This window comes from Microcoleus asticus IPMA8 (assembly GCF_013179805.1).
Taxonomy (GTDB): Bacteria; Cyanobacteriota; Cyanobacteriia; order Cyanobacteriales; family Microcoleaceae; genus Microcoleus; species Microcoleus asticus.
In genome coordinates this window covers 4,766-59,811 of sequence record NZ_SRRZ01000022.1, presented here as the reverse complement: position 1 = coordinate 59,811, position 55,046 = coordinate 4,766, and the positions used below count along the sequence as shown (strand labels likewise).

Sequence of the window (55,046 nt, the reverse complement as noted above, 5' to 3'; positions counted from 1 at the left end):
CCGGCGCCCGCGCCGGCTCCCGCCCACGTGCCGGCGCAGGTCGCGGCGCAGGTAGCGGCGCAGGTGCAGGCGCAGGTGTTGGTGCAGGCGCAGGTAGCGGCGCAGGTGCAGGCGCAGGTGTTGGTGCAGGCGCAGGCGGTTTTGGATCTACAGGTTGTTCTGTATCCACAGGCGGTTTAAGCTCATCAGGCAGTTTTGAGGTGACATAATCGATCAATTTTTTACCGCCTTCAGATTTAGTCCAATCCTTAGCCGGAGCGATAACTTCTTTCACCTCCACCGCTTTGCCAGTTGCACCCGTCAAACGGAAAATCACATCATCGTAGTCGTAATCTGACAGCGGAGTAATCGATCGATCCTCGATCGAAAATGCCTTACCATCGCCAGTAATATCTGCCACCTGGCCCAACAGCCAAGCATCATCCTCGTCACTGCTAGATAGCGAAAACAGCGGACTTTTGTTGCCGCCAATATCAGGCTTATCAAATACTTCCTTAACCGTGCCATCTGGCACCAGCATCACAGCAAATGCTTCTCCTGGGTTCATCGCAAACTTCTTCACACCTTTGTAGGAACCGGTGTTCAGATTTACCTTTCCTAAAGTGCCCCTGAATTGAGGATCTGTGCCTTCTGTAATATCAGAAATCACTACGTGACCCAACACCGATTTACTCAGAGCTCTTTTTGCAGCTTCCTTGATAAATTCCTCAGAGCCTGGAGTAAATTTCTCCATACCCTGCAAACTAAATATGGCTAATTGTCCTTTGAATCCGCCGCCATCATACAGGAAATCAAAGCCTACTTCACCAGTGCGATCGGGCGTAAAAAAACCGGAGTCAACCTTCAAACCCGTGAGCGGGTCAACTTTGTCATTTACGGCCAGACTAATCTGATAGTTTGTGTCGGAGGAGATGGGAGAAACTTTGAGAGTATAGTCTCCTGCGCCCAAATTCTCGGTACTGAGAGTTCCGGGCTTTTTGCCGCTAGTTGAGATAGTTTCGATCGGCTTTCCTTGGCTGTCGAGCAGTTCCATTTTCAGACCGCCGCTAAAACCTTCAGCCAAGACTTGAAAACTGCCTGCAGCAGGACGATTGAAACGATAAATGTCTGTGGAATCTAGCTTACCAACGAAATCGATATTGAAATAGTTATCCTTGAGACTGCCGAGTTGAATGTTAGACATTTTGCACCCTGTCAACAAACTTACTTGTATTTTAATCAGTCGGCATAATTGAGCGATCGAGTTTCAATACATCTGGGCTGCTTCCCAGATCCGGTCTCTCCCCACAACACAGATATCCGCCAATTCAAAAATCTACAATTGTAAGCTGCCACCTATCTCTCGGAATTAAGTCTTACTTTTTTCGATGCAAGCAAACTTTACAGACATTACTTTGTAGGCAGGATATAGTATTAGTTTTGGTTAAAGATTTTTTGAAAAAAAGCTCGTTACTACCTTCTATCTGTTGAGGATACTTTATGTGTGCAAAGTTGACAAGCAATCTGAACGATTACTAGCTTGGCGAATTTAGATGTCAGTCAATGAGACAGGACTTACGCACAGCCTCTAAATATAAGGTTTTGTAGGGCAATAATCCCCGCGCTGATGAAGAGCCCATACATCTGGATATGGCGCGTAAGTCCTGCTTGATGTGTTGTGGAACGGGCCGAATATCCCGTTTTCTTAATCTCTTAGAGAGGGGCTTCGTTTGTGTAGTAGTGCTTTCAACCGCCGAGTTTCAGCAGCCAATTTTATGGACTTCAACTACTAGAGTAAATCCCTCTTTCTTGCAGTTGCTGCATAAAAAACTCTTCCAAACTAGGCTTAGCCAAATTCATCCCAATTAGCTGCCCTCCCGTACCGTTCAGACTAGAAAGAAACTCCTTCGGCTCGCCCTGCAAATGACCGTACCACAAATCATTATCAACTTCCATATCCGGTATCCATTTTTTCAGGATATTCAAGTGACCCCCCCTACCTTCAACCCGGTAAGTTTCAGTATTGCCGAGGAGTTCGTCAATCGCACCAATGCAAATTAACTCACCCTTCGCTAAAATTGCCACTCGATCGCAAATCTTCTCCACATCAGACAATATATGCGAATTAAAAAAAATTGTTTTTCCTTGATTTTTCAGCGATAAAATTATCTCCCGCATCTGATAGCGTCCCATCGGATCTAAACCCGACATCGGCTCATCTAAAAATACCACATCTGGATTGTTAATCAAAGCTTGAGCCATGCCGATCCGTTGCAGCATTCCCTTAGAATACTGGCGCAACTGTTTTTTAATTGCTGCTGATTGAGATAGCCCAACTAAGTCTAGCAAATTCGGAATTCGCTGCCGCTGAATCGAGGGGGGAATTTGAAATAACCCCGCCGCAAATTGCAAGAATTCCCAGCCCGTGAGATAATCGTAAAAATAGGGATTTTCTGGCAAGTAGCCGACTCGCTGCTTCACAGTGCGATCGCCCAAAGGCCTTCCCAACAGCAGCGCCCGGCCAGAAGTGGGGCGCACTATACCCAGCAAAGTTTTCAGCAGCGTAGTTTTCCCCGCTCCATTTTGCCCTAACAACCCGAAAGTTTCCCCCTCAGAGACAGTCAGAGTGCAATTTTTGAGCGATTCAATTTTTTCATTCATCCAGAAGCCGGTACGGTAGAACTTGCCCAGATTAAATGTTTCCACCACTGGGGTATATCCGGGCATCTCGGTGGGAGTTGGCGCATCTATAAGAGGTTCCATTTTCGTAAGCGAAATAAGTAGCACCTGATTATATTCTATGGCACAAGTTCAGTAATAATTGTTCTTTTTAATGTTAAACTAATATTAGCTGCACTTAAATATTTCTGAATATGGATCGTTCAAAAATTATTGCTATTATCACTGGGGTGATTTCTATAATTTTAGCAGTTGCCTACCTGCTGCTCGTCACCATCCTCGACTTCCGAGGCGAAATGCTGCCCGCACCTCAAAGTCAGTTGCCCGTCTCGCTGCCGATTCAGCAATTGGCTAATGCTACTCTGACTTTACCACCACTGAGGATTTATCCTCAATTGTGACACAAATAATATAATTTAAATTCCGCAATTTCGCCCATAAATTATGTACGTAAAACTGTGGGCGAAATGCTGCTATTTGTAGAGTGCGCATTGCGCACCTTACCACTATTTAGTCCGCGCAGGACGTTCGGCGAATCGAGCGTCGAGCCGCGGACGAAAGTTATATTCTTGAGCGGTTTCAACCGCCAAGTTTTCTCAATTAATACACGTGAATTGCTTTCATCATGTGATACGCAACCAGCAACTGCGTCAAAGCTAGAGGGTAACTTTGCAAAACTTCGCCAGTTGTGCCGATCAGTTTGCCAATTTCCGGGTTGCCTTGGGCGGTGCAAAATCCCCGCAGGTGTGGCAACTCGCTGCACAAGATCATTTCCAGTTCGTTTACCTGATCGCTGGTAGCGTGGGAGTCTACTTCCAAAACGTCAACAGGTTTGCCCATATCCCGATCGAGTTCCAAGCGAATTGCAGGTTTAAAACTCTCGCTGCCTAGACCTAAAATTTCAGTAAAATCAGGGTGAGGAATTGTCGGCCTGAGCACTAAACGCACGCTCAAATTGGATTCATTGTCCGCTTCGGGCGGGTAAAAACTAACTACAACGTCGGCCGATTCACGCTGAGGACGAATGAAGTCTTCCGAGTCCGGTTCCCGTTTTTTTATTTCTGCAAGCACTTGTTCTTCAGTATAACCGCGCTTCATGATATCCCGCTTAACTTTCCACTGAGTTCGCAACTCTTCGGGAGGAGCGAGATACACTTTTACGTCGTAAGAATCGCGGATTGTTCGGGTTGCGTAACCCAGCAAACCTTCAACTATGACAAATTTGCTGGGCTTGATGTATTCCGGCGCGTCGAATGTACCTGTGGTGTGGTTGTAGATGGGTTTGAGAATTGCTTGTCCCGTGCGCAGCAAGCTGAGGTGCTGCTGCATGATGTCGAGGTGATTGCAGTCGGGATGCAATGCTGTGATTCCGATTTCTGCCCGCTGCTTTCTGTCGTAGCGGTGATAGTCGTCAGTGCAAATCACAGTGACATTTTCTGGCCCCAATACTTGGGCAATTCCCCGCGTCAGGGTGGTTTTGCCCGCTGCGCTGTCTCCGACAATACCGAGAATAATTGGTCGATCGCTCATTGTTTTTACCCCGACGGACAATAGCAAATTTTGTTGTGAATCTTACATCTTATCAAAGTTGTGTTCGATCCGATCGCTCGATCCGATGGTTTGACCCGATCCCCCGGACTCTCCCTAATGTGTAAAATTATTGTCATATTTCTTAATATAATGCGGCACCTGAGACTGAAAGAGTATCTGATTAAAAAATCACGCCCATTTCTCAACTGCCCGCGATGTCGATCGTACTTTTGAATCCGGCTATTGTGGGAATTTCGGGAAAATTACCCCTGCAAAGTGTCCCGGTAGTCTCTTTTCTAGTGCAAATTGCACCAGCAGTGGGAATCGTGGGATATTTTTGGTTTCAAAACGGCCAGCAAGCAGTTAATCAACTTGCCAGTCAATCAATCGACGCCGAAGCCGATCGAATTTACTCGCAATATGAAGTTTTAGCCACAGCTTTCGCTGTGCCTGACAAATTAGTATAAATTTGAGTTCAGGACGCAATCATGCTCTTAAAAACCTATTTCTTACTTTTGCTTGCTTGCTGTAACGAAGTTTTTCCGTGAAAAAAATCGGTTTCGACGCACCCATGCGTAATTTCTAAATTTAAACAAATAAAAGATAAATTTTCGTTTAAAATGCGTGGTGCTGTTGAGATTAAAGATAAAGGAGAAATGATGGTTTATTTATTGCTGGGGCGACATTAGTTCATTATCCCTCAATCTGCGGTTGAAACCGCTCAAGAGTCAAACAAAGTCGGCCTGCGCAAACTGAGAAATCCGGGGGATATTTAAGCCGGACTTGATATTACTAATTACCACTCATCGTTTCGCTTGTTGGTGTGGGTTTCCCAATCGTCGTGTTGCGGCGACTGATACAAAGGTTCTGGTTCCAATTCCGCTGACATTTCTAATTCTGGTTCCGATTCTTGCTGATAGATGTTCAGAGGTTCGACAACGCGGGCGATCGCATCTTTGACAAATGCTTTGACAAACTCGTCTTTCCTATTTAACTGAAACTGCCTTTGCACAACTTCGGTGATGCCACCATCGCCCCAATCTTGGTCGTGACGGAAATATTCAATAAAACTTTTACCGGCAATTCTGGTTAAATAAGCGGCGCTGACTGCTTGAATTGCTTTGCCAAGTACAAACCCGGCTACGCTTAATTGTAGCGCCCTTGAGACTACTTGAATTACGCCTTCAACTATTCCCAAACTGGCTAGGGTTTTTGCTAGAGACAATGCCAATTCTTTGGCGCGATCGATATTTAATTCGCAGCCGTAAATCTTGGCAATTTCTACTACCATCTGAGCGTTAACTGCTGCTGTCGCTAACAAATCCACAACTGGCAAAGGCGTTACGGCAATTACTCCGGCTCCGATCCACTGAAATCGCTCTACTGCTTTATCAGCTTGCCGTCTCCTTTGAGCGTCAATTAACTTGCGCGCTTGGTCTCCCAAGTGCTGAGATTGCAGTAAAATATTGTCGGCAATTAAGTCTTCGCCTTCGGCTCGCAAAATCGCAGCGACGCGCCGAATTAATGGCATAATATCCGGGTCTGGCTGAAAAATTGTGCCGTCTTCTAGTACAACTTTTTGCGGATTGGCGCTAATCGCTACTACATCCATTGCTGATACAAAACCTTTGACTCGCTGCCGCAGCCGATCGAGAATTTCATCTCTGTCGGTATCGGGATAAAGATCAACTTTATTAAAAACCACGATCGACCTTTTGCCAATTTCCGCCAAAGTCCGCAGCGGTTCGTACTCGGATTTTCGCAAATCGCCGTCCAAAACAAATAAGATCAAATCTGCCCTCGCCGCCAACTGCCTCGCCAATTCCTCTCTGTAAGTTCCCGCAACTCCCGCTTCCAAGATCCCTGGGGTATCAGTAATTGCTAATTCTCGATCGATTCCTTTCAATTTCAGAGTGTAAGTTTCCCCAACTTCGGTAGTTCCCATCGGCGCGCCCACCTGTCCCGCCATCCGCCCCACCAGCGCATTGACAGCGGAAGTTTTGCCGGCAGAACCGGTGCCGAAAACAACTACTCGAACGCTGCCGCGAGCCATGCTAGCTTCAATTTCGCGGGCTCTCAACAGCAAAGCTTGCCGCGCTACTTCATCTTGAATGCGATCGACTTGCTGCCTGATTGCTTTGAGATTTTCCGAAGCAGCTTCACTTTTTACAACAGGAACCTTAGGATTAATGGGTCGTTTTCCCTTAACTTTCTGCGGGCGTTGCAGCAGCCTAAAATAGTAAAACAGCGCAAAAATTAACGTTCCCAAAAGTACAATTATCAGGAAAATCAGCAAATTAGCCAGCAGCGGAGAAGCAGACCACGCAACTTGACTGTAAAGCCCTGTTAAGGAACTCACCAGCCCAATAATCAGCCCCAGGGCGAGGCAGAAAGCAGCAATTAAGGTTAACAGGCGCGGCAAAGGCATGAGGAAAGCGGCAAATAAAAGGGTTATGCTTTGATTTTTACATTTTCATGAGAATTCGGAAGTGATAAGCTATTTGGCATTTAGATTGAAGCTCGATCGCGGGTTCTCCTGCCCGCGCCACAAGAGTTTAAGTAAACAGTAGCTTACAAATTAAATGCGCGACAGCTTACGAGTTAAAAAAAAGAATGCAACTGTAGGCAAGCTGCAAAGCCCGATAGTCACCAGTCATTCCCAATCTAAAACCTAAAATCTCAAATCTAAAATGGTATGGCGAAGCGCCCGATCGTACTGCACCAGCCCGCAAACCCGATTCTGTCCGTCTGCGGGCGCGATTTGCGGAGTTTGAGCGCCAGCGGGACGGACAAATGCGATCGCCCTCTTGCTGAAATTGTAGCTTGCACGACTACTCAGCTACAGCTTATCACCTGCCCGAACCGCAGACCAGTTTATTTGCATCTACCTACTTATTTATTTAATAGCGAGTCGAGCAATACTTTTTTATTAAGAAACAAATATGACATTAAATACACAGAAACCCGGTTTTTTAACGCCAGTGCGTCCTGGAAGCTCCAAAAGTAGAAACGAGAAACCGGGTTTCTCAGGCAAGGTAAAAGCGTCCTAATTCACAAAAATTATCAAATTAATTATCCATGCCGTACTCTCAAATCAGTCACGACTTAAGTTAGACTGAATTGTCAGTGCGTGAATTATTCACAGGTTAGCATCTATGCAGCTCAAACATCTGAATCAGCCTTCACAAACACTCGCTACCTCTTGCGAGCATAACATCAAAGAGAGCCAGCCAGCAAAGCTTAATTATTTCGCTCAAATAGCCCGTTCCTTTAGCAACCTCAGTATTAGCGACAAAATCTGGCGTGGGTACGCACTGGCTCTTTGTGTTGCGATTGGGGGAACGACTGTCGGGATGTTGGCGGGGAATCATTACTATCGCAGAACGAACAATCAAGTACACATCGATCTAGAAAGTCGGCTTTTAAATAAGTTGCAGGTGGCTTTACTGCGGACGCAAAACAGCCAAGAGCGGCTGATTTACTGGATCGAACAGCCTGAAATCTTTGACCGCAAATACCAACAGCTACAAAACAATACCCGCAGTTTGAAGTTGTCCATATCTGAAATTGAAAGTCATAAAGACATGGAAGAGGTAGAAGGTTTACAAAATTTTAAAACCAATTACGCTTCGCTACTGTCTAATTACCTTCATCAGCTAGAAATTGTCAATCAAAAAATAAGTAATTTGCCAAATAACCCCGCTCAAAAAAGTGTTAAACGCAAGTTGCTGTCGAATTTAGATCGAGATAAAATTGGGTTGGAACTAGATAGGGCGGTCAATGATATAGCAGAAATTATCGATCGCGTCCAAGAGCAAGAAGATGCAGCGGGGGAGGCCCTGCTGCGAGCGCAAGCGCTGCGGGTGCAAATAATTTTTGGTAGCATGGCACTGTCGATCGTCGTTGCAGCACTGCTGGCGGGCTTCACCAGTCGGGCGATCGCCAAACCCCTCGCCGCTGTAACTAATATCGCTCAGCGAGTGACCCAAGAGTCTAATTTTCAGTTGCAAGTACCTGTTACCAGCACCGATGAAGTGGGAGTATTAGCAGCTTCGCTGAATCAACTGATTCAGAAAGTAAATCACTTGCTAGAAGAATTGAAAGCCGGACAAGAAAGCCACATACTTCAAAATGAGAAAATGGCAAGTTTGGGGCGGATGTTGGCCGGTGTTGCTCACGAAGTTAACAACCCAATCAATTTTATATATGCCAATATCGACCCGGCGAAACATTATGTTGAAGATATTTTAGATTTGCTCAACACTTACGAAACAGAAATTTCCAAGCCGCCTGCCGCAGTGATCGCGAAAGGCGAAGAAATAGACATCGATTTTCTCAAAGAAGATTTGATGAAAATATTTGACTCGATGCAAGTAGGCGCTGAAAGAGCCAAAGCTATTATCTTAAGTTTGAAAGATTTTTCTCGCCTCGACGATGCGGCCCCTCATCCCGTCGATTTGCACGCCTGCATAGACAGCAGTTTGCTGATTCTCAACAGCCGAATCAAACAGGGCGTTGAAGTGGTGCGAAATTACGGGAACATTCCGAATGTTGAAGGCTATATGGGTTTGCTTTACCAGGTGTTTGTGAACATTCTGAACAATGCACTAGATGCTGTGGAGGAGAAAGCAAAAAGTGAGAAAACAAGTTTTGAGGAGGCGAAAAAACAATCGGCTTCAGAGTCAATCAAACAGGAAGCACCGAGTTTTTTGCCCAGGATTGTGATTGCTACAGAATACTTAGACGACGACTCAGTGGTAGTGCGAATTTCCGATAACGGTACGGGAATAGCGGCAGCAAGTCAAGAAAAAATGTTTCAAACATTCTTTACGACTAAACCGAGAGGTGTAGGTACTGGTTTGGGATTGGCAATCGGTCGCGAAATTATTGTCAAGAAACACGGCGGGACAATTAACTTTTGGTCGGAGGTGGGAACGGGGACGGAATTTACGATCGCCCTGCCGATTAAGCAGGATGATTTAATGCCAAATACGCTCTTAGAACCTCCAATTTCTCGCGAAGATAATTCCCTCCGCAACGAGAACTTGCCAAGCAAGTCCGAGGAGAGAGGAACTGTAAAAAAATAAAAATTATCAGTTTTTAGAGCCATTTCAAAAAAGAAGACCATTCTAAGCCCGCAATCTAAACTCTGATGTCATAATTCATTCCAAATCTCAAATCTCAAATTGTATGAGATTGCTTACTGACCGAAAGCATCCAGGATACAAGCCCCCGGATTCATCAGTGGAGAAATAAAAAACCTGTATCCGATAAACAATCCCCCGAATTTATTCGTGGGATCAATGCTTCAATTCTAAAATCTAAAATCTAAAATCTAAAATCTAAAATCGATTGACTGGCTGTCGCTACGCCAATAGATGAGTGATAATACCCAACTCAAAACAATTTTTCGTAATCTTGAAAAACAGGAGTTGCTATAATTTAAAGTTGAGAAACAACTGTACGGAGCAAAAATTATGGGACTATTTGACCAAATTTTGAGCGCGATCGACAATCCCAACCAACAAGCAAGTCCCAATGAGTTGGGCAACATTCTGGGTGCGGTAGAGCAGTTGAGCAGCAACCAGGGCGTCAATACGGGCACGACTCAGCTAGCAATGTCGGTTTTGGGCGGATACGTGCGATCGGCATTGCAAGACGTGCGAGCGCAGTCAGGAGACGCACAAGCTCAAGAAGTTGTCAACCAATTTAGCGGCACAAATCCCAATCCGGAAGCGGTACAGAGTTTGTTCGGAGCAGGCCAACTGACGCAGATAGTGAACGATATCGCCCACAGAACCGGTTTGAATAACGCCACAGTGCAGGCGATGATACCTGTTTTGGTGCCGCTGGTGCTGAATTTGCTAAAAACCGGCAGCAACGGCCAAAACCCAGCCCCAGGCAGCAATCCCGTTTTGAATACGTTTTTAGATGCAGATGGAGACGGCGACGTAGATATTACTGACGCCATGTCGATGGCAGGCCGCTTTTTGAATCAGCACAGTTAATTTGGGAATTTTGTAACCGCAGATATCAGCGGATGGAAACAGATGAACGCAGATAAAATCCTATCTGCGTTCATCTGCGTTTATCTGCCTCGATCTGCGGTTACAAGAACTCCTACTTTAACCCAAACCCAAATCAGTCACAGCACCAACACTGCTAGAAGAAACCAACTTAGCATATTTAGCCAAAACGCCTTTAGTATACCGAGGTTTAGGAGGCTGCCAAAGAGCGCGCCGCTGCTCCAACTCTGCATCAGAAACATTGAGCTGCAACAAGCGATTTTTAGCATCAATTGTAATAGAATCGCCCTCTTTTACCAAAGCAATTGTGCCGCCAACTTGCGCTTCTGGTGCAACGTGACCTACAACCATGCCGTAAGTTCCGCCAGAGAAGCGACCGTCAGTAATTAACCCCACAGAATCGCCCAAACCTGCGCCAATAATTGCCGAAGTTGGTGCTAACATTTCGCGCATTCCCGGCCCGCCTTTGGGCCCTTCGTAGCGGATCACAATCACATCTCCGGCTTGAATTTTGCCCGCTAAAATTGCATCCAAACAATTTTCTTCTGATTCAAATACCCGCGCCGGGCCGGTAATTATCGGTTTTTTAACGCCAGTAATTTTAGCAACGGCTCCTTCTGTTGCCAGATTTCCCCTGAGAATTGCTAAATGTCCTTGGGCGTAAAGCGGGTTGTTCCAAGGGCGGATGACATCTTGGTCGGTGCGGGGTTCGGCTGGAATATCTGCCAACACTTCAGCAACAGTTTGACCGGTAATTGTCAGCGCGTCGCCGTGCAGCAAACCCTGTTCTAACAGCATTTTCATTACTTGAGGAATGCCGCCGGCTTTGTGCAAATCGGTTGCTACGTATTTGCCGCTGGGTTTGAGGTCGCACAGCACCGGCACTTTGGCTCTAATAGTTTCAAAATCGTCGAGGGACAGTTCAACTCCGATCGCATTTGAAATGGCCAATAAATGCAGCACAGCGTTGGTTGAACCGCCGATTGCCATAATTACCGCGATCGCATTTTCAAAAGCCTTGCGAGTCAAAATCTGGCTGGGTAACAACTGTTTGCGGACAGCTTCCACCACAACTTTTGCAGATTCCGCAGCGCTGTCAGCTTTTTCGGCATCCTCAGCAGCCATTGTCGAAGAATAAGGCAAACTCATGCCCATCGCTTCAAAAGCGCTCGACATCGTATTTGCTGTGAACATTCCGCCGCAAGAACCCGCACCCGGACAAGCTTTGTGTTCCACTGCATTGAGTTCTGTTTCGTCAATTTTGGCGGCGCTGAATTGACCGACTGCTTCAAAAACGCTGACGACGGTTAAATCCCGTCCGTTGTGGTGTCCGGGTTTGATCGTGCCGCCGTAAACAAAAATAGCAGGAATGTTCATGCGGGCGATCGCAATCATCGCCCCCGGCATATTTTTATCGCAACCGCCGACAGCCAGCAACCCGTCCATACTTTGGCCGTTGCAAACAGTTTCGATGGAATCAGCAATCACATCTCTCGACACCAGAGAATATTTCATCCCTTGAGTTCCCATTGAGATCCCGTCGCTGATAGTAATCGTACCGAACACCTGCGGCATTGCCCCGGCTTCATTTGCACTCGCAATAGCCCGCAAGGCGAGGTCGTTCAATCCCATGTTGCAGGGCGTAATAGTGCTGTACCCGTTGGCAATCCCCACAATCGGCTTAGTGAAATCGCCGTCGCCAAAACCGACTGCCCGCAGCATTGCCCGGTTGGGCGCGCGCTGCACGCCCCCAGTCACAGCTTGGCTTCTCAAATTTTCAGGCATTTTAAAATTTCCTTTGTCAGTTGTCTGTTGTTCAGTTGTCTGTTTTTCTTTGCTGCTGGCTGTTTGAGTGCCCAGTGCCGAGAGTTTTACCCTATTGTTGATTTTCTCAGAAGCGTTGATATTTGTCAGGCCTTTTAGGAGGCAGCAGCACAGCATTGCCAGGAAAGCAGTGCAAAGATTCTACAGATACTACACGTGCAGGGTGAATACCGTAGTTATCTGGGATGATGTGGTAACACCCATCACTCTAACGTTTGAAAACAATTGCGAGGCGAATGACATGGAGGCCGATCGAATTCTGAGGCAATATGCGGCCGGAGAAAGAAATTTTCGAGAAATTAACCTCGCCGGGGCCGACTTACAAGGGGTAAACCTCAGCGAGGCTAACTTTACCAGAGCGAATTTCCAAGACGCAAACCTCAAAGGCGCTAACCTGACGGGAGCGAACTTGCGCGAGGTGAAATTGCCAGGGGTGGACTTGACGGAAGCTAATTTGACCGAAGCAAATCTGATCGGTACTGATTTGAGCCGCGCCAATCTCAGCGGGGCTAACCTGATGGGAGCCAACCTTCGCGGCTCAATGGCGAGAGAAGTCAACATGACCAAGGCTAATTTGACGGAAGCTAATTTGACCGAAGCCAACTTTACCGAAGCGAATTTGTTTGCGGCCAACTTAACCGACGCTAGCATGATTCGCATTAATTTGATGAAAGCAAATTTGAGCTGGTCAACTCTCAAAGCGGTAAACCTGACAAATGCCATCCTTAGCGAGTCGCTTTTGGAAAGAGCGAACTTGACAACGGCTATCCTCAGCGGGGCGATGCTAAGCGGGGCCAACCTGACTGGTGCAGACTTGCGCCAAGTAACGATGGTTGGAGCTAATCTGAGCGAAGCTAATCTGAGCAATGCTAATTTGAGAGTTGCTAATGTGAGTTGGTCAACGCTGGCAAGAGCTAACTTGAGCGGTGCTAATTTGTACCGGGCAAAGCTTTGCTGGTCTAACTTTAGCGGGGCTATTTTGATGGAAGCGGTTTTGATTGATGCTAATCTCAATCGAACTAACTTCCGCGATGCAGATTTGAGGCGGGCAATTATGCCCGACGGCACAACTAATGACTCTTAAAATTTGATTGTTGACTGTTAACTGTTGACTGTTAACTGTTGACTGTTGACTGTTAACTGTTAACTACAGACTAATGACTAATGACTATCAGTGAATTATTGATTCTGGGTGCGGCCGGACTTTTTGCCGGAATTCTAGCTGGTTTTTTGGGTATCGGCGGCGGTACGGTGCTCGTACCTTTGTTGGTGGCTCTCAATTACGCTCCGGTGCAAGCGGTTGCTACTAGCGGTTTGTCGATCGTCATTACAGCTATTTCTGGCAGCATCCAGAATTGGCGCATGGGCTACCTCAGCTTGAGTCAAGTCGCCGGTATCGGATTTCCCGCCGTCATCACAGCACAAATCGGTGCTTATTTGGCGGGGATATTTCCGCCTTACTTGCTGTTACTTAGTTTTGGGCTGTTGCTGTGGCTGAATATTTATTTAATTGAAGTTCGCAAGCGCGTGACAGCTAAGAAGAAAGCGGAAGCAGAACAAGGGGAACTAGGAGGACAAGCGGGACAAGGGGAAAATCCTCAATTACCAATTACCAATTACCAATTACCACAAAATTCAAATATTTTATTCCATCCAACTTTTGCTAAAATTGCTACCGGCAGTGCTGCGGGTTTATTAGCGGGTTTGTTTGGCGTAGGCGGGGGCGTGATTATGGTTCCCCTGCAAATTTTGCTGTTAGGAGAAAGCATTAAAACTGCAATTCAAACGAGCTTGGGCGTCATCGTCATCACGGCAATTTCCGCGACTGCTGGACACGCGGCGCGCGGGAATGTTTTGTGGGTTGTGGGGTTGATTCTGGGCGGCGGCGGTTTGTTGGGGGTGCAGGTGAGCACGCGGTTTTTGCCGAGATTGCCCGATCGTATTGTGAGTTTAGCTTTCCGATCGCTCTTGGCAATCTTATCGATTTATATTTTCTGGCAAGCTTGGCAAAAATTTAGTAATGGGTAATTGGTAAGGTGCGCGGCCCGGCGCACCCTACGAAAGAAGGAGGGAAAGTGCGCGCAGCAGCCTACGAAAAACTCCTAACTAACGACTAATTTGTGGATAGTTTCTTCACGGCGCGAGTCAGACGCTGCAAATAAGGCTTGACAATTTCTTGATTTTGCCGCTTCAACTCGGAAACTTGCTGCTGCAAATGCTGCATCTCGGTTTGCAGCATTTCTGTGTCTATTGTGGGTCGATCGAGCAAATCCTGCAATTGCTTCACAGAAGCTTGGATTGTCTCCAAGTCTACTTCGTTCGATTGCTCCTGCAACTGAGCTGTAAGAGTTTTAACTTCAGTTAACTTTTCGTTCACCAATAAAAATCGGACGTTGACATTTTCCCAATCATGCTCTCTGAGGGCACTATTTTCCAAAATGCGGACTTTTTGCTGCAAATCCAACAGGATGGTGTTGAACTCCTGAGAATCGGCCGGAAGCGCCTGCGCTTGGCGTTCGAGGGAGGCTACGGCAGCTTGTACCTCGGCGATGGCGCCGGATTCCAAGCCCAGGATTTTCTGCTGCAAGTCGGAGACAGCGGTGTAGAGTTCCGCAGGTTGTCCAGGTAGTATCTGAACTTGCTGCGAGCGACGTTCTACAGCGGCCTGTACGTCCGCGATCGCAGAATTTGCCTTGTGTTGCATTTGTTGCTCGAAACGCTGGCGATTGGCGAGATTCAGCGAGAGTGCTGCGGTTAAAGGGGCAACAGCGTAGAGAATTTGGCCTGACAATCCAGCAGCAATCGCGCCAATCGCTGAACCGGCAACAGAGGCGTATTCTGCGAATTCTAGCCAATCCGGCTGGTTCGGGGCACTTCTCAAAGCTGGGAATGATGCTTTTTCAATCTTCTGCATAGCCTTTTAGTCGTAGTCTGATAGATGGCGATAGGGACATGATAAAAGCGATCGGCAAATAAATCAGGGCTATTTGTCAAATTTTCGGGATTGTGGTATTTTTATTGACCGAAAGCATCCAGGATACAAGCCCCCAGATTCATCCGTGGGGTCAATGCTTCAATCTAAAATCTAAAATCTAAAATCTAAAATCGATTGACCTCATGCCGAATACCTTGTGCGTTCAAAACGGTCAGTCTCAGGTAAAATTCAGGATTAAGTCGATCGCTCAATCAACAGTTAACTGATAACTGATAACCGTTAACCGCCGTCTGTCAGGAGTACACAGAAAATGGGTCTTAAGATTATTGAAAGCTACGATAGCAGTTTTGTCCTCGAACCTGATGCTAAAACTGCACTGTTCGGTTCATTAACCGGTGACAGCTTTCTCCAACAAGTAGCCCTACAATTGCAATGCTCGCGCATTGAGTTTGCCGAGTTACTTTTTCAGCCCGTCCCTTACAGCAGCGAGACGCCGAAGGGAATGCCTGCTGAATTTGAAAAGTATCACGAATCGAGCGATTTTGCGATCGTCAACGTCCCGCCTAATTTCATGTTCCAAGCCAAAATATTTAAACCCAGCCGCCTCTGTGCCGTTTATCGCGTTTTCAAGAGTTAGGTCAAGGCTGGTTCATCTGTGGTTTAATCTAAAATCTAAAATCTAAAATCTAAAATCGGATGACAGAAGACATTCACTCTCTCGCCAGCTTAGAATTCATTCCCTACATTGACTCCGAGGGGAAATTGCCCGATTTGATCCAGGGAAAAATTGGCGTTTACGCAATTTTTGACAGCGAGAAAGTCCTGCAATTTGTCGGTTATTCTCGCGACATTTACCTCAGCCTCAAACAGCATTTGGTACGCCAAACCCAATATTGCTACTGGCTGAAAATCCAAACTATCGACAAACCCAGCCGCACTATTCTAGAAAGCATCCGCTCGAGTTGGATTGCGGAAAACGGTTCCCAACCCCAAGGCAACGGTGTTGATGCTGCCAAGTGGAACGATCCCATCGACACAAAAACTGTGATGACTGCCCAAGAAACGGCAAATTATGAAGGTATCTTCGCCGATGAAATTGCCAAAGATAAATTGTTGAAAAATGTTGCGCGGCGCGTGGAAAATGAAATTTTTTCGCTGCTGAAAGCTCGCGGTGTAACTGAAGAAATTCGATTTAATCCCAAGTTGAAAACTAGCGGATTGCTCGATTTAAAGTAAATACAATAGTCCTTACTGCGAACAGTAGGGAAACGGCATTGCCGTTTCCCTAATTCCCGCGCCGGACACGGCAATGCCGTTTCCCTACAGATTCTCGGCTACAATCTATCTGATATATCATCTCCGTCTGTTAACATTTTAACAGTTAAGATTTAACACAGATCGGAATCTGCACAATTAACTTGGCTCCTCGGCCCGGAGCAGAAATACAACTGATTTGCCCTCGATGTTTTTCCACTACAATATCGTGACTGATTGCCAACCCTAATCCAATACCGCTGCCTACAGGCTTCGTAGTAAAAAATGGGTCAAATATCTGGTGGCGCACTTCCTCACTCATCCCACAACCGTTATCGGCAATGTGAATAACAACCGATTTATAGTTGTGAGTGGCTAATTTTGAATCTTGATTGTGCAGGGCCGATTCTGACTCACAACTTACTGAAGTGCTGATGGTAATTTTTCGGGGAGACGGTTGAGTTTGCAGGGCATCAATAGCATTACTTAGCAGGTTCATGAACACCTGATTTAATTCACTGGCGTAACAGGTGACTCTTGGCAGTTGGCTGTAGTGTTTAATGACCTCTATCTCACCAGCTTTGTTTGCTCCCTTCAGCCGGTGCTGCAAAATAACTAAAGTATTGTCAATGCCTTGATGAATATCCACTGACTTGTACTTTTGTTCGCCAAGGCGGGAGAAGTTGCGCAAAGACATCACAATTTGACTGATCCGAGAAGCACCATCTTTCATCGAATTCAGCAGTTTTGGATAATCCTCTGCGATGAATTCGGGTTGAATCTCGTCCAATTCGCCGATAATTTCTGGAACGGGGTGCGGGTAGTAATGTCGGTACAATTCCACGAGGCGAAGCAAATCTCGCGCATAGTCCGCCGCTAGAGCAAGATTGCCGTAGATAAAGCTGACGGGATTGTTGATTTCGTGAGCAATCCCTGCCGCTAGCTGACCTAAAGAAGCCATTTTTTCCTTCTGTATTAACTGAGCTTGAGTCTTCTTGAGTTCAGTTACAGTTTGTTCGAGTTGCTGGGCGTAGGATTGCGTTTGTTGAAACAACTGGCGCTGCACGAGTTGATTTGAGACGCGGGCCAGAACTTCTTGTTCGTGAAACGGTTTTGTGATATAATCTATACCACCAAGTTCAAAGGCTTTGACTTTATCAAACACTTCATTTAAAGCACTGATAAAAATAACCGGAATGTCCTTGGTTGTGGGAGAAGCTTTCAATGCTTGGCAGACTTTGTAGCCGTCCATACCGGGCATCATGATATCGAGCAAAATCAAGTCAGGAGCAGTTAATTCGATCGACCGCAGAGCTAGTTTGCCATCGGGTGCGGTGCGTGTTTTGTACCCTTGCTGCGAGAGTATTTGAGCTAAAAGTTGCAAATTAGCCGGAATATCATCAACAATTAAAATATTCCCTTTTAAAACGGGAGTTGGTTCGCGATTCATATCTAGTTTGGTAAAATAACATTTATAGGTTTGTAGTGAATTCGACCGTCCGAGCGGGTTTTATGAGGACGGTCGTACTCAATACAAACCCGATATAATATCGTTTTTATTTTATTTCGGGATGGATGAGAGCTAGTATTTGGTTGAACTGAAACTCGTTAGCCAATGCGGCTAGAGCGCTAGCTAAAGCGTCATTTCGATCGCGAATTTGTTCAATTTGGATAAGTATTAACTCTAAATCGCACTCAATTGTGGCTTTCTCTAAAGCTGCCAGCCAATCTGCGGGTAAAGCTGCAACAGTCTCTGGAGTGGGAGCTTCGATTTGAGTTGAGTCGGGAACACTCTCCGGTTCATCGTAAATGTAACGCACTCCGAGATGTTTGTGCAGGGTGGCAAAGATTTCTGTATCTCGAAAGGGTTTGTGGATAAAGTCATCGCAATCATCTGATACAGTCACGGTTCGCGCTTCCTCGGCGTTACCGGCACTCAGGGCAATAATGGGGGTAGCTTGACCTTTAACCGTGGCTTTAATACGTTTCGTCGCTTCCTGTCCATCCATCACGGGCATCCACATATCCATAAAAATTAAGTGTGGCTCAAAACTCGACCACATTTCAATAGCTTCTATGCCGTTGCTGGCTTCTTGGAGTTCAAAGTTAAAGGCAGCGAGGAGTTCGATCAGCAGTTGGCGGTTGTCGGCTCGATCGTCCACAATCAAAATACGATAGCGCTGTTGGTTGCGTTCTAGAGCTATCACCCGACGCGGCGGCTGTAGGGGTTGAGTCGCCGGAGCCTCAACGGCGCTGACGGAGATATCAAACGCGAAGGTTGTGCCGCGTCCTTCTTCACTGCGCACAGTAATGATGCCACCCATCAGCTTGATAAACTGTTGGCTGATAGCCAGCCCCAAGCCTGTTCCCTGCTGAGATGCTGCCCCTGTTTTGGTTTGCACAAACGGTTGAAAAAGCCGCTCTAACTCTTCAGGAGCCATGCCGAAACCAGTGTCTTCTATTTCAAAATGTAATTGATAATTAGTGATTGGTAATTGCTGGTTTTCACCATCCCTAACCGCACTTACTCTTACCGCAATGCCTCCTTCTTTCGTAAACTTAATAGCGTTAGAAAGCAGATTAATTAAAACTTGGCGCAACTTAAGTTGATCGGTTTGCACGTATTCGGGAATATCGCTAGAGCAGTCAAATGTTAACTGTAATTGTTGCTCCCGTGCCTGAAGTTGGAACATCTCTTTTACATCGTTCAGCAAGTTGCTTAATTTAAAGTCTGTTGGGTTGAGGGTAATGCGTCCCGCCTCTATTTTGGCTAAATCTAATATTTGATTGATCAGAGCTAGCAAGTGTTCTCCGCTGCAGTTGATAATGCGGATATTTTCCTGCTGTTCGCGACTGAGGTTGGTAGAACGCTGCATCAATTGGGAGAATCCCAGAATTGCGTTGAGCGGGGTGCGGAGTTCGTGGCTCATATTTGCCAGGAAAGTGCTTTTCGCGACGTTGGCGGCTTCTGCTGCCCAGGCGGCTTGTTGGAGCAGTAGCGATTGCTGCTGAGTGGCTTCGAGCAATTGAGCTTGTTGTAAGGCGACTCCCAGTTGAGTGCTAATTTGCACCCCAATATTGATTTCTGCTTCGCGCCAAGTGCGGGGTGCAGAATTTTGATAGCTGGCGAGCAAACCCCAAAGTTGACTGCCGCAAAATATAGGAAAAATAACGTAGGCTCTAGCTTGAAATTGCTCTAACAGTTGCAGGTAACAAGGGTTCAACCCAGCGCTGTATATGTCTTCAATTATGTGGTAAGGAACGCCTCTAGCATACATACCGCCTTGATTTCTTTGTAGATAGGTATCTCGCACTGGTTCAGCGGAGGCTTGCATAGTTTTCACGGTACAGCGAGAGTCTTCGAGGAGAGTGTTTGGAAAATTAAAATCGTCGGTTTGTTGCATCAGAGATATCCAGCCCGGAGCCAGTGATTCGGCAACAAATTCCCCGCTCCAATCAGGATTAAAACGATAGATACCGACACGATCGCATTTTAGGGTTTGTCGCAGTTCAGAGGTTGTAGTTTTGAATATTGTGTCAATATCTAAGGATTGACGGATGCGATCGATCGATCGGGCGATGGCTTGTTCCCCCTGCGCGCTTTCTCGCAAAGCTGACTCGGCTTGTTTGCGATCGCTAATATCCAAGACAGTGCCAAACAAACGCATCAACTGCCCTTTTTCATCATAAAGCGGTTTCCCTCTGACTTCTATGTAACAGAGCGAGCCATCTCTTCGGATCAGCCGCAGATCGATTTCAAAGCTTTGTCCCGACATAGCTCGATCGCGAAGTATTGTGACATAGCGCGATCGATCTTCTGGATGAAAACGCTCGATTAATTGTTCGGTTGGCAGCGGTTTTTGAGTCGGATCGAACTCGTAAATGCGATAGAGTTCCTCACTCCAAGTGGTTGTGTTTGTGGCGATATCGTGTTCCCAACTACCAATACGAGCAATTTTTTGGGCTTCCAGCAGTCGGGATTCGGCTAACTGGCGATCGCTAATGTCGCGCGCTACCCAAACCGCAGAGCGATCGGACAGCGGCGAAATTTTAGCAGCAAACCAAACTTCTTGATTATTAATCTGCTGACTGTAATCAAAACTAATCGTTTGTTTAATTTCCAATGCCTGTCGAACTTGAGCGAAATAAATCTCCTCGCTTTCCTCATGAAAAAATTGTTCGATGATCGAGTCAATCTGACTCGTCTGATAGTTGTAGTGAGAAATGCCCTTGGTAGGTATAATTTTGATCGTTTTTTCTGGTAATTCAAAAATTAATACAATATCTGCAATTGACTCAAATATTTGTAGAACTTGCTCGGTAGAAGTGTAAAGTTTTTGCTCGATTAATTGGCGCTCGGCTATTTCATATTGTAATATTTCGTTAGCACGAGCTAAGGCGTAGGTACGTTCCGCAACTTCGGCTTCTAAAGTGCAATTGTAGTCAGTTAATATTTTTTCAGATTGTTTGCGCTGTGCGATGTTATAAAAAATAATCAGGGCATAAATAATGTTTCCGCCTTCATCGAAAATTGGTGTGGCGCGCACCTCAAAAGGAATAAATTTCCCATCTCGATGAAGTTCTAAATCGTCAAGGAACACCGTTTCGCCGCGCAGCGCTCGGAATGCGGGCAGTTCTTCAGTTGGATACGGCTGGTTTTTGCGGTACATTTGATAAACTTTTACTGCTTCTTGTAAAGTCGTATCGGGGATAGTTTCTACGCCGAGCCAATGCTTGGCAGTTTCGTTGAAGTACACGGCTTTACCGGAGGCATCGTGGATAGATACTCCCGCAGGTATGGCTTCGATAAATTGCTTCAGTTGGCTCTCGCTCTGCGCTAAAGCTTCATTTAAAGATTTTTGGTCTGTAAAAGCCTGTTGCAGTTGTGCTGCCATAAGATTAAAGGAATTGGTCAATTCTCCGACTTCATCCAAGCGTCTAATTTCTAAAGGTCGATCCCATTTTCCTTTTGCAACATTTTTGGCGGCGGTATTCAAGCGCATAATTGGCTTTGTCACCCAACGGGAAGTCAACAATGCGATCGCGATCGCCAGCGGCAGCGTACCGGCGCACAACCACAATGTGTTGCGTGTATTTGCTTGAAGGCGAGCGATGAAATCAGACTCTGGCACCACCACCACAATCAACCAATCCAAGCCACGGAAATCTCGATAAGGAGTGACGCGGACAAACTGCCGCTCGCGATCGCGGTTGTTCGCCAGGGTAATTTTCTGAGTTGTTTGCAGGGTGCGGAAGTTGCCGAATCGGTTGGCGAGTTGTCGAGCAATATCTCGCGTTCGGGCGTCCTTGCTGTTGAGGGCTAGCAATGGCGTCGGTTGGTTTTTTGCTTGCGTCACCAAGGGTGTTTCTCGTGTGGATGTGGCAATCAGATTCCCCGATCGATCCATTATAAAAGTCTGTCCCGATGCAGAGAAGTGCAGCCGAGCCAGAAAGGTATTGATTGCCGACAGCCCATCAGGATCGGTGAGGCGATCGCTAATCCGCTCTCCTACTTGTTCGATTAGCTGATGCGCTACATTCTCGACTGATTCCTGACCGCTTTTGAAACAAAGAAAGCTCGCTAGCCCGACTACACTTATCGTTTGCAAAACAAACGGAACAATCAGAACCGTTCGCAGGGGCAGCTTGCTGAAAAGTTTGGCGGCTGGGCGGTTGAAGGGATAAATGGGCATGGGTGTGAACCAATTGTGCTGGCGATCGAATTTTAACTGCTGTGGTCTGCCTTCACCCCGGCAATTGTTGCGCCTGGTAGGCTCTGAAATTTTCCTCCGGGTTCAATATAGCCAACTACCAGCGAAGATTGGGCGCGGCTGTCAAAATTTGCCTCTGTCAGTTCTGTTTCTAGCTGTTTTGCTGTTGATTCATTTCTACTAACAAAAACAGCCAGAGTTTTTATATGTTGTTTTTGTGTATGGGAAATCATATCGTTAATTAACAGCTCGATTAATGGCTTATTATTCGGCAGATAACTGCCCATAACTTGAATTTTAATTTCTGTTTGATTTCCCTCTGCATCTGTCAAAATCAAGCTAGAGGAGCTTTCGGAAATTTTATTAATAGTTTGATTGGGATGCTGGAATTGCAACCATTTAACAACGGCAGCCTCTGTTGCGGCTACTGATTCGTGCAGCCGATCCGCCAAAGCATAGAAAGCCTCATTATCTTCTCGGTGAGCAAGTACGTAAGCTCGCAATTCCTTTCTGCTCATAGCTTGAAAATTAGGCTTGTTCATCACAGTATCTCCATTGCCCGTTAGGATAAATCTCTATTTCAATAGTTTCACCAGCCAAAATATACAGGTAATTTGTGCGTTCATCGAGCCGCACTATGTAGATAGGCTGATACATATTTGTTAATTCATAGCAAACTACAAAGCATTTGAGTAACTGCGCTGCTGTAGGAATAATTTTTCCTCCTTCACTCTCGCACTTTTGGTTGTTTAGTTTACAAGAGTCAGAGTTTGCAGTAACGCCCGATCGCGTTACTGCAAATTTGTTAACTTGGCTAAAACGGCGGCGAATACAGCGGGTTCGATCGGCTTTGTTAAGTGTTCGTTGTAACCGGCGGCGATCGCCTGTTCGCGGTCTTGTTCGCTAGCATAAGCTGTCAGCGCCACGGCCGGCAAGCGCTTGATTTTGTCGGATGCGGACGATCGCACTTTGCGGATCAGCGAGTCGCCGTCCTCAACGGGCATAGCGATATCGCTGACTAAAATATCCGGCGGCGACTGCTGTAAAATGTCGATCGCCTCTGCAGCCGAAGCAGCCGCAGTCGCAGTCGCCCCCAACTCTTCGATCGCCACAATCAAAAACTCGCGGTTGTCGGGTTCGCCGTCAACTACCAATACCTTTAAACCTGCCAAAATACCCGGACGGATTTGAGGGGATTTGCTTTCCTCTCTCAACTTTGACTGATATTTCCGACGCTGTTTGAGCGGCAGTTTCACCGTAAATGTCGCACCCTTGTTTTTACCGGGACTTTCCGCAGTCACAGTGCCACCGTGGAGTTCCACCAAGTGCCGGACGATCGCCAATCCCAGTCCCAAACCGTTTTGATGCTTAGTAATCGAGCCGTCTGCTTGTCGAAAGCGATCGAACACGTAGGGCAGAAACTCTTGGGAAATGCCCTTTCCGGTATCGCTGACAGTAATTTGCACGTAATTAGGTGATGAGGAATCGGTAACAGCTACCGCCGATAAGCGCAGTTCCACATTTCCCCCCGAAGGCGTAAACTTGACGGCGTTAGTCAGCAAATTCGACACTACCTGCTGCACCCTCGGGGCGTCGCCCCACATCAAGCTGACTGCGGGGTCAAATTCTGAGGAAACGGTGACAGACTTAGCCTTGGCCGCCAAACGAACTGATCTCAGAGCAAACTCAATCGTCTGTCTCATGATGAACCAGCCGGGTTTCAGAGCCAGCTTACCTTGAATAATCCGGGAAACATCGAGCAAATCTTCCACTACCTGCACCTGCACCCTCGACTGACGCTCGATCGCTTCCAAACCGGAAGCTAAATCCTCTGCGGTGTACGGGCGGGTGCGCAACCTCTGTGCCCAGCCCATAATCACATTTAGAGGCGTGCGCAATTCGTGGGAAAGAGTGGCTAGAAATTCGTCTTTCAGGCGGTTGATGGCTTCTGCTTGGACCCGCGCGGCCTGTTCGCGATCGAGCAACTGAGCGCGTTGGGCCTCCAGTTGCTTGCGATCGCTGATGTCGGTGACGATCGACATACAGTTGATGTTCCCGTTGCTGTCGCGGACTTGAGTTGCCCACAAACTGATGTCGATCGAGCTGCCGTCTTTCCTTTGGCGCTGGGTTTCCATGTCGGCGATCGCGTTTCCTTGGCGAATTCGTTTCAAATTCGCCATGAATTCCTCCCGCTTGTCTGCGGGAACGCTGGGCGCAAATTGACCTACCGCCTCTGATTCGGACCAGCCAAAAATCCTCTCGGCGGCTGGGTTCCACATTTTCACAGTGCCGTCGTCGGTACTCAAAACGGTAATTGCCAGGGGACAAGCCTGAATCAAGGCTTCCAAAGTTTGATTGAGGTGCGATCGCGCTGCTTCTGCTTGTTTGCGATCGGTGATATCGACGTTCACTCCGATCGTCCGCCAAGGCAAACCGCGATCGTCGGGAAACCCCTTAGCCCTGCAAGCAATCCAGCCCACGCTTTTGTCGGGGCGGCAAATGCGGAACTCAATGTTTAATTCCTCCCCGGAAGCCCCCGCAGCTTTTACCTGCTGTTCGGTAACAGCGCGATCGTCTGGATGCAGTATTTGGGCCCAACTTTGATAGCTGTCTAAAGCGCCGATCGGCAGCCCGTACAAAGCCTCTAATTCCGGCGTACACGCGAGATCGTCGGTTTGGACGTTCCATTCAAAAGTTCCGATTTTGCCTGCTTGCTGAGCGATTTGCAGCCGTTCTTGATTCTTTTTGAGTTCTGCTTCCACCCGCGATATCTCGGTCAAGTCGATGTAAAATGCGACGATCGTCTCTGGTTCGCGAGCGTCCGGGCACAGGATCGTGCCGCCCATCAGAATCGGCACGCGGCTGCCATCTTTGCGGATGTACTCTTTCTTGAAAGGAGTTGCGACTCCCTTAACTCGCAGTTCTTGCGCCGCCACGGCGTCGAGGTGCAGGTATTCGGGGGGGGTCATCCTGTCCCACCGCATTTGACCGGAGAGCAAATCTGAGCGGGTGTAGCCGACCATGTTGAGCAGGGATTGGTTGGCGTAGGCGATGCGGCCGCTCAAATCGCCGATCGCGACTCCGAAAATATTTGACTCGAACAGCCGCCGGAATATGGCTTCGCTTTGCTGCACTACTCGTTTTGCTTGGTTGCGATCGGTGATTTCCGCAACCACGGTGCTGACTCCCAGCAGTGTTCCGGATTCATCGATCGCGGGGTAAAAGCTGATTTGCCAATCCCGCAAAACTCCGGGCTGTTGCAGGGTTTCGGCCTTAATTTCCAAGTCGAGCACGGGGGTTTGCGTCGCCAGCACTTGGCGGTAAATCGGCTCTAGCATATCGGCGATTTCCGGACTCGCTTCTCTAACGGTGCGCCCGAGGTACTCTGCGATCGAGCGGCCGTTGATCTGAGCGAGGCATTCGTTGATGCGGATGTAGCGCAAATTGGTATCGACAAAGCACAGCCCGACTGGTGTGGTGTTGTAAACTAAGTCGAGTTCTGCTAGTTGGCGGCGAAGACGTATTTCGTTTTCTAGAAGTTGGTTTTGGGCTTGTTTGCGATCGGTGATATCTAGTACGAAGAATGCTCCTTTGTCTTTGCATCCTTGGAAGTTTCCGCCGCCAACAAAAACTGGGAAGCGCGTGCCGTCTTTGCGGAGATATTCTTTTTCAAAAGGCGCGCAACTTCCTTCTGCTTCGACTTGCGCCAAGGCGATGCGATCGAGTTCTAGATATTCCGGCGCTGTGAGTTCGATCCAGCGGATCTGTCCAGAAACTAAGTCTTCCCTCGTATATCCGATCATTTCCAGCAAGGCGTCGTTAGCGTCAGTAACTTCGCCGTTGGCATCCCAGAAACCGATGCCGATCATGTTAGATTCTACCACGCTGCGGCAGCGCATTTCGCTTTCCCGCAAAGCTAATTCTGTTTGTTTGGCTGCGGTTATATCTGTGATAATTAGGCCGACTCCGATTATTTCTTCTCTTTCATTTTTCACTGGGTAGTAGTTGGCGAGCCAGTAACCGAAATATCCCGGTTTCCCATCAGGTTCCCCGCTCATTTCTAAGTTTAAAACAGGCTGACCTGTTTCTAAAACTTGCTGAATTATCGGCGCAAATTTTGCTGCATGTTCTGGCAACAATTGGCGAAAGTCTTGGCCGAGATGCTGTTCTATCGGCAAACCGTTGAGTTCTGCTAATACTTGATTGATACGGATGAAGCGCATTTCGCGATCCATAAAGCAAATCGCTAGGGGAGATGCTTCTAACAGCGCGTCAATTAAGGCAAAGGATTGCGCTGTTTGAGATAGTGCTTGCTGCGCTTCTGCATAAAGTCTGGCGTTGTCGAGGGCGATCGCGACGCGGTATGCTAAATCTTCTAGCATTGCCATGTCTTCTGCACTGTAGCGGCGGCCCAACTTTGAGGTAAAGCAAGTGATGCAACCCATTACCCGCCCGCGCGCTTTCAGCGGTACGCAAGCGTGCGATCCCATATTGAGCGATCGCAATATTTCTATTTCTGCTGCATTTTCGCATCCTGCTGCTAAAATTTCCTCATCCACTTCGGCAATTAGTTCGGATGTTCCGGTGCGGATTACCAGCGGATAGCCGTTAGTAGCATTGTCGGCGATCGGACTGCGGATTCTCAAGTTATTCAGAGTATCAACTATAGAGGCTTCTGCGTGAGCTGCAGCGACTCGACGCACTTTTGAGTCGGTTTCGGTCAAATGAATGCAGCACCCGTCGGCGATCGAATTTACTGCTAATTCTGCTACCTTTTGCAGCACCGTTTCCCCGTCAAACGCATCAGCCAGCATTTTGCTGACTTCTGCTAAAAATGCCGAGCGCTGCTGTTCTATTTCCGCTTTTTCTCTCGCTGCTTGCTCGATTGTTAACTGAAATCTTTGAGTTTCTGCAAGTTTGAGTTCTGTGATATCGCGGGCGACAATTAAGGCGGATTCTGGTACGCCGTCTTTGCCAAATTCTGGAACTACGCGGGATTGATAACTTCGGATACCGTTGGTTGAGAAAGCCTGAAATTCGATGATTTCTTCTCGACCTGTTTCTAACACTTTATGCAGCGTTTCATCCCACACCTGGCACAGGTCCGGCGGCACTCCTATTTCTTGACTGGTTTTTCCCAGGAAGAATGAAAGCGGTTTTTCTTGGCTTGTTTCAACTGCTTTGTTGACATACATATAACGCAGTTTTTTGTTCGTGCGGATAATGATATCTGGCGTATTTTCTAGCAGCGTTCTCAGTTGCTGTTCGCTGCTTGCCAAAGCTGCTTGCGCTTGTTGTCTTTCCGTGATATCTCTCACCGTACCCACGTATCCGATGAGTTCGCCGGAGTCGGAGAACATCCGCGAGGAACAAACGTTAATCCAGCGCACAATCCCCTCTGGTGTTTGCAAGCGATACTCGATCGCATATTCCCCACCTTCCCGAGTATAATCCAGCCATCGGGCTAATACGCGATCGCAGTCTTCCGGGTGGATGCAATTCTCCCAACCGTCTCCTAAAAGTTCTGCCAAACTCAAGCCGCAAATAGCCTGACAGTGAGGGTTTGCGTAGGTGTAGCGACCCTCAAAATCGGCCATAAAAATGCCGACCGGCGAACAGGAACTTAAACAGCGAAATCGTTCTTCTTGAGCTTGCAGCGCTTCTTTAGCTACTGTTAGTTCTGCTGTGCGCTCTTTGACGTGGCTTTCTAGCTTAGTGTAGGATAAAGCCAGGGCTATTTCTGCTTTTTGGCGGTCAGTAATATCGATGCCAGTTGCTATCACATATTCTACCAAGCCCGCGCCATCGGTCGTCACAGTATTCGACCAATAAATTAAGCGTTTATCGCCCTTTTTAGTGCGCCAATAGTTTTGATATTCGCTGTGAAAATGTCCTGCTTTGAGTTCGCTAAAAACTGTTTTAACTGGTTCTATTTCTTCCGTAATTAAAAACAAATCCCACACATATTTATTGACAACTTCTGCTGTCGAGTAGCCTGTGGTTTTTTCGCAAGCTTGGTTGAAGCGGACAATCCGTCCTTGGCTATCGAGAACTACAATCAAGGAAGCCGTCGTGTCAATTACTTTTGAACTAATTTTACGTTCTATTTCTAATTCTTTTTCTGCGGACTTTAAGCCAGCATACCAAGCGCTAACCACTGCTGCGGTCAAAAGTAAGATTGCAGGAGCGACATTGAATGAAAACAATAACAGAGCGGTCAGCAGTAAAGCCGTGCCGGCACTAAATGTAGCAATGCTGTAAGATTGAATGGGTAAGGGCAAGACCTCAAACTGGCTCATTTTTTTTGACCTGTAGCGCTGGCGCGATCGCACTATTGCTTATGTCGATGAAACAACCTTGTTAAAACTAAGCTAAAACTAAGTTAAAACTTATCATCTATTTTTTCTCTAGAAAACCACATTTGTCGGCGCTGTGTCATCTTCCCCGCGACAGATTTGCAGCGGGATTAGTGCTAAATAAACTGCTATTCTAGATGAAGGGACAAATTCGATCGGCTAATTTCTGGGAGTAATAAGCGAGTGAATAACAAGCTGGCAAAAATTATCGGATTATTTTTCGCAGCCGCCACCCTCTTTGGATTCGTCGGTTACGCGCTTCAAAATCCTAACTCGGCCAGCAATTCAGCGATGTCGATCGGCTTCCCCAATCTTACCATCGCGGCTGTCGGCGCGATCGACAACAAACGCGACCAAATATATCTCAACGGAACTTGGCAATTTGTCCCGGCACTTGGCAACTCCCAAAAACCCCCCGTCTCTCCAAGTTGGGGTTCCATCTCAGTGCCCGGAGACTGGCAAAAAGAAAACAACCAATCCGTACCCGGAATCATCACTCGCGGCACCGGCAAAGATTGGGAAAACTTTAACAGCCAACAACTATCAAAAGCTTGGTATCAGAGAAATATAGACATTCCCGACAACTGGAGAAACCGCCGAGTTTTTATCGACTTAGCCAGAGTCAGCACCGATGCAGTCATCTTTGTCAACGGCATTAACTGCGGTCAAATCGCATGGCCTTACGGCACTATTGAAATTACCAAAGCAGCAAAACTAGGTCAAAACACCCTGTCTATTTTAGTCGTGGCAGTATCCGACGAAAAGGAAAAAGCCGTCATCATGGGTCCCACTGAAATCTACACAGAAAAATCCAAGTTGCAATCGCGGGGAATCATCGGCGAAGTGCGACTTCTGGCCGTTCCTCCAGGCCCGCTAATTAGCGACGTGTTCGTCCAAACTTCCACCAGAAAAAAGCAAGTTAAATTAGATATAGAACTCAAAGACGTTGCCCAAAGCGGTCAAGTTGAATTAATCGCACAAATGCTAGACGACCAAGGCAAAGTCGAACAAAAATTCACCGGAACCGCCAGGGTTAAAGCTAAAGCAATTCAAACCGTACAAGTCCAGTGGAATTGGCCAAATCCCCGTATTTGGGAGGTCGCTAAACCAAACCTTTACACCCTGCAATTAGAAGTAAAAGGTAGCGGCGTTAACACGCAATACGACCAACCTTTTGGCTTCCGCGAATTTTGGATAGAAGGGCGCAAATTTTTCTTAAATGGAACTGAATTTCGGCTGCGACCAAACTTGCACTCGGATTCTTGGCAAGGCGGGACAGTAGAAGTTTCTGACAGCCTAATTGATGGCTACGTAAAAGCCGGTTTTAACATAACAGAAATGTGGCCTTGGAATCACGACGAACGGGGTAGGTGGCACTTCCGAGAGTTATTTGCGGAAAGAGCAGACCTCAAAGGTTTTCCAATTATGGCTCCCGCTTTAGACATTAGTCCTATCGCTTGGAACGGCAAGTGGAAGAACCCCCTGTGGAAAAACCGCTGGAAAGCCCGAATGGTGACTGAAATGCGCCGCTACCGCAATCATCCATCAGTATTAATGTGGGCGACAAGTCCTAATTTTTTCGGCAACGGTGACGACCTAAATCCCCGTCGCATCGGCAAAAGCAAGGTAGAAGGAACTCTCAGTCCCTCGGAAAACCAGCGTTTGCGGGCCAACACTCCCCTAGGAAATGACGCTATAGCTGCGATTAAATCGGCTGACCCAACCAGACCTGTGATGGTACACCAAGGCGCCAACTTCGGCGATGTTTATGCCCTGAATACTTATTTAAATATGATTCCCTTGCAAGAACGGGAAGAGTGGATTTCTGAGTGGAGCAAAACCGGGGAAAGGCCCTACATGGCAGTCGAGTTTGGGACTCCTCTGCACGCAACGATAATGCGGGGCCGCAAAGGTTTTGGTCAGGCAATTCTCAGCGAACCTTGGATGACTGAGTTTGCGGCAATTTATTTTGGCAAGCAGGCTTACGAGTTGGAAACTGCCGCTTATAAAGCTACAATTCGCGAGCAATTTGTTAAGGGTCAGGAGTATCAAAGCTGGCATTTTAAACAAGAGTTAGATTTTGCACCAGCTTTTCAAAAGTTGCAGGAGTTATTCAGTACAAATACTTGGCGGAGTTGGCGGACTTTGGCAATGTCTGGCGGGATGATTCCTTGGAATGACGGACACGGTTGGGAAGTTTCCGAGGCTGGCAAAAATAAGGTAGATATTGGGCCCTTTCAACCTGGTCGCCGGGGAGTTTATTTGAAGCAAGTCTCGAATAATCTTTTGAATTATTTGCAGCCAGAAGGTTACACTGTTCATCCTGGGGGCGAGGCAATTATGAAGAATAATAGCTCCACTTTGGCTTGGATTGCTGGTGCTAGCCCGGTTTTTACTGCGAAAGATCGCAATTTGTTTGTGGGCGGAAAACTGGCAAAGCAAGTAGTGTTAATTAACGATACGCGGGCGCCACAAGAATTTTCGTTTAATTGGCGGGTTTTGGTGGGGGGGAAAGAACTAAATAAAGGCGAGGCAAAAGGGACGATTGAGTCGGCAGGAACGCTGTTTTTTCCAATAGACGTAAATTTGCCAAATACCATTTCTAGCAAGGCTGACGGCGAAATTCGCTTGACTGCGCGAGTGGGCGAGCGATCGCATTCTGATACATTTGCTTTCCGGGTTTTCCCCAATCCACCCAACATTAAAGATTCGGTGACAATCTTCGATCCAGCGGGCAAAACATCGGCAATGTTAAAAGAATTAGGTCATCAGCTTGTACCGTGGAATGGTTCGCAAGTTTCATCGCTATTAATTATCGGTAGGGAAGCATTTTCTAGCGGAGAAAATTTGCCGGGAAGTTTAGAAAGTTTTGTGCGAAACGGCGGCAAAGCAATTGTGTTTCCTCAGCGCTGGGAATGGCTGGAAAATACGGGTTTCCGGGTTGCTGCCCACGTCAGCCGCCGCGCTTATCCAGTTAACAGCAACCATCCCGCAATTAGCGGTTTAGACAGTGAAGATTTGCGGGATTGGGTGGGGGAAAGCACGCTGCTTGAAGCTTATCCAGATACGATCCAAACTGGCCCCAATTTGAGTCCGGCAAATAAACATTGGTACGGCTGGCATTGGGGAAATCGCGGCGGTGTCAGCAGCGCTTCTATTGAGAAGCCGCACCGCAGCGGTTGGCGCCCAATTTTGGAATCTGAGTTTGATTTAGCTTATTCGCCACTGATGGAATTGGATTACGGAAAAGGGCGGTTGATTTTAAACGAGTTGGATTTGGAAGACCATTATTCTGTAGATGCTGGGGCGGCGCAGTTACTGCAACAAATTGTGAGTTACGGGATGAATTCTCCGGTGGTTGGAAAGCCGGATAAAGTGGTTTTAATTGGGGGAGATGGGGATGCGCAGAAGTTGGACAGTCTGGGGGTAATTTATCAGCGCGCTAATTCGCTTTATAATGATGTTGGTTTGGCAATTGTGGGGACAGATGCGAATCTGAAAGATGCAGATTTGCGCGGTTATTTGAATGCTGGTGGGAAGGCGTTTTTCTTGCCGCGTCAAGTGCCTGTTGCGGGTTTGGGCGTGGGTTTGCAGCAAGCGCAGGATTTCGGGGGTTCGCTGGCGGTTCCGAGTTGGGATGAGGTGAAGGGGGTTAGTGCTTCAGATTTGCGATCGCGCTCTTTTTATGATACTTGGTTGATTAAGTCTGGGGGAGAAATCGGCGCTGACGGTTTGTTAAGTCGGCTAAAAGTGGGCAAGGGTGTGGCGATTTTTTCTCAGATTGAACCGGACAGTTTAAATGCTGATACTAAGACTTATTTGCGTTTTACTCGCTGGCGGCAAACCAGGGCAAATGCTCAGATTATGGCTAATTTAGGGGCGAGTTTTAAGGCGGATGAATCTGTGTTTAACGGTTCGAGTCGGGAGTTTTATCACTGGGATTACAAGAAGGATTTTGAGAATGGGGACGATCCTTATCGGTATTATCGATGGTAGGATTTTTGAACCGCAGATTAACGCGGATTAACGCGGATGTTATGAATGATTTGAGGCGTGATATTAAAGGTAAAAGTACAATATGAAGGTATGAGTATCCAGCCGTAATATCATAGATTCCCTGTCCAAAATTCGTCTGGTAATGGTTCATCAAAATCATTACTTGTCCAGATTGCTCCTGCGTGCAATCCTGCTGTACGCTGCTTAGTTGGGGATGCGATGGGTGCTAAACGGACAAGGGGAATGCCACCTTCTGTGAGAACAACCTCTATGCCTTTAAGTGCTAGAGATAATAACTCTTTTAAATTTGTCTGTGCTTCTTGCACGTCAACTGTTTTTGTCAGCATTGCAGTTATCCAAGCTAGGGATTAAAAGTACGATCGAACAGAGGTTAGCAATTTCAAGCTTAAATTGCTGATTTTATTATACTGTTAAATATTACAGGTCAAAGTGACGACGGAAGCGGGGGTCTAGTTTGTCAGTTTTCTTTTGGTTGCAGGTGCCGCAGAGGGTTTGCAAGTTGCTGATGTCGTTGCTGCCGCCGCGCGCTAGGGGGATGATATGATCGATCGTCAGTTGGGTTTCTAGCTTGGTTTGGCCGCAGCTTTGGCATTGGTATTTATTGCGAGTAAATACATATTTTCTGACTTCTGGGGGAATCGGGATTCTAGGGGTTTTAGACATGATGATTTTTAACCGCAGATGAACGCGAATTAACGCGGATGTTTGATGGATTAGCTGGGTGAGTTTTCTTGATTGAGAAGTTGGCGGCGCAAATCATCGAGGGGGGATTCTGGTTGGCTAGTTTCTGACTCGTTGTTTTCTGGTGTTTCTTCGACTTCGGGTTCGTCAGGGCAAAACTCTATAGTGACATTGAGTTTGAGCTTAATCTTTCCTTTCTTCCAGCCATTAGCACCCACTCTGAGAATTTCACAATCTATACCTTCACCAAACCATTTCTCATATAAATAACGTGTTTGGTCAGTAGTTAAACCGACATCAATATTTAGATTCTGTTGGCTTAACGAACGATTAAGTGTCTCTCCTAACCCATTTTCAGGCAAAACTTTATTTACTGTTTTCTTGAGTGTTTCTATTTTAAGCATTGCGTTACCAAAAGATAAAGCATCATCATTACCGCAGTTGTGAAAATCAAATTTATCTTCCATATTGATATCTAACCTAATAGGTTTTTTAGCCATGAGTTTTAACCGCATATGAACGCGAATGAACGCGAATTTTGGAGGGTTCAGTCTGCAAATAGTGCGTCATAAATGTCATTTTTCGCACTCAGCCAATCCTGATAAGCTTGGGATGCAAGCAGCGGTGGAACAGATTCTTTCCCTTTTGTCAAGAACACGGCTAGCTTGAGAAGTGTTGCTAACTTATCCTCGGAAAGTTGCTCGATTATTGTTAGAAGTTTTTGGCGAATGTTCATAGGATTAAAGTCGCTCTGTGTTGGCTATTATATCACAATAAACACAATAAAGAAACCAGGTGAATATAATTCACCCGGATTTCCAATCATTCACCATCCACCGAAACGCTATCATTTTGTCCAATTACAGGCAACAAATGCTCGTGCAACTTCATCGCCTGCAAACAACTATTAATCCCAGAAACCGCCCGATCGTACTCTTGAATCTTTTGCTCATTCTCAGCTTGCCGCCGCAGATTCCCAGCAATCTTTTCCTCCGCTTCCTGTGCCAAAGTTTGCTCCAAGTAATCGCGGGCTTGACTGTATTTCTGCAAAATATCATCAGCTTGCTTTTGGGCCAGCGGCAACAAATGCTCTTTCAGGGTTTGGTTGACAGTTTGGCGGAAAGTTTGCCGAATAGTTCTAGATACTTTTGGCTCGAAATCTAGCCTTAATAATTGCCGAATTGCCGGTTGGGCGTCCACCATGTTTTCGCAGTCGAAACCTTGAGATGTTTGCTGCAATGTTTCCCGGAATTGATAAATTGAAAAGGTGCCTTCGTCGTAAAAACGGGGACTTTCTCGCACGTAGCGATCGCACTCAACGCCCGCCGCATTTACCAAAGCATCAGAAACCCGCTTTGATAACTCCTCTAACTGCTGTTCAATTCCCCCGTCGTTCCCCAACAACCGATAGAGTAATCGATAGTATTCCGACTTGCGAACGCTATCTTTCAAATACTGGAAATAATTATCAACCAGTGACTTAGTAGCCTCTACTAAAATATCTTCCAACTGATTCGCTAAATAATAAAGTGCTTCAACTAAAACAGCAATTAAAGGTGCTGTGGCATTGCGGGGATGATTCCGCAAAGTGCGTCCGTAAGCCGCCTCAACAGAAAATCCATCTAACAATTCATCCAAGCGGCGGATCATCCGAGATTGCAGTTGCCGAAAGTCTATATCGAAAATATCGCATCTGTTCATAATCATTTCATTGACTTCTTCGGCGATATGTTCCCGAAAATCCTGTCCGACTTGCTGCAACTCTTGGTTTAGCCGCAAAAGTTCTTGTGCTTTCATCGCTTCAATTTCGCGGGGCTGGCTGTCCAAATTCCGCTGAATTGTTTGGTAATGTTTCCGCAGTTGAATGCACAAATCTTCTAAGTCGTCAGCTAAATTTTTGAACAGTTGCGGGCGTTTTTCTTCTGTGAGGTAACGGGTGATGGCTGTGCGAAAATCTTCGATCCCGCTATCTTGAATTAATTGAGAAATTAATGGTTGTCCTTGCTCTGCAAGAATCCGCACGTAGTTTTCATTGGGTGTTTCGTAGCTGTTAACTGAAATCCGAAATCTGCTTGGAGATAGCTTGCCGGAATTCGCACAGTAGCGATTAAATTCACTAACAAATTGCGGAGTCTCTTCACTATTACCGAGCAATTCTGAATCTAATTTATCATCTCCAGAAACTCGCCCTTGGCTGGTGGCAAAGATTGTATTTAAACCAAAGCGATCGCGCCCTGTTGTCCCTCGAATCAAACTCCCGTAAAAGCCCAACAATCCGCTAGTTTTGTAAACTCTGGCAGTATCGCGAAAGTCGGAATTAATCAGATTTTCTAAGCGCTGTCGCAGTTGTGTGTTGTACCAAGTATCGTCGATGCGGTTAAAAATGTAAAAAAGCCGATCGCGAATTCCAGGATTTCCCCGTGTTTTTTCCATCAACTCGGTTTCTTCCGTCGTCATTTCCCCAGACGAAGCGGCTTTCAAAACGCAGACAACCGCCGAAGTATCGGGGCTTTCAATCTTATCATAAGTCAATTCTGCATCCCGCTGCACCGGCGCATCAATTCCCGGCGTATCGATAATAATATTGCCATCTTCCAGCAAGGGATGATAACAGTAATATTCAACTCGTTTGAGTACAGCACTGTTGCTACCGCGACGGGCATAACTAGCAGCTTCTTTGAGATTGGAAAAGTTAAACTGTTCCATCGAGTAGGTAGCGTTTTCTACACTTTGGATGCGATCGCGATTTGCTTTAAAACCTTCTAACAGCAGCATCAAAGCCTTAGCTTGTTTGGCTATCTCCGATTTATTCTCGCCGCCTTCCGTCTCAATAATTATGTTACATCCCTGAGACAACAGGGACACTACATCTGTTTGATTAATATTAAGTTCAGTAGGTAAACCTAGCTGATCGCAAAGCACAGAAGCTTGCTGGCTAATCTCAAATTCACTCAAAAAAGTGAGAACAACGCGCTCTTTTTCCGGCTCAGCAAAGGCGATATAACATTCAGTACCTGTCGCGTGTCCTTCTGCACTGTAGAGCAATTCTCGCTCCAGCAAAGCATTAATCAGCATCGATTTTCCGGCACTGAAAGCACCCGCAAATACAATCTCAAATTGGGGAGAAATTGCTTTTTTCAGAGAAGCTTGTACCGCCGTGATATCTTGTTGTCGCAAAGACGATTCCTGACGCAGCAGTTGCAGTAAAGATTCAACTTGCTCTTGCAGATTGTTGCATTGAGGGGGCATTTGAGTCATCGCGGCAGACTGCTCCTGATTGTGGGAAAATTACCTTATTGTTAATTCTCTGCTAGTTCAGGAATAATCACAACAGTAATTTTACTTATGCGATCCAGAATTGCTGAAAGTGCGATCGGCTATTGTGGCGACAAATCATATCGTTTACGGTTGTTTCGGAATGATTAAAGCGCAGAGACCGCAGAGGGCGCTGAGGAAGAGAAGAGAGAGATGAATAATTGCTATACCCACGGATTTGATATCATCTATTTACAGCCAAGTGGCTAAATCTGATATGTCAGTAAAATTTAGCTAAGCATCTCCTAATTTTTCGCACAAAATTAGTAGTAAAGTGCGCATTATTGCGCCCTAAAAAATTAAACTTCCCCATTGCGTACCCTACATTAAACCGATAAATCCTGACGCGGTTTAAAAGACTCAACCTGCCGCAACTTTTCGTATAATTCCCGTTCCTCCTCACTAATTTCTTTGGGAATTAACACCTGAATTTCTACCAATTGATCGCCCCGATCGCCATTTCCCGTCGGATAACCCTTGTTAGCCAGCCGCAACCGCTTTCCAGACGTTACTCCAGACGGCAATTTCATCTTTACCAGACCGTCCAGCGTCGGCACTTCAATATCTCCCCCCAACACCGCTTCGCTGGGAGTCAGCGGCAATTCGCAGCAAATATCCGACATTTCCAATCGAAAAAATGGATGGGGAGAAACTGTGATTTTCAAATATAAATCCCCGCCGCCCATACCTTGATTTCGCAAGCGAATCCGCTGGCCCGATACCATCGCCGGAGGCATATTTACCTCGATCGATCGCCCATCTTCCAGACGAATTCGCTCAGTACCGCCCGAATAAGCCCTTTCCAAAGGCAGAGTCAGCCTGGCCTCAATGTCTCTTCTGGGTTCGCGATCGACTGTTTCCCGTCGCATTTCGCGATCGACTGTTTCCCGTCGCATTTCGCGATCGACTGCTTCCCGTCGCATTTCGCGATCGACTGCTTCCCGTCGCATTTCGCGATCGTCCACATCCCTTCTGGTGTCGCGATCGACCATATTCCTTCTGGTGTCGCGATCGACTGTTTCCCTTCTGGTGTCGCGATCGTCCACATCCCTTCTATCTTCCCTAGAATTAGCTACATAACTCGTTTTCTTAGAAGCCGTACTCCACGGTTCATAAGAAGCTGATCGCGGTGCATCATTCGCCGTCGCCATCCTCACTTCCCGGCGCCTTCCGAGCACTTGATCCAAAAATTTATTAAAATCAGAGTAATCGCTAAAATCGACATCTTCGGCCGGTTTTTTGCGGGTAGCTTTACCGTTTCCCCAAGTTTTGAAATTGGGAAGTCGCACCCCTTGCTTGCCTTGAAATCCCTTTTGTTTCCAAAATTTACTAAACTGATCGTATTGAGCTCGCTTGTCAATATCGGAAAGAATATCGTAAGCTTCATTAATATCCTTAAACCTATCTTCAGCAGATTTATCCCCCGGATTTACGTCAGGGTGCAACTGTCTGGCCAGCCGTCGATAGGCTTTCTTAATCTCATCAGCCGTGGCATCTTTGGGTACTCCCAAAATTAGATAGTAATTGCGAAAATTCTGCATAGTTAGAGAAGGAAGAAGGAAGAAGGAAGAAGGAAGAAGGAAGAAGGATGAGGGATGAAGGATGAGGTTTTATCCTTGTAGTTTGTTGATTGTACTGACAATTAATCGCGTGAGTTCATCTGCTTCTTTTATAACTGGTGAGATTTTTTCTGGTGCTGCTAACCCTACTCTTTCAGAAATCACTAGATGAGTATCCAGTTCTCTGAGCGAACCGAGAGCTATTCGCAAATATCGAATATACTCTTGTCTAGTAACACGCCCATATCCCTCCGCAATGTTAGCTGGTACTGATACAGATGCACGGCGAATTTGACTGGTAATACCATAAATTTCAGACGAATGAAAAGATTTAGTTAATTCGTAGCAAAGTTGACAAAGATAAATACCCCGCTGCCAGATGTATTGTTCTCTATGGGTCATATAACATAATTTTCTCCTTACTTATCATAGTAATCTTTATCTAATTCAAAGAAGTCTAGTGTAGGAGAGGAGAAAGAAAGGATCTGAGAAGAATTAGGAAAAGAACAGTCACAAATTCTCTGCTGAAAATCCGCTATTTTCCTTCTTCCTTCTTCCCTCTTCCTTCTTCCTTCTTCCTTCAATTACAGCCAATCGTCGTCATCATCCCAATCGTCACTTTGATTTTGATAAGGGCGACTTGGGCGATTAGCACTGCTTCTACGATCGCCCATGCGATCGTATGAACGATCGCCCATGCGATCGCCCATGCGATCGTTCATACGATCGGGAATTGGATCGACAGTCGATCGCCGATACGGTTTAGCATTGGTATAATAGCTGCTGTCATCGCTGCGCCGCTTGGTACCGTCGCCCGTAAAAGTCCGCTTCACAGACTCAAAGAAATCATCATCATCGTCATCATCAGCAAAAGCTGAAACTTCCCGGCTCAAATCGTAAAGAGCATCTTGCAAATCCGAACCAACTTGGTCAACTCCTCGCTCATCATTGCGTTCCAAACTGTCTCGCAATTCCCGAATTAAAGTTTCAATGCGCTGGCGACTTCTTTGAGCAAACTGCATTCCGCGATCGAGCGCTACCTCTCGCAACTGCCGCTCCGCTTGATAAGCTAAAGCTTCAGATCGATTGCGTTTTTCTACCTTTTCCCGCTGCAACTTATCAGCTTGAGCAAACTGTTCCGCATCGCGAATCATTTGATTCACTTCCTGCTGAGTCAGCGTCGAAGCACCTTGCACAGTAATGCTTTGTTCCCTGCCGGTAGTTTTGTCCAAAGCAGTCACCAACAGCATCCCGTTAGCATCAATATCAAAAGCTACTTGCACCTGCGGAATCCCTCGCGGTGCCGGCGGAATTCCAGTTAGTTTAAACCGTCCCAAAGACTTATTATCCCGGCCTAATTCCCGTTCCCCTTGGATTACGTGAATTTCTACCACAGTTTGGTTGTTTTCAGCAGTCGAAAAAATGTCCGATCGCCTGACGGGAATAGTAGTATTCCGAGGAATCAGTTTTTTCATCACCCCGCCGATTGTTTCCAAGCCCAGCGACAGCGGTGTCACGTCCAACAGCAGCACATCGCGGACATCGCCACCCAAAATCCCCGCTTGAATTGCCGCACCCACCGCCACAACTTCATCGGGATTGACATTTTGATTGGGTTCTCGATCGATCAAACTGCGAACAACTTCCTGAACCAAAGGAATGCGAGTCGAACCGCCGACTAGCACAACTTCATCAATGCGAGAAGGACTCAAATTTGCATCAGCCAAAGCTTGTTTCACCGGACGCCGCAACCGCTGCACCAAATCTGTGCACAGCCCCTCAAATTGACCGCGAGTTAGTCGCGTTTCCAAATGCAAAGGCCCATCTTCATTCGCATCGATAAACGGCAAATTAATCTCGGTGACACCGACTCCCGACAGCTCAATCTTGGCTTTTTCTGCCGCTTCGATCAATCGCTGCAAAGCTTGGCGGTTGCGTCGCAAATCGATTCCTTCTTTTTCTAAGAATTGATCTGCCAACCAATCAACAATTTTGGAGTCAAAATCATTGCCGCCCAATTGAGTATCGCCGCTAGTTGCTTTAACTTCAAATACTCCGTCTCCAACGTCTAAAATCGACACATCAAAAGTACCGCCGCCCAAATCAAACACTAAAATAGTTTGACTTTCTCGCCTGTCCAAACCGTAAGCCAAAGAAGCCGCTGTCGGCTCATTTAAAATCCGCTTGACTTCAAGTCCGGCAATTCGTCCTGCATCCCGCGTCGCCTGTCGCTGCGAGTCGTTGAAATAAGCCGGAACAGTAATTACAGCCCCCGTCACCTCTTGTCCCAGATAGCGGCTGGCTTCATCGGCCAGTTTCCGCAACACCATCGCCGAAATTTCCTCTGGGGCAAAATCTTTTTTCAGGCGGGGACACTTGACTTTGATGTTCCCGTTTTCGTCGCGGCGAGTTGTGTAAGGGACGCGCTTCGATTCAGGAGTCAGTTCGGTATATTTGCGTCCGATGTACCGCTTAACGGCGTAAAACGTGTTTTGCGGGTTGAGAACAGTTTGGCGTCTGGCCATCTGTCCGACAAGGCGTTCTCCTTCCTTGGTGAAAGCAACCACCGAGGGAGTTGTGCGCATCCCTTCTGCGTTGGCAATCACAACCGGTTTGCCGCCTTCCATGACGGCTACTACTGAGTTTGTCGTTCCGAGGTCAATGCCAACTACTTTTCCCATACGTCCATTGTCTCCTGTGGCGTTGTGTGTAGCTTTTTCAATATCAGCGTTAAGTATGATTGCATTTATTGTACCGCGTCGAGAAGCGGGGGCTGCGGGGGGATTGCCTCACCTGCGGCTGAGCCTGGGGTGCGATCGCTCCGCTGGTGGATTGGCGATCGCCTTTAGGAGTAGGATTGTCAACTTAGGAAAGCCGTGTATGTCCTTCTTTTGAAAGCAAAAAAAATTTGAGAATTGATTAACTACTGCGTTTTGCTAAACTAAAAGCAGCTAGCAGGATTGTTGAGCAAACAGAAACATAAAAATATGACTGTCAACTCTGTTCAGAATTCAGAATCCTCTCAAGAACACTCGATCGTTGACGTGCAGCATACCAACTGCTGCATAGTCGGAGGTGGGCCTGCGGGTGCTGTTTTAGCATTACTTTTAGCGCGGCAAAACATTCCAGTCATGCTGCTAGAAGTACACAAAGATTTTGACCGAGAATTTCGCGGCGATACGCTGCATCCGTCAGTAATGGAAATTATGGAGCAATTGGGTTTAGCAGAAAAATTGCTGGAATTGCCCCATACAAAAATGCGCCAACTCACCATCCAAGCTGCTGGCAATACCGCCACACTCGTAGATTTGTCCAGTCTCAAAACCAAGTATCCTTACATCACTATCCTTCCCCAAGTCAAGTTTCTCGAATTCATCATTGCCGAAGCGCAGCGCTACCCCAGTTTTCAGCTAGTAATGGGAGCTAATGCACAAGAAACGATCGTAGAAAATGGGGTTGTGTGCGGAATTCGATACCGGGGACGCGGGGGATATCATGAAGTGCGATCGACCCTCACAGTCGGTGCAGACGGTCGCTTTTCCCGCCTTCGCCAATTAGCAGGTTTTGAACCGATTAAAACTTCCTCGCCGATGGATGTCCTGTGGTTTCGTTTGCCGCGCAGTCCCCATGATGTCAAAGATTCCGGCGTGGGAGGTCGAGCTGGTGGAGGTCATTTATTAGTCACGATCGACCGCTTAGATTATTGGCAACTCGGTTACATTATTCTGAAAGGCAGCTATCAGAAATTGCGCGAATCAGGAATAGAAGCTTTGCAAAAATCTGTTGCTGAATTAGCACCAGAATTTGCAGATAGGGTCGAGCAACTGAAAGATTGGTCGCAAATTTCTTTTCTGTCCGTTGAATCGAGTCGCCTTCCCCGCTGGTATCGTCCCGGTTTGCTCTTAATTGGGGATGCTGCTCACGTCATGTCGCCCGTAGGCGGTGTGGGAATTAACTATGCGATTCAAGATGCTGTCGTCGCGGCTAATGTACTCAGCAACCCCCTGAAAAACGATCGCGTGCATCTGTGGGATTTGGCAGAAGTGCAGCGACAGCGGGAGTTGCCCACGCGGGTAATTCAAGCATTTCAGTCCTTTATGCAGGAGCGAATTATTAAGGGGGCATTAGATAGCGATCGACCGTTTACACCGCCACTTTTGTTGCAGTTACCAATTTTGCGAAATATTCCAGCGCGATTAATTGGTTTTGGATTAACTCGGGTTCGGGTGCGAAATTAATCAGATACCACACAAACTTAAAGAGGCCACAGTTATGCAAAGTATTAAAGTACGATCGCGCGTCGGTTCGGACGGGATGTTGCATTTGCAAGTCCCGGTTGGGATTACAGATACAGATTTGGAAGTTATTGTAGTTTTCCAGCGCATATCACCCGCAAATGAAGCTAAAACACCGGAAGATTTAGGCTGGTCTCCCGGTTTTTTTGAGATAACTTGCGGGTGCTTTCAGGATGAACCTTTAGTGCGGGGAGAACAAGGGGAATTTGAAAAACGGGAGGAATTGCTGTGATATCAAATCCGGTAGCATCGGAATTAATGTTACCCACAGTTAGGACACCGCGAGAGCCTAAGTCTCTACAATTAATCACGGTAGGAAAACGGCACTGCCGTGTCCTATATATCATTCCGGTTACACCGGAATAGATATGATTTATCTTTTAGACACTAATATTTGCATCCGTAGTTCTTTCAAAACAAAACAATGCTTGCCATCCAAATAAAACTATGAAATTTACCTTAGATGTAGAAAACAATCCTACAGGCTGGCCAGACCACACTCAGCTACCCGAATCCGACGGCACTTTTGTGAAAAACTTCCAAGAACATCCCCAAAGCATCCTGTTAACCGATTCAATTACTCCCGTCTTACAAAGCATTCATCCAGATGGTAACTATTGTATCGGTCAAGATAGCGGCATTTATTGGCGATTAACTGAGCCGATAGAACGGGGTGCAGAAGCGCCTGACTGGTTTTATGTGCCTAATGTTCCGCCAACTATTGACGGTCAATTGCGCCGTTCTTATGTGATGTGGCAAGAATTTGTAGCACCGTTAATTGTGTTAGAATTTGTATCGGGCAATGGTGCAGAAGAACGGGACAGAACGCCTTTGTTGCGATCGGGTCAACAGGAAACTCAGCCGGGTAAATTCTGGATTTATGAAAATGTGATACGTCCGGCCTTTTACGGAATTTATGAAGTAACTAAGGCTAGCGTTGAAGTCTATCACCTGATCGAAGATAGGTATCAATTAGTTGCTGCAAATGAGCGCGGTCATTATCCCATTGAACCGTTAGGAGTGGAATTGGGAATTTGGCAAGGAAGGTATCAAAATGTTGAGTTACCTTGGCTGCGCTGGTGGGATAGTGCAGGAAATTTGCTGTTATCGGGAGCAGAAAGAGCAGATCGCCAACAAGAAAGAGCTCAACAAGCAGAAGACCAATTAGAGCAATTGCGCGCTCAGTTGCGATCGGCTGGAATTGAACCGGAATTGTGAATTGCCTGCAAGTGCGATCGCCCCCATCCCCAGCGATCGCATCTAAAAACTTTACAATGGCGATCGGGAACATCGATCGCTCCTCTTGAAGCTAAAATCAAACAACAACCCAAAATAAATCTATGGGACTCTTTGACAAGATTCGCGGCGAATTTGTCGATATCATCGAATGGTTGGACAATACGAGCGATACCATTGCCTATCGATTCGAGCGCCACCAAAACGAAATTAAACAAGGTGCTAAACTAACTGTACGACCCGGACAAATAGCAGTCTTTGTCAGCGAAGGTCGAGTTGCCGATGTCTTCGATCCGGGAATGTACGAACTGTACACCCGCAACTTACCCGTTCTCAGCACATTAAAAGGTTGGCCCTACGGTTTCAACTCTCCCTTTAAAGCAGAAGTCTACTTTTTTAACACCAAAATATTTACAAACCTGAGATGGGGAACCTCTAACCCTGTAATTATCCGCGATCCCGAACTCGGCCCAGTGAGAATGCGGGCTTTTGGCACATACAACATTAAAGTTTCTCATCCCGAACAACTCTTAAAACAACTAATCAGCACTGACGGACTATTTCAAGTAGATGAAATCACCGATCAACTCCGCAATACAATAGTCAGTGCCTTTGCCAATTGGGTTGGCAGTTCCCGCGTTCCCCTCTTAGACTTTGCAGCCAACTACACCCACATGGGCGAACAGGTACGAGTTGCCATAGAGCCAAGTATCCAGCAGTTTGGGTTAGAGTTAACTCAGCTATTAATTGAAAACATCTCGATGCCTCCAGAAGTTGAAGCAGCGCTCGACAAACGAGCCTCGATCGGACTTCTGGGAAATATGCAGCAATATACCCAATATCAAGCTGCTAACGCCATAGAAGCATCAGCAAATAACCCCAGTGGCGGCAATCAAGCATTAGAATTGGGCATGGGAATGGCACTAGGTCAGCAAATGACAAATATGATGCAGCCGCCAGCATCGCAAACACCGCCGCCACCTCCCCCACCCACACAAACTCAGTGGTATATTGCCCAGAACGGTCAACAATTAGGCCCTTTTGAATTGCATCAACTTCTGCAAAATGGTTTGACACATCAGGTAATGGTGTGGCGTGCGGGTTTTGACGGCTGGAAGTTAGCATCGCAAGTGCCGGAATTAGCATCTTTGTTGGCAACAGTCCCGCCGCCTCCCCCGCCAGCCGCCGCCTAAAATTTTGCATATTTAGTTAATTGGTAATTAGTAATTGATCTGCTTTCCAAATTACCAATTACCAATTACATCACCAATAAACTATTATGAATACTTCGGAACCTGCTGTTAAGCGTTTTCCCTGTCCTAGCTGCGGGGCTTATTTAGAGTTCAACCCCCAAGCAGGAAAACTCAAGTGTGCTTACTGCGGCTGGGAAGATGCAATTCCCCAAACTGCTGAAGAGGTAAAGGAAAATTCTTACGAACAATATCTACAATTCGACGAAACAACGCTGACAACTTTATCAACAACAGCCCTTGAAGTAAAATGCAATGATTGCGGAGCAAGTGTTACTTTTGAACCGCCGAAAGTAGCGGGCCAATGCCCATTTTGCGCTTCTCCAATTGTGACGCAACCTGAAAAAGCTAGCCCGAGTTTGCATCCAGAGGGAATTGTCCCTTTTGAAGTTACTGATAAACAGGCCAGAGAAAGCATTCAGAAGTGGCTAAGCAACCGCTGGTTTGCTCCTTCTGCTTTGAAATCCCTAGCGCAACAGGAGAAAATTCAAGGGGTTTATTTGCCGTTTTGGACTTACGACACTTATACGGTTAGTTACTATCAGGGTTCTCGCGGAGAACACTACTACGTGACTGAAACTTATACGGAAACAAACTCGCAGGGCGAAACAGAAACTAAAACTCGCGAAGTCCAACATACCAGGTGGTGGCCTGCTTCTGGCAGAGTCGATCGCTCTTTTGACGATATTCTGATTCCGGCCACAACTTCAGTCGATCGCCGCCGTCTGGATGCGTTAGAACCTTGGCATCTCAAGGAGTCGCTGCGCGCTTACAATTCATCTTATTTAGCTGGGTTTGAAGCGCAGCGATCGCAAGTTTCTCTCACTCAAGGATTTGAATCTGCTAAAAATGTCATGGCCGGTACTATTCGCTACGATGTTTGTAGAGATATCGGCGGCGACGAGCAGCAGGTTCACAGCATTTCCACTGATTACAATGCTATCACTTTTAAACATATTTTGCTACCTGTGTGGCTGTGTGCCTATCGCTATCAAAACCAGCGATATCAAGTAATGGTTAATGCTCGCACCGCTGAAGTTCAAGGCGAGCGTCCCTACAGTGTTTGGAAGATTACTGCTGCTGTGCTTAGCGGTGTCGTGCTTGCGGGTGTTATGTACCTATTGTTTACTGGTAATTGGAGATATATCCGTGTTCCCGGTCTGCCTCAACCGCAACCCCAATCAACTTCCCTACCTGTACCGCACCAAAGTTTACCGCCAGTTCCTATTCCCTCTACCGCACCACCAAGCCAAAAATTACCGCCAGCGCCTGTTCCCTCTACCGCACCTGTACCGAACAAAAAATTACCGCCAGCGCCTATTCCCTCTACACTCTAGTAATTCTGGATGGAGCAGTAACCGGAGGCGGCGGAGGCATCGTCGTCGGTGTAGTAGTCGCGATCGATGTCAGTAAAATTAACTCAATTATTATTTGAGCCGAATCAATAAATTTAATGTAAATCTACCTTAAGGAGTACACAACATTGCTTTTACATATCTTTTTTTAATACACCTAAACTAAATATAACAAGTTATATTTAATTTAGGTGTTGCTTTAAGGATTGATTATGAGTAAACTCGATTTAATTCTACTGAAGAGCTTAATAAAAAAATTTTATAAATAATAAATAAAATACGAATTATTGACATTTAAAGACACCTTCAATAACTGCACTTTATAGCATAGCAAACCTACTGAGAGAGCGAAAGTTTGTAAATATGTTGTGTCAAAAACTCAAATAAATCTTTAATGAGTACAACAAAAGAACTTTTAATAACAGAATAGGAGAATCAATTGTATGAATCAAAATCTAATTAAATGGTTGGCCGCTGCTCTAATGCTAATAGACCACATCGGATTGATGCTTGAAGCAGAACCCATGCGCATCATCGGTCGCCTCAGTTTTCCGTTGTTTAGTTGGGTGTTTGCTCAAAATTGGAAACGACCGGGGGACAAAAATCCTCTAATTACTCGACTGATATTATTTGGGGTACTTTCTCAAATACCTCATATGTTACTTTTTGGCAATTTACAGTTAAACATCATGTTTAGCTTTGCCGTAGCAGCACTAACTTTGAGCTACATCCGACGCTTCGATCGCAAAATTGCAGTTTTAAGCACAGGTCTAGTAACTGCTCAAATTTTAGGAGTGAGTTACGGCTGGTATGCAGTGGCTTGCCCGCTATTGATGATTAGGTGGAAAGGAGGAGGCGATCGCCTTTGGTGGTTCGGCTGGACTATAGCAAATATCGGATATACAATTAGTTGCAAAAGCTGGATTCAAATTTTCGCCATATTCGCGCCGCTAGTTCTGGCATACTACGATAGTTCTAAAGATCAAAAACCAACGGCTTTAGAAAAAAGATTTTTCTATTATTTTTACCCACTACACCTTGGGGGGCTAGCCGCACTGCGAACAATTGTCTAAATAAGACTGGGGATTCTAATTAGTTCATTCGCGTCTCTGAGCGATCGGCCCCAGAAGAGCGCGATCGCTTTCTAAACTGTATTGCCAACATTCAACTCACCGAGGCGCTTCAAAATACTCAGCACGCTGTACAAATCATTCCCAGGATTGAAAAGGTAAAACTTTCGAGAAAAAGCGTACTGTGCTTTTTCCCGCTTAACTAATTTGACAAATAGAAAATCTGCCCCATTCATTAACAATCCGTAAGTAGGTCGATCGGCACTCAGATTAGCTAACATATAAGCCAGTAACTGCGGTATGCCTACTTCCAAAGAAAACGCAGCTTTCTTAGATTCAATAACTACTACCCACAACTCCTGAAATAAAACCAAAACATCCAACTGTCCCCTGACAATCACTCCCTCATCTTCGTCAACAATTTCTACAGATTTTTCTGAAGTAACATGAAAAGGAGCAAGATAAAAATCAGCTAAATCCAAAAGCGGAGATAGCACCACCATTTTGACTGTATTTTCGAGCAGCGGCGGATGTTTGAGCAAATTCCTGTAACTTGCTTTCACTCTATCTAATCGTTGTTTTTCATAATCGCTGATTTCTGGCAAATCATCTTGCCACTCGCGAAAAAATTGGTCATCCTCAACCCACTCTATTTTGAAGTGGGTTTCCAAATCATTCAGTGCGACATTTTTAGCTTGAATTGTTTGTACCATAAATTTAACTAATTTATTGAAATTTTCCTCATAATTGATGATAGCAAAAAGTCCTATATTTCCGTTAATACTGAGGTATTGCATCTTTGGGAACAGTCCTTTGACAATCAAGCAATTTGATCCGGGGCCCCCGGATCGCGGCTGGGGAGCCAGAAAAAAGCTCTGCGTCGTCCTCACAAGCCCCCGGATTGAGGCTGTGAGAGCAATCTAAAATCTAAAATCTAAAATCCCCTCACCTCCACCAGCCCCAATTCCCAAAAAATGTAACGAGTTGTAAAGTATAATTAAACCGAAGCGAACACAGAGGCCAAGTAGTATCAAATGCGAGTTGCGATCGCCGGAGCAGGCTTAGCAGGACTTTCCTGCGCAAAATATCTTACCGACGCGGGCCACACCCCCATCCTCCTAGAAAGTCGGGACGTACTCGGCGGCAAAGTCGCCGCCTGGAAAGATGCAGACGGCGACTGGTACGAAACCGGCCTTCACATCTTCTTCGGTGCATACCCAAATATGCTCCAACTCTTCAAAGAACTCGACATTGAAGACAGGCTGCAATGGAAACAGCACAGCATGATTTTCAATCAGCCAAACAACCCCGGAACTTATTCGCGGTTTGACTTTCCCGATCTTCCGGCCCCTTTCAACGGCGTCGCAGCCATCCTGGGCAACAACGATATGCTCACCTGGCCCGAAAAAATCCGCTTCGGTATAGGTTTGATTCCGGCCATGCTTCAGGGTCAAAACTATGTCGAAGAAATGGACAAATACTCGTTTTCCGACTGGCTCAAAAAGCAAAACGTCCCCCCCAGAGTCGAAAAAGAAGTATTCATCGCCATGTCCAAGGCGCTCAACTTCATCGACCCCCACGAAATATCTGCAACCATACTGCTGACAGCCCTCAACCGCTTCCTGCAAGAGAAAAACGGCTCGAAAATGGCCTTTTTAGACGGTTCCCCCACAGAGAGGTTGTGTCAGCCGATGGTAGACTACATAACTGAGCGCGGTGGCGAAGTACGGCTGAATGCACCCATCAAAGAGTTTTTGCTCAACGATGACAACACGGTGCGCGGCTTCCACATTCGGGGCGTAAAAGGGGCAGAGTCAGAAATTCTGACGGCCGATATTTACGTTTCCGCGATGCCGGTTGACCCGCTCAAGTTGATGATGCCGAAACCTTGGGGCGAAATGGATTATTTCAAACAGCTCGAAGGCTTGGAGGGAGTACCCGTCATTAATGTACACTTGTGGTTCGATCGCAAGCTAACTGAAATCGACCATTTGCTGTTCTCGCGATCGCCCCTGCTGAGCGTCTACGCCGACATGAGCAACACCTGCCGCGAATATGCCAACCCAGACAAATCAATGCTGGAACTGGTTTTAGCACCGGCCAAAAACTGGATAGGCAAATCTGACGAAGATATCGTCGCAGCCACAATGGTCGAGTTAGAAAAACTCTTTCCCGATCAAATCCCAGAACCAGCCAAACTGCTCAAATATCACGTAGTCAAAACCCCACGTTCCGTTTACAAAGCCACTCCCGGACGCCAGCAGTGCCGTCCCACACAAACAACTCCCATTAGCAATTTCTATCTAACGGGGGATTATACAATGCAGCGTTATCTTGCGAGTATGGAAGGTGCCGTGCTTTCTGGTAAGCTGACAGCGCAGGCTATTTCGACGGCCAATAACAAATGAAAAATTAAGAATTTTTCATAAAAACGTAAAAGAATCTCCCGTTTTCTAAACGGGGGAATGTCAGTTCTAATCTTTAAATTTCTTATTCTCGGATGCTGCAACTGTCAAAACTCCAGTGCATGAGAACTCTGGCTTCTGTGGATGACTCTTACGAACTGTGCCGCCAAGTCACGGCGAGTTATGCCAAAAATTTTTATTTAGGCACTCAACTCATGCCCGAAGCGAAGCGTCGGGCAATTTGGGCGATTTACGTCTGGTGCCGCCGCACCGACGAACTCGTAGACGGGCCGGGTTCTGATGCAACGACCCCTGAAACCCTCAATCTGTGGGAAAAACGCCTAGAATCTGTGTTTGCCGGCCATCCTCACGACGACTACGACGTAGCTTTGGTGGATACGCTGTCTCGTTTCCCGATCGACATTCAGCCGTTTCGGGAGATGATTGCGGGCCAGCAAATGGACTTGTACCGCAGCCGCTACGAAACTTTTGAAGAGCTCAATCTTTACTGTTATCGAGTAGCGGGTACTGTAGGGCTGATGTCGATGTCTGTCATGGGTGTAGACGAATCGAAGTCCGCTGCTAATTGGAATTGGCACTGGGGGAATAGAATTCCCAAAGAAGAAGCCATCTCCCTCGGTATTGCCAAGCAGTTGACTAATATTCTGCGCGATGTCGGAGAAGACGCCCGCCGCGGCCGCATTTACATTCCCTTAGAAGACTTAGCTTTGTTTAACTACACCGAAGAAGATTTATTCAACGGTGTCATTGACAACCGCTGGCGGGAATTGATGCGGTTTCAAATTCAGCGAGCTCGCAAATTATACGCCAGCGCCGAGCCCGGAATTAAAGTGCTGAGTCCCGATATCCGCTGGACAGTTTGGGCTGCTACCATGCTGTACAGCAGGATCTTAAATGCGATCGAACGCAATCAGTACGATGTTTTCCAGAAGCGGGCTTATGTTAGCAATTCTCAGAAACTGCTGTGTCTCCCCGCCGCTTGGCTGAAGTCAAAAGTGCTTTAGCCGCGGGCCGTATTGCTGGCGATTCGGCAACGGGTAAGGGGTATTTGTCAAGTTACAAATTATATGATGTCCAGCAAATTGCATATTAGATTTGTGGGGACGCGCTAGTGCCGTGTCCCTGCCTGCGGTGTGTCGATCTAAGTCAAAGTGGCGGTGTAGCGGGTGAATTTTTCAATTGATCGATCGAACTTTCCAACAATTGCTTTTCCTGCTGGAGTTTTGCCTCTAAATTTTGAATTTGTTCCCGGCGGGCTTCAACTTCAATCAAGCGGCGAGACAATTCTTGACTCTGCAAAGTGAGAGATTGCCGCCAATCTTCTGCTTTCTGGGCTTCTTGCTGCAAAAAATCGGGAGTAAAGCCTGTTGTTAAATATTTATCTACTAATTGTAGCACCCAGTTGGTCGCTGCTTGAATATGTAAAACCTGGCTATTTTCGTCAACATTTGCTAATACTAAAATCCCTTGATTTAAAACATTAGTTGCAGAGTTAATTTGATTTCGATCAAAATCTTTCTGTAATGTCAAGAAACTTTCTTCACTAAGAATAGCCCAAGTATCATCAGAATTTTGGCAAGCCAGCAATTGCAGACTTATCTCGCCTAAATTTTCCTGATTTTGTACTTGGGCTAAATATAACATGAGGGTAATTAGTAATTGGTTATTGGTTCTTAGATAGGGGTTATTAGTTATTTATGGTAGGATTTGCGAGTTCGTAGGGGCGGGTTTTACAAACAATAATTGCCTGAAACTAACTATCTCGTAAACCCGCCCCCGCAACAGTCAACAGTCAACTATTAAAACACCTTTAGCCGATCGCGCAAAATCTCCGCTTGTTTTTCGGCTTCCGCCAAAGCATCCCTCGCGCCCTGAACCACATCAGGAGTAGCCTTATCCACAAACTTCTGATTAGTCAAACGCGCCGCAGTATGCTTAATTTCTGCTTCCACCTTGCTCAGCTTCTTTTCTAACTTAGCACGCAAAGCCACCAAATCCACCACCCCAGCCAGAGGAATCAATACTTGCACAGTACCGACAACCCCAGCAATTGTCTGTCCCAAATCTACATCCAAACTAGCAGTAACTGTCAGATTTTCGACTTTTGCCAAATCCTGAATGTAAACGCCTCCATCTGAGATGATTTGGCGTTCTTTCTCGCTTTCGCTTTGCAAAATCGCCGTCACCTTCACACTGGGTTTGATATCAGCATCTGCCCGCAAGTTGCGAATAGTGCGAATTGTACCGAACAACAATTCAAACTGCTGTTCCAAATCAGCATCAATTAACGAGAGGTCGGCTTCAGGATAAGCTTGCAAAGCCAAACATCCATCGTCACCTGTTTGAGTCAGAGTGTGCCAAATTTCCTCAGTAATGTGCGGCATAAAAGGATGCAGCAGTTTCAAAATTCCTTCCAAGACAAAAGCAAAAGTTTGCTGTGCCACTTTCTTAGAATTTGGTTCAGCATCCTGCTGCAAGCGAGATTTTACTAACTCAATATACCAGTCACAAAAATCGCCCCAAATAAACTCATAAAGTCCCTTCGCCGCTTCCCCCAAACCGTAATTTTCCAAACAATTGCGGCTTTCTTGCACAACTTGATAATAACGAGAAAGAATCCAGCGATCGCACAATTCTAAATCCTCAACCGCAGGATGCCCCAATTGCTGCGGAGTCTGTCCCGACAAATTCATCATCACAAACCTGGCCGCATTCCACAATTTATTAGTGAAATTCCGGGAAGATTCCACCGATTTCGATTCATCAGTTTTGCGATCGTACTCCATGCGAATATTTTGACCTGCCCCAACCACTTCCTTAACCAAAGTGTAGCGCAAAGCATCAGTACCGTACTTGCCAATCAACAGCAGCGGATCGATACCATTTCCTTTACTCTTAGACATTTTTTGACCGTTTTCATCCAACACCAAACCGTGAATGTAAACAGTATCAAAAGGCATCTTTTCAGTAAAATGTCCTGCCATCATCGTCATTCTAGCAACCCAGAAAAAGATGATATCAAAACCAGTCACCAAAGTAGTTGTCGGATAGTAAAACTCCAAATCTTTAGTTTCGTCAGGCCATCCCAGAGTTGAGAAAGGCCACAACCCAGACGAAAACCAAGTATCCAGTACATCTGGATCTCTTGCTAGCTGCACGTCATTACCAAACTTAGCCTTAGCTTTTTCCCTAGCTTCAGCTTCACTTTTCGCCACCACAAAAGGCGTCGTGTCAGTAATTTCTCCCTGAGTTTCGCTAACAGCATACCAAGCCGGGATTTGGTGTCCCCACCACAATTGTCGGGAGATACACCAATCCTTCAGCTTCACCAACCAATCGCGATAAACCTTTGTCCATCTTTCAGGAACAAAGACTGGTGAGTTATTTTGGTCTAATTCTTTTAAAGCACGTTGAGAAAGAGGATCTATCTTCACAAACCATTGCGTAGATATCAAAGGTTCGACCGGGACTTTGCCGCGTTCGCTGTAGGGAACAGTATGCTTGTAATCTTCTATTTTAACCAAAACCCCGTCACTTTCTAACCGCTTCACCACATTCTTTCTGGCAACAAATCGGTCTTGTCCTTGGAACTCTCCGGCATTTTCGTTTAAAGTGCCGTCCTTATTCATAATGTTAATAAACGGCAAATTGTGACGCTTACCCATCTCGAAGTCATTCGGATCGTGGGCGGGAGTCACCTTGACACAACCAGTTCCGAAAGTCGGATCGACAAACTCATCAGCAATGATTGGGATTTCGCGATTGACGATCGGCAAAGTCACAGTTTTACCGATAAGATGTTTGTAGCGATCGTCCTGCGGATTAACCGCCACCGCAGTATCGCCCAACATCGTTTCGGGCCGAGTCGTCGCCACCTCCAAAGAACCAGAACCGTCCGTCAAAGGATAGCGGAAATGCCACAAATGCCCGTCCACTTCCTGCTGGTCTACCTCCAAATCCGACACAGCAGACTGACTCGCCGGACACCAATTCACCAGGTAATTGCCGCGATAAATCAGCCCCTCATCGTACAGGCGGACAAACGCTTCTAAAACCGCAGCGGATAAGCCTTCATCCATCGTAAAGCGTTCGCGCGACCAATCGACAGACACGCCCAAACTGCGCAATTGATTAGTAATAGTATTGCCCGATTCAGCTTTCCACTCCCAGGCCCGTTCCAAGAATTTTTCTCGGCCTAAATCGTGGCGAGTTTTGCCTTCTGCTTTGAGTTGCTTTTCGAGAATAGTTTGAACTGCGATGCTAGCATGATCCGTTCCCGGCAACCACAGCGTATTGCGTCCAGTCATGCGGTGATAGCGGACGAGGACATCAATCAGCGTCTCTTCAAAAGCGTGTCCCATGTGGAGGCTGCCGGTGACGTTGGGCGGCGGAATGACGACGCAGTAAGGTTCGCCGCCGGCTTCTGGGTCAGCTTTGAAGGTTTGATTGTCTTCCCAGTATTTTTGCCACTTGGTTTCGGTGGCTTTGGGGTCGTATTGCGGGGGTAGGTTTGCGGTCATGGTGGCTTGAGAGTTTGATCTTATTTATGATTGTGCCACAGGAGAGCGAGGAGAAGATGTTTGAACCGCAGAGGGCGCAGAGGGCGCAGAGGGAAGAGAGTTGGGAGGGGATTTGAAAGAGTTGACTTATGCTGTGATTGGGGCAGCGATGGAGGTTCATAAGGAGTTGGGGCCGGGGTTTTTGGAAGCGGTATATGAGAATTCGTTGCGTGAAGAACTCTCGCGCCTGGGAATTTCTTTTGAACCTCAACCTACGATGAATGTCATTTACAAAGGTGTTGTGGTTGGGGAAGGCAGATACGATATGCTGGTTGCCAACACTCTCGTAGTTGAATTAAAGTTAGTCCAAACTATACTTCCTATCCATGAGGCTCAAGTTATTTCGTACCTCAAAATGACTGGTTATCCTCTAACCCTTCTCATCAACTTTAATATCAGTTTTTTAAAAGAAGGAATCCGCCGCTTCATCTTCTCTTAACAAACCCTTTTATTCCTCCCCTCTCTGCGCCCTCTGCGGTTCATTCGTCTGAATATCTTTAATTATTTCACTTCCTTATAATCCACGCCATAACTCGTATCTCTCCCAGACAAATACGTCGTTTTACCCGTTAAAGTCTCCAGAGTTTTTCTCGTTTCAGCCGAAGTAATCGTATTCAGCGGCACGCCGAACTTGCTAGCCAAACCAGCGGCCACGCCGACACCTTGTCCTTGATAAATATTCACCGTCGCAATTCGCCCGACGGATACCGCCATACCGACCGCCTCATCCTCTCCTAACAAACCCTCTCATCCCTCTCCTCTCTGCGCCCTCTGCGCCCTCTGCGGTTCATTCTTCTTAATATCTCTAATTATTTCACCTCCTTATAATCCACCCCGTAACTCGTATCTCTCCCCGACAAATACGTAGTTTTCCCCGTTAAAGTCTCCAGAGTTTTTTTCGTTTCAGCCGAAGTAATCGTATTCAGCGGCACGCCGAACTTGCTAGCCAAACCAGCGGCCACGCCGACACCTTGTCCTTGATAAATATT

At 46.5% G+C, this 55,046-nt stretch carries 43 protein-coding genes and 1 pseudogene; 20 read left to right on the top strand and 24 right to left on the bottom strand.

The features are described from left to right. Together E5S67_RS08375 and E5S67_RS08370 are read right to left on the bottom strand one after the other, a co-directional pair. Positions 1 to 1,183: DUF4114 domain-containing protein (locus E5S67_RS08375; protein WP_216670286.1), on the bottom strand; the 1,183-nt coding region annotated here is incomplete at its 3' end. 578 nt (positions 1,184 to 1,761) lie between these two features. Beyond that, on the bottom strand, positions 1,762 to 2,742 hold the full coding sequence (locus tag E5S67_RS08370; RefSeq protein ID WP_172186602.1) for an ABC transporter ATP-binding protein: 981 nt from the start codon (positions 2,740 to 2,742) through the stop codon (positions 1,762 to 1,764). 110 nt (positions 2,743 to 2,852) lie between these two features. Here E5S67_RS08370 and E5S67_RS08365 point away from each other — a divergent pair, with 110 nt between their 5' ends. After that, a complete protein-coding gene (locus tag E5S67_RS08365) occupies positions 2,853 to 3,059 on the top strand; it encodes a hypothetical protein (RefSeq protein WP_172186601.1) in 207 nt (68 codons plus the stop codon). Positions 3,060 to 3,258: 199 nt separating this feature from the next. On the opposite strand, the gene E5S67_RS08360 is transcribed toward E5S67_RS08365, so the two are convergent. After that, positions 3,259 to 4,188: a phosphoribulokinase gene (locus tag E5S67_RS08360; RefSeq protein WP_172186600.1), complete on the bottom strand. Its 930-nt coding sequence runs from the start codon at positions 4,186 to 4,188 to the stop codon at positions 3,259 to 3,261. Between the two features lie 215 nt (positions 4,189 to 4,403). On the opposite strand from E5S67_RS08360, the gene E5S67_RS08355 reads away from it, so the two are divergent. Then, complete coding sequence (locus tag E5S67_RS08355; RefSeq protein ID WP_172186599.1) at positions 4,404 to 4,655, top strand: hypothetical protein; 252 nt, start codon at positions 4,404 to 4,406, stop codon at positions 4,653 to 4,655. 329 nt (positions 4,656 to 4,984) lie between these two features. On the opposite strand, the gene E5S67_RS08350 is transcribed toward E5S67_RS08355, so the two are convergent. After that, on the bottom strand, positions 4,985 to 6,616 hold the full coding sequence (locus tag E5S67_RS08350; protein WP_172186598.1) for a YcjF family protein: 1,632 nt from the start codon (positions 6,614 to 6,616) through the stop codon (positions 4,985 to 4,987). Positions 6,617 to 6,883: 267 nt separating this feature from the next. Between E5S67_RS08350 and E5S67_RS08345 the strand changes: the two genes are divergently transcribed. The 3 genes from E5S67_RS08345 (at position 6,884) to E5S67_RS08335 (ending at position 10,196) form a co-directional block, all read left to right on the top strand. Then, entirely contained in the window at positions 6,884 to 7,195 is a 312-nt protein-coding gene (locus E5S67_RS08345) for a hypothetical protein (protein ID WP_172186597.1), read from the top strand. 148 nt (positions 7,196 to 7,343) lie between these two features. Then, a complete protein-coding gene (locus E5S67_RS08340; protein WP_172186596.1) occupies positions 7,344 to 9,275 on the top strand; it encodes a sensor histidine kinase in 1,932 nt (643 codons plus the stop codon). A gap of 390 nt (positions 9,276 to 9,665) precedes the next feature. Then, positions 9,666 to 10,196 (top strand): DUF937 domain-containing protein, encoded by a 531-nt coding sequence (locus E5S67_RS08335; protein ID WP_172186595.1) that lies wholly within the window; start codon positions 9,666 to 9,668, stop codon positions 10,194 to 10,196. 117 nt (positions 10,197 to 10,313) lie between these two features. Here E5S67_RS08335 and ilvD read toward each other — a convergent pair whose 3' ends face one another. Then, complete coding sequence (ilvD, locus tag E5S67_RS08330) at positions 10,314 to 11,999, bottom strand: dihydroxy-acid dehydratase (protein ID WP_172186594.1); 1,686 nt, start codon at positions 11,997 to 11,999, stop codon at positions 10,314 to 10,316. A gap of 280 nt (positions 12,000 to 12,279) precedes the next feature. On the opposite strand from ilvD, the gene E5S67_RS08325 reads away from it, so the two are divergent. Together E5S67_RS08325 and E5S67_RS08320 are read left to right on the top strand one after the other, a co-directional pair. Beyond that, positions 12,280 to 13,122, top strand: coding sequence for a pentapeptide repeat-containing protein (locus tag E5S67_RS08325; protein WP_172186617.1), 843 nt, complete (start codon positions 12,280 to 12,282; stop codon positions 13,120 to 13,122). 80 nt (positions 13,123 to 13,202) lie between these two features. Beyond that, positions 13,203 to 14,066, top strand: coding sequence for a sulfite exporter TauE/SafE family protein (locus E5S67_RS08320; protein ID WP_172186593.1), 864 nt, complete (start codon positions 13,203 to 13,205; stop codon positions 14,064 to 14,066). A gap of 85 nt (positions 14,067 to 14,151) precedes the next feature. On the opposite strand, the gene E5S67_RS08315 is transcribed toward E5S67_RS08320, so the two are convergent. Further along, positions 14,152 to 14,952, bottom strand: a complete 801-nt coding sequence (locus tag E5S67_RS08315; RefSeq protein ID WP_172186592.1) for a hypothetical protein — start codon at positions 14,950 to 14,952, stop codon at positions 14,152 to 14,154. Positions 14,953 to 15,283: 331 nt separating this feature from the next. On the opposite strand from E5S67_RS08315, the gene E5S67_RS08310 reads away from it, so the two are divergent. After that, the gene (locus tag E5S67_RS08310) at positions 15,284 to 15,610 is read left to right on the top strand and encodes a hypothetical protein (protein WP_172186591.1); all 327 of its coding nucleotides are present in this window, start codon (positions 15,284 to 15,286) and stop codon (positions 15,608 to 15,610) included. Positions 15,611 to 15,669: 59 nt separating this feature from the next. Next, positions 15,670 to 16,209 (top strand): GIY-YIG nuclease family protein, encoded by a 540-nt coding sequence (locus E5S67_RS08305; protein ID WP_172186590.1) that lies wholly within the window; start codon positions 15,670 to 15,672, stop codon positions 16,207 to 16,209. A gap of 145 nt (positions 16,210 to 16,354) precedes the next feature. Here E5S67_RS08305 and E5S67_RS08300 read toward each other — a convergent pair whose 3' ends face one another. The 5 genes from E5S67_RS08300 to E5S67_RS08285 all read right to left on the bottom strand — a co-directional run bounded on the left by E5S67_RS08300 (position 16,355) and on the right by E5S67_RS08285 (position 28,237). Further along, positions 16,355 to 17,677: a hybrid sensor histidine kinase/response regulator gene (locus E5S67_RS08300; RefSeq protein WP_172186589.1), complete on the bottom strand. Its 1,323-nt coding sequence runs from the start codon at positions 17,675 to 17,677 to the stop codon at positions 16,355 to 16,357. 106 nt (positions 17,678 to 17,783) lie between these two features. Further along, entirely contained in the window at positions 17,784 to 21,920 is a 4,137-nt protein-coding gene (locus tag E5S67_RS08295) for an ATP-binding protein (protein WP_172186588.1), read from the bottom strand. Positions 21,921 to 21,952: 32 nt separating this feature from the next. Continuing rightward, entirely contained in the window at positions 21,953 to 22,480 is a 528-nt protein-coding gene (locus E5S67_RS08290; RefSeq protein WP_172186563.1) for a DUF6887 family protein, read from the bottom strand. Next, positions 22,467 to 22,652 (bottom strand): DUF6888 family protein, encoded by a 186-nt coding sequence (locus E5S67_RS34670; protein WP_422614725.1) that lies wholly within the window; start codon positions 22,650 to 22,652, stop codon positions 22,467 to 22,469. Before E5S67_RS34670 ends, E5S67_RS08290 begins: the two co-directional genes overlap by 14 nt. A gap of 77 nt (positions 22,653 to 22,729) precedes the next feature. Further along, positions 22,730 to 28,237 carry a PAS domain S-box protein gene (locus tag E5S67_RS08285; protein WP_172186587.1) on the bottom strand — a complete coding sequence of 1,836 codons (5,508 nt, stop codon included), beginning with the start codon at positions 28,235 to 28,237 and terminating at the stop codon, positions 22,730 to 22,732. A gap of 240 nt (positions 28,238 to 28,477) precedes the next feature. On the opposite strand from E5S67_RS08285, the gene E5S67_RS08280 reads away from it, so the two are divergent. After that, the gene (locus E5S67_RS08280) at positions 28,478 to 32,290 is read left to right on the top strand and encodes a glycoside hydrolase family 2 TIM barrel-domain containing protein (protein WP_172186586.1); all 3,813 of its coding nucleotides are present in this window, start codon (positions 28,478 to 28,480) and stop codon (positions 32,288 to 32,290) included. A gap of 110 nt (positions 32,291 to 32,400) precedes the next feature. Here the strand turns inward: E5S67_RS08280 and E5S67_RS08275 are convergent, their stop codons facing one another. The 8 genes from E5S67_RS08275 to dnaK all read right to left on the bottom strand — a co-directional run bounded on the left by E5S67_RS08275 (position 32,401) and on the right by dnaK (position 40,547). Continuing rightward, positions 32,401 to 32,637 carry a type II toxin-antitoxin system Phd/YefM family antitoxin gene (locus E5S67_RS08275; RefSeq protein WP_172186585.1) on the bottom strand — a complete coding sequence of 79 codons (237 nt, stop codon included), beginning with the start codon at positions 32,635 to 32,637 and terminating at the stop codon, positions 32,401 to 32,403. Between the two features lie 91 nt (positions 32,638 to 32,728). Then, entirely contained in the window at positions 32,729 to 32,974 is a 246-nt protein-coding gene (locus E5S67_RS08270; RefSeq protein WP_015179287.1) for an HNH endonuclease, read from the bottom strand. A 50-nt stretch (positions 32,975 to 33,024) separates the two neighbouring features. Continuing rightward, positions 33,025 to 33,492: a KGK domain-containing protein gene (locus tag E5S67_RS08265; protein WP_172186584.1), complete on the bottom strand. Its 468-nt coding sequence runs from the start codon at positions 33,490 to 33,492 to the stop codon at positions 33,025 to 33,027. A 47-nt stretch (positions 33,493 to 33,539) separates the two neighbouring features. Then, positions 33,540 to 33,728, bottom strand: coding sequence for a hypothetical protein (locus tag E5S67_RS08260; protein WP_172186583.1), 189 nt, complete (start codon positions 33,726 to 33,728; stop codon positions 33,540 to 33,542). Positions 33,729 to 33,814: 86 nt separating this feature from the next. After that, entirely contained in the window at positions 33,815 to 36,250 is a 2,436-nt protein-coding gene (locus E5S67_RS08255) for a dynamin-like GTPase family protein (protein ID WP_172186582.1), read from the bottom strand. Between the two features lie 383 nt (positions 36,251 to 36,633). Continuing rightward, positions 36,634 to 37,848: a DnaJ C-terminal domain-containing protein gene (locus tag E5S67_RS08250; RefSeq protein ID WP_172186581.1), complete on the bottom strand. Its 1,215-nt coding sequence runs from the start codon at positions 37,846 to 37,848 to the stop codon at positions 36,634 to 36,636. 69 nt (positions 37,849 to 37,917) lie between these two features. Then, entirely contained in the window at positions 37,918 to 38,268 is a 351-nt protein-coding gene (locus tag E5S67_RS08245) for a four helix bundle protein (protein ID WP_172186580.1), read from the bottom strand. A gap of 182 nt (positions 38,269 to 38,450) precedes the next feature. Further along, entirely contained in the window at positions 38,451 to 40,547 is a 2,097-nt protein-coding gene (dnaK, locus tag E5S67_RS08240) for a molecular chaperone DnaK (protein WP_172186579.1), read from the bottom strand. Positions 40,548 to 40,602: 55 nt separating this feature from the next. On the opposite strand from dnaK, the gene E5S67_RS08235 reads away from it, so the two are divergent. The 7 genes from E5S67_RS08235 to E5S67_RS08205 all read left to right on the top strand — a co-directional run bounded on the left by E5S67_RS08235 (position 40,603) and on the right by E5S67_RS08205 (position 47,075). Further along, on the top strand, positions 40,603 to 40,761 hold the full coding sequence (locus E5S67_RS08235) for a hypothetical protein (RefSeq protein ID WP_172186578.1): 159 nt from the start codon (positions 40,603 to 40,605) through the stop codon (positions 40,759 to 40,761). Between the two features lie 92 nt (positions 40,762 to 40,853). Then, positions 40,854 to 42,104: an FAD-dependent oxidoreductase gene (locus tag E5S67_RS08230; protein ID WP_172186577.1), complete on the top strand. Its 1,251-nt coding sequence runs from the start codon at positions 40,854 to 40,856 to the stop codon at positions 42,102 to 42,104. A 34-nt stretch (positions 42,105 to 42,138) separates the two neighbouring features. Beyond that, positions 42,139 to 42,393 carry a hypothetical protein gene (locus E5S67_RS08225; protein WP_172186576.1) on the top strand — a complete coding sequence of 85 codons (255 nt, stop codon included), beginning with the start codon at positions 42,139 to 42,141 and terminating at the stop codon, positions 42,391 to 42,393. Positions 42,394 to 42,608: 215 nt separating this feature from the next. Continuing rightward, a complete protein-coding gene (locus E5S67_RS08220) occupies positions 42,609 to 43,379 on the top strand; it encodes a Uma2 family endonuclease (RefSeq protein ID WP_172186575.1) in 771 nt (256 codons plus the stop codon). A 122-nt stretch (positions 43,380 to 43,501) separates the two neighbouring features. Next, positions 43,502 to 44,590 carry an SPFH domain-containing protein gene (locus E5S67_RS08215; protein WP_172186574.1) on the top strand — a complete coding sequence of 363 codons (1,089 nt, stop codon included), beginning with the start codon at positions 43,502 to 43,504 and terminating at the stop codon, positions 44,588 to 44,590. A gap of 86 nt (positions 44,591 to 44,676) precedes the next feature. After that, the gene (locus tag E5S67_RS08210; protein WP_172186573.1) at positions 44,677 to 45,984 is read left to right on the top strand and encodes a TFIIB-type zinc ribbon-containing protein; all 1,308 of its coding nucleotides are present in this window, start codon (positions 44,677 to 44,679) and stop codon (positions 45,982 to 45,984) included. Between the two features lie 461 nt (positions 45,985 to 46,445). After that, positions 46,446 to 47,075: a TraX family protein gene (locus tag E5S67_RS08205; protein ID WP_172186572.1), complete on the top strand. Its 630-nt coding sequence runs from the start codon at positions 46,446 to 46,448 to the stop codon at positions 47,073 to 47,075. Positions 47,076 to 47,146: 71 nt separating this feature from the next. On the opposite strand, the gene E5S67_RS08200 is transcribed toward E5S67_RS08205, so the two are convergent. Further along, positions 47,147 to 47,785, bottom strand: coding sequence for a restriction endonuclease subunit R (locus tag E5S67_RS08200; RefSeq protein ID WP_172186571.1), 639 nt, complete (start codon positions 47,783 to 47,785; stop codon positions 47,147 to 47,149). 321 nt (positions 47,786 to 48,106) lie between these two features. On the opposite strand from E5S67_RS08200, the gene pds reads away from it, so the two are divergent. Further along, positions 48,107 to 49,480 carry a 15-cis-phytoene desaturase gene (gene pds / locus E5S67_RS08195; RefSeq protein ID WP_172186570.1) on the top strand — a complete coding sequence of 458 codons (1,374 nt, stop codon included), beginning with the start codon at positions 48,107 to 48,109 and terminating at the stop codon, positions 49,478 to 49,480. A 92-nt stretch (positions 49,481 to 49,572) separates the two neighbouring features. Continuing rightward, positions 49,573 to 50,502: a 15-cis-phytoene synthase CrtB gene (gene crtB / locus E5S67_RS08190; protein ID WP_172186569.1), complete on the top strand. Its 930-nt coding sequence runs from the start codon at positions 49,573 to 49,575 to the stop codon at positions 50,500 to 50,502. A gap of 142 nt (positions 50,503 to 50,644) precedes the next feature. Here crtB and E5S67_RS08185 read toward each other — a convergent pair whose 3' ends face one another. Further along, positions 50,645 to 51,142, bottom strand: a complete 498-nt coding sequence (locus E5S67_RS08185; RefSeq protein ID WP_172186568.1) for a hypothetical protein — start codon at positions 51,140 to 51,142, stop codon at positions 50,645 to 50,647. Between the two features lie 155 nt (positions 51,143 to 51,297). Continuing rightward, positions 51,298 to 54,018 (bottom strand): valine--tRNA ligase, encoded by a 2,721-nt coding sequence (locus E5S67_RS08180; RefSeq protein ID WP_172186567.1) that lies wholly within the window; start codon positions 54,016 to 54,018, stop codon positions 51,298 to 51,300. A gap of 112 nt (positions 54,019 to 54,130) precedes the next feature. Between E5S67_RS08180 and E5S67_RS08175 the strand changes: the two genes are divergently transcribed. Then, complete coding sequence (locus E5S67_RS08175) at positions 54,131 to 54,496, top strand: GxxExxY protein (protein WP_246276679.1); 366 nt, start codon at positions 54,131 to 54,133, stop codon at positions 54,494 to 54,496. 62 nt (positions 54,497 to 54,558) lie between these two features. Here E5S67_RS08175 and E5S67_RS08170 read toward each other — a convergent pair whose 3' ends face one another. Together E5S67_RS08170 and E5S67_RS32320 are read right to left on the bottom strand one after the other, a co-directional pair. Next, the gene (locus E5S67_RS08170; RefSeq protein WP_246276678.1) at positions 54,559 to 54,771 is read right to left on the bottom strand and encodes a hypothetical protein; all 213 of its coding nucleotides are present in this window, start codon (positions 54,769 to 54,771) and stop codon (positions 54,559 to 54,561) included. Between the two features lie 95 nt (positions 54,772 to 54,866). Next, positions 54,867 to 55,046 (bottom strand): annotated as a pseudogene (locus tag E5S67_RS32320) (FAD-dependent oxidoreductase); the annotation flags it as partial.

What these genes read in the sequence shown, in the direction of transcription:
- E5S67_RS08370 (WP_172186602.1), bottom strand. Translation starts at nt 2,742, where the DNA reads ATGGAACCTCTTATAGATGCGCCAACTCCCACCGAGATGCCCGGATAT.
- E5S67_RS08365 (WP_172186601.1), top strand. Translation starts at nt 2,853, where the DNA reads ATGGATCGTTCAAAAATTATTGCTATTATCACTGGGGTGATTTCTATA.
- E5S67_RS08360 (WP_172186600.1), bottom strand. Translation starts at nt 4,188, where the DNA reads ATGAGCGATCGACCAATTATTCTCGGTATTGTCGGAGACAGCGCAGCG.
- E5S67_RS08355 (WP_172186599.1), top strand. Translation starts at nt 4,404, where the DNA reads ATGTCGATCGTACTTTTGAATCCGGCTATTGTGGGAATTTCGGGAAAA.
- E5S67_RS08350 (WP_172186598.1), bottom strand. Translation starts at nt 6,616, where the DNA reads ATGCCTTTGCCGCGCCTGTTAACCTTAATTGCTGCTTTCTGCCTCGCC.
- E5S67_RS08345 (WP_172186597.1), top strand. Translation starts at nt 6,884, where the DNA reads ATGGCGAAGCGCCCGATCGTACTGCACCAGCCCGCAAACCCGATTCTG.
- E5S67_RS08340 (WP_172186596.1), top strand. Translation starts at nt 7,344, where the DNA reads ATGCAGCTCAAACATCTGAATCAGCCTTCACAAACACTCGCTACCTCT.
- E5S67_RS08335 (WP_172186595.1), top strand. Translation starts at nt 9,666, where the DNA reads ATGGGACTATTTGACCAAATTTTGAGCGCGATCGACAATCCCAACCAA.
- ilvD (WP_172186594.1), bottom strand. Translation starts at nt 11,999, where the DNA reads ATGCCTGAAAATTTGAGAAGCCAAGCTGTGACTGGGGGCGTGCAGCGC.
- E5S67_RS08325 (WP_172186617.1), top strand. Translation starts at nt 12,280, where the DNA reads ATGGAGGCCGATCGAATTCTGAGGCAATATGCGGCCGGAGAAAGAAAT.
- E5S67_RS08320 (WP_172186593.1), top strand. Translation starts at nt 13,203, where the DNA reads ATGACTATCAGTGAATTATTGATTCTGGGTGCGGCCGGACTTTTTGCC.
- E5S67_RS08315 (WP_172186592.1), bottom strand. Translation starts at nt 14,952, where the DNA reads ATGCAGAAGATTGAAAAAGCATCATTCCCAGCTTTGAGAAGTGCCCCG.
- E5S67_RS08310 (WP_172186591.1), top strand. Translation starts at nt 15,284, where the DNA reads ATGGGTCTTAAGATTATTGAAAGCTACGATAGCAGTTTTGTCCTCGAA.
- E5S67_RS08305 (WP_172186590.1), top strand. Translation starts at nt 15,670, where the DNA reads ATGACAGAAGACATTCACTCTCTCGCCAGCTTAGAATTCATTCCCTAC.
- E5S67_RS08300 (WP_172186589.1), bottom strand. Translation starts at nt 17,677, where the DNA reads ATGAATCGCGAACCAACTCCCGTTTTAAAAGGGAATATTTTAATTGTT.
- E5S67_RS08295 (WP_172186588.1), bottom strand. Translation starts at nt 21,920, where the DNA reads ATGCCCATTTATCCCTTCAACCGCCCAGCCGCCAAACTTTTCAGCAAG.
- E5S67_RS08290 (WP_172186563.1), bottom strand. Translation starts at nt 22,480, where the DNA reads ATGAACAAGCCTAATTTTCAAGCTATGAGCAGAAAGGAATTGCGAGCT.
- E5S67_RS08285 (WP_172186587.1), bottom strand. Translation starts at nt 28,237, where the DNA reads ATGAGCCAGTTTGAGGTCTTGCCCTTACCCATTCAATCTTACAGCATT.
- E5S67_RS08275 (WP_172186585.1), bottom strand. Translation starts at nt 32,637, where the DNA reads ATGCTGACAAAAACAGTTGACGTGCAAGAAGCACAGACAAATTTAAAA.
- E5S67_RS08270 (WP_015179287.1), bottom strand. Translation starts at nt 32,974, where the DNA reads ATGTCTAAAACCCCTAGAATCCCGATTCCCCCAGAAGTCAGAAAATAT.
- E5S67_RS08265 (WP_172186584.1), bottom strand. Translation starts at nt 33,492, where the DNA reads ATGGCTAAAAAACCTATTAGGTTAGATATCAATATGGAAGATAAATTT.
- E5S67_RS08260 (WP_172186583.1), bottom strand. Translation starts at nt 33,728, where the DNA reads ATGAACATTCGCCAAAAACTTCTAACAATAATCGAGCAACTTTCCGAG.
- E5S67_RS08255 (WP_172186582.1), bottom strand. Translation starts at nt 36,250, where the DNA reads ATGACTCAAATGCCCCCTCAATGCAACAATCTGCAAGAGCAAGTTGAA.
- E5S67_RS08250 (WP_172186581.1), bottom strand. Translation starts at nt 37,848, where the DNA reads ATGCAGAATTTTCGCAATTACTATCTAATTTTGGGAGTACCCAAAGAT.
- E5S67_RS08245 (WP_172186580.1), bottom strand. Translation starts at nt 38,268, where the DNA reads ATGACCCATAGAGAACAATACATCTGGCAGCGGGGTATTTATCTTTGT.
- dnaK (WP_172186579.1), bottom strand. Translation starts at nt 40,547, where the DNA reads ATGGGAAAAGTAGTTGGCATTGACCTCGGAACGACAAACTCAGTAGTA.
- E5S67_RS08235 (WP_172186578.1), top strand. Translation starts at nt 40,603, where the DNA reads ATGATTGCATTTATTGTACCGCGTCGAGAAGCGGGGGCTGCGGGGGGA.
- E5S67_RS08230 (WP_172186577.1), top strand. Translation starts at nt 40,854, where the DNA reads ATGACTGTCAACTCTGTTCAGAATTCAGAATCCTCTCAAGAACACTCG.
- E5S67_RS08225 (WP_172186576.1), top strand. Translation starts at nt 42,139, where the DNA reads ATGCAAAGTATTAAAGTACGATCGCGCGTCGGTTCGGACGGGATGTTG.
- E5S67_RS08220 (WP_172186575.1), top strand. Translation starts at nt 42,609, where the DNA reads ATGAAATTTACCTTAGATGTAGAAAACAATCCTACAGGCTGGCCAGAC.
- E5S67_RS08215 (WP_172186574.1), top strand. Translation starts at nt 43,502, where the DNA reads ATGGGACTCTTTGACAAGATTCGCGGCGAATTTGTCGATATCATCGAA.
- E5S67_RS08210 (WP_172186573.1), top strand. Translation starts at nt 44,677, where the DNA reads ATGAATACTTCGGAACCTGCTGTTAAGCGTTTTCCCTGTCCTAGCTGC.
- E5S67_RS08205 (WP_172186572.1), top strand. Translation starts at nt 46,446, where the DNA reads ATGAATCAAAATCTAATTAAATGGTTGGCCGCTGCTCTAATGCTAATA.
- E5S67_RS08200 (WP_172186571.1), bottom strand. Translation starts at nt 47,785, where the DNA reads ATGGTACAAACAATTCAAGCTAAAAATGTCGCACTGAATGATTTGGAA.
- pds (WP_172186570.1), top strand. Translation starts at nt 48,107, where the DNA reads ATGCGAGTTGCGATCGCCGGAGCAGGCTTAGCAGGACTTTCCTGCGCA.
- crtB (WP_172186569.1), top strand. Translation starts at nt 49,573, where the DNA reads ATGCTGCAACTGTCAAAACTCCAGTGCATGAGAACTCTGGCTTCTGTG.
- E5S67_RS08185 (WP_172186568.1), bottom strand. Translation starts at nt 51,142, where the DNA reads ATGTTATATTTAGCCCAAGTACAAAATCAGGAAAATTTAGGCGAGATA.
- E5S67_RS08180 (WP_172186567.1), bottom strand. Translation starts at nt 54,018, where the DNA reads ATGACCGCAAACCTACCCCCGCAATACGACCCCAAAGCCACCGAAACC.
- E5S67_RS08170 (WP_246276678.1), bottom strand. Translation starts at nt 54,771, where the DNA reads ATGGCGGTATCCGTCGGGCGAATTGCGACGGTGAATATTTATCAAGGA.